At 61.3% G+C, this 41,245-nt stretch carries 36 protein-coding genes and 1 riboswitch (1 of these 37 cut by a window edge); of the genes, 15 read left to right on the forward strand and 21 right to left on the reverse strand.

The features are described 5' to 3' along the window. The 3 genes in view from ED655_RS03115 to ED655_RS03125 are tightly spaced (each overlapping or abutting the next) and all read right to left on the reverse strand, a layout consistent with a single transcriptional unit that may run on beyond the window. A protein-coding gene (locus tag ED655_RS03115) for a methionine ABC transporter permease (protein ID WP_023978780.1) crosses the window boundary here: on the reverse strand, positions 1–184 show its 5' portion. 467 nt of this gene lie to the left of the window's left edge; only the first 184 of its 651 coding nucleotides appear in the window; its start codon is at positions 182–184; the stop codon falls past the left edge of the window. Then, on the reverse strand, positions 165–1,196 hold the full coding sequence (locus ED655_RS16015) for an ATP-binding cassette domain-containing protein (RefSeq protein WP_122048926.1): 1,032 nt from the start codon (positions 1,194–1,196) through the stop codon (positions 165–167). Before ED655_RS16015 ends, ED655_RS03115 begins: the two co-directional genes overlap by 20 nt. Further along, complete coding sequence (locus tag ED655_RS03125) at positions 1,193–2,008, reverse strand: MetQ/NlpA family ABC transporter substrate-binding protein (protein WP_122048927.1); 816 nt, start codon at positions 2,006–2,008, stop codon at positions 1,193–1,195. The genes ED655_RS16015 and ED655_RS03125 overlap by 4 nt, the downstream gene beginning before the upstream one ends. A gap of 647 nt (positions 2,009–2,655) precedes the next feature. Between ED655_RS03125 and ED655_RS03130 the strand changes: the two genes are divergently transcribed. From ED655_RS03130 to ED655_RS03140, 3 genes are read left to right on the forward strand one after another with little or no spacing between them, the layout of a single operon-like run. Then, complete coding sequence (locus ED655_RS03130; protein WP_122048928.1) at positions 2,656–2,982, forward strand: YnfA family protein; 327 nt, start codon at positions 2,656–2,658, stop codon at positions 2,980–2,982. A 48-nt stretch (positions 2,983–3,030) separates the two neighbouring features. Continuing rightward, positions 3,031–3,609: a YqaA family protein gene (locus ED655_RS03135; RefSeq protein ID WP_122048929.1), complete on the forward strand. Its 579-nt coding sequence runs from the start codon at positions 3,031–3,033 to the stop codon at positions 3,607–3,609. Between the two features lie 20 nt (positions 3,610–3,629). Beyond that, positions 3,630–4,631, forward strand: a complete 1,002-nt coding sequence (locus ED655_RS03140) for an SDR family oxidoreductase (protein WP_122048930.1) — start codon at positions 3,630–3,632, stop codon at positions 4,629–4,631. A gap of 70 nt (positions 4,632–4,701) precedes the next feature. Here ED655_RS03140 and ED655_RS03145 read toward each other — a convergent pair whose 3' ends face one another. From ED655_RS03145 to ED655_RS03155, 3 genes are read right to left on the reverse strand one after another with little or no spacing between them, the layout of a single operon-like run. After that, on the reverse strand, positions 4,702–5,088 hold the full coding sequence (locus ED655_RS03145) for a hypothetical protein (RefSeq protein ID WP_122048931.1): 387 nt from the start codon (positions 5,086–5,088) through the stop codon (positions 4,702–4,704). A 31-nt stretch (positions 5,089–5,119) separates the two neighbouring features. Next, a complete protein-coding gene (locus ED655_RS03150; RefSeq protein ID WP_122048932.1) occupies positions 5,120–6,022 on the reverse strand; it encodes a 4-(cytidine 5'-diphospho)-2-C-methyl-D-erythritol kinase in 903 nt (300 codons plus the stop codon). Between the two features lie 8 nt (positions 6,023–6,030). After that, positions 6,031–7,893, reverse strand: a complete 1,863-nt coding sequence (locus ED655_RS03155) for a tetratricopeptide repeat protein (RefSeq protein WP_122048933.1) — start codon at positions 7,891–7,893, stop codon at positions 6,031–6,033. A 48-nt stretch (positions 7,894–7,941) separates the two neighbouring features. Between ED655_RS03155 and ED655_RS03160 the strand changes: the two genes are divergently transcribed. Both ED655_RS03160 and ED655_RS03165 read left to right on the forward strand, forming a co-directional pair. Further along, positions 7,942–8,757, forward strand: a complete 816-nt coding sequence (locus tag ED655_RS03160) for a uracil-DNA glycosylase (RefSeq protein WP_122048934.1) — start codon at positions 7,942–7,944, stop codon at positions 8,755–8,757. Positions 8,758–8,935: 178 nt separating this feature from the next. Continuing rightward, a complete protein-coding gene (locus tag ED655_RS03165) occupies positions 8,936–10,942 on the forward strand; it encodes a transglycosylase SLT domain-containing protein (protein ID WP_122048935.1) in 2,007 nt (668 codons plus the stop codon). A gap of 103 nt (positions 10,943–11,045) precedes the next feature. Here ED655_RS03165 and ED655_RS03170 read toward each other — a convergent pair whose 3' ends face one another. From ED655_RS03170 to hpnH, 4 genes are all read right to left on the reverse strand, one after another. Further along, entirely contained in the window at positions 11,046–11,669 is a 624-nt protein-coding gene (locus tag ED655_RS03170; RefSeq protein ID WP_162993364.1) for an ATP-binding cassette domain-containing protein, read from the reverse strand. Further along, a complete protein-coding gene (locus ED655_RS03175) occupies positions 11,666–12,967 on the reverse strand; it encodes a hypothetical protein (RefSeq protein ID WP_162993365.1) in 1,302 nt (433 codons plus the stop codon). Before ED655_RS03175 ends, ED655_RS03170 begins: the two co-directional genes overlap by 4 nt. A gap of 45 nt (positions 12,968–13,012) precedes the next feature. Next, positions 13,013–14,305, reverse strand: a complete 1,293-nt coding sequence (locus ED655_RS03180) for a hemolysin family protein (protein WP_122048938.1) — start codon at positions 14,303–14,305, stop codon at positions 13,013–13,015. A 144-nt stretch (positions 14,306–14,449) separates the two neighbouring features. After that, a complete protein-coding gene (hpnH, locus tag ED655_RS03185) occupies positions 14,450–15,637 on the reverse strand; it encodes an adenosyl-hopene transferase HpnH (protein WP_062163765.1) in 1,188 nt (395 codons plus the stop codon). 542 nt (positions 15,638–16,179) lie between these two features. Between hpnH and ED655_RS03190 the strand changes: the two genes are divergently transcribed. The 4 genes from ED655_RS03190 to hpnK all read left to right on the forward strand — a co-directional run bounded on the left by ED655_RS03190 (position 16,180) and on the right by hpnK (position 20,554). After that, positions 16,180–16,878 (forward strand): ABC transporter substrate-binding protein, encoded by a 699-nt coding sequence (locus ED655_RS03190; protein WP_240993464.1) that lies wholly within the window; start codon positions 16,180–16,182, stop codon positions 16,876–16,878. Between the two features lie 90 nt (positions 16,879–16,968). Then, positions 16,969–18,138: a bacteriohopanetetrol glucosamine biosynthesis glycosyltransferase HpnI gene (hpnI, locus tag ED655_RS03195; RefSeq protein WP_122048984.1), complete on the forward strand. Its 1,170-nt coding sequence runs from the start codon at positions 16,969–16,971 to the stop codon at positions 18,136–18,138. Between the two features lie 110 nt (positions 18,139–18,248). Next, positions 18,249–19,673: a hopanoid biosynthesis associated radical SAM protein HpnJ gene (gene hpnJ / locus ED655_RS03200; protein ID WP_023978797.1), complete on the forward strand. Its 1,425-nt coding sequence runs from the start codon at positions 18,249–18,251 to the stop codon at positions 19,671–19,673. A gap of 23 nt (positions 19,674–19,696) precedes the next feature. Beyond that, entirely contained in the window at positions 19,697–20,554 is an 858-nt protein-coding gene (hpnK, locus tag ED655_RS03205; RefSeq protein ID WP_122048940.1) for a hopanoid biosynthesis-associated protein HpnK, read from the forward strand. A 96-nt stretch (positions 20,555–20,650) separates the two neighbouring features. Here the strand turns inward: hpnK and trxA are convergent, their stop codons facing one another. After that, complete coding sequence (gene trxA, locus ED655_RS03210; protein WP_031240847.1) at positions 20,651–20,977, reverse strand: thioredoxin TrxA; 327 nt, start codon at positions 20,975–20,977, stop codon at positions 20,651–20,653. 173 nt (positions 20,978–21,150) lie between these two features. Between trxA and ED655_RS03215 the strand changes: the two genes are divergently transcribed. Continuing rightward, complete coding sequence (locus tag ED655_RS03215) at positions 21,151–22,089, forward strand: VOC family protein (protein WP_162993366.1); 939 nt, start codon at positions 21,151–21,153, stop codon at positions 22,087–22,089. Next, positions 22,086–22,373 carry a hypothetical protein gene (locus ED655_RS03220; RefSeq protein WP_122048942.1) on the forward strand — a complete coding sequence of 96 codons (288 nt, stop codon included), beginning with the start codon at positions 22,086–22,088 and terminating at the stop codon, positions 22,371–22,373. The genes ED655_RS03215 and ED655_RS03220 overlap by 4 nt, the downstream gene beginning before the upstream one ends. Before the next feature lie 79 nt (positions 22,374–22,452). Here ED655_RS03220 and addA read toward each other — a convergent pair whose 3' ends face one another. From addA to tsaE, 3 genes are read right to left on the reverse strand one after another with little or no spacing between them, the layout of a single operon-like run. Beyond that, positions 22,453–26,004 (reverse strand): double-strand break repair helicase AddA, encoded by a 3,552-nt coding sequence (addA, locus tag ED655_RS03225; RefSeq protein WP_122048943.1) that lies wholly within the window; start codon positions 26,002–26,004, stop codon positions 22,453–22,455. Continuing rightward, positions 26,001–28,982, reverse strand: coding sequence for a double-strand break repair protein AddB (gene addB, locus ED655_RS03230; RefSeq protein WP_122048985.1), 2,982 nt, complete (start codon positions 28,980–28,982; stop codon positions 26,001–26,003). Before addB ends, addA begins: the two co-directional genes overlap by 4 nt. Continuing rightward, positions 28,979–29,413: a tRNA (adenosine(37)-N6)-threonylcarbamoyltransferase complex ATPase subunit type 1 TsaE gene (gene tsaE / locus ED655_RS03235; RefSeq protein WP_122048944.1), complete on the reverse strand. Its 435-nt coding sequence runs from the start codon at positions 29,411–29,413 to the stop codon at positions 28,979–28,981. The genes addB and tsaE overlap by 4 nt, the downstream gene beginning before the upstream one ends. A gap of 265 nt (positions 29,414–29,678) precedes the next feature. Between tsaE and ED655_RS03240 the strand changes: the two genes are divergently transcribed. Then, a complete protein-coding gene (locus tag ED655_RS03240) occupies positions 29,679–30,377 on the forward strand; it encodes a hypothetical protein (protein ID WP_122048945.1) in 699 nt (232 codons plus the stop codon). Between the two features lie 54 nt (positions 30,378–30,431). Here the strand turns inward: ED655_RS03240 and ED655_RS03245 are convergent, their stop codons facing one another. Further along, a complete protein-coding gene (locus tag ED655_RS03245; RefSeq protein WP_240993465.1) occupies positions 30,432–31,070 on the reverse strand; it encodes a trimeric intracellular cation channel family protein in 639 nt (212 codons plus the stop codon). Further along, positions 31,067–32,092, reverse strand: coding sequence for a threonine aldolase family protein (locus tag ED655_RS03250; protein WP_277302601.1), 1,026 nt, complete (start codon positions 32,090–32,092; stop codon positions 31,067–31,069). The genes ED655_RS03245 and ED655_RS03250 overlap by 4 nt, the downstream gene beginning before the upstream one ends. Positions 32,093–32,150: 58 nt before the next feature. Then, positions 32,151–32,262, reverse strand: a riboswitch (SAM-I-IV-variant riboswitch). 209 nt (positions 32,263–32,471) lie between these two features. On the opposite strand from ED655_RS03250, the gene ED655_RS03255 reads away from it, so the two are divergent. Genes ED655_RS03255 through ED655_RS03265 form a run of 3 tightly spaced genes read left to right on the forward strand, consistent with a single transcriptional unit; the run spans position 32,472 to position 35,954 of the window. Further along, positions 32,472–33,494 carry an NAD(P)/FAD-dependent oxidoreductase gene (locus tag ED655_RS03255; protein ID WP_122048987.1) on the forward strand — a complete coding sequence of 341 codons (1,023 nt, stop codon included), beginning with the start codon at positions 32,472–32,474 and terminating at the stop codon, positions 33,492–33,494. A gap of 58 nt (positions 33,495–33,552) precedes the next feature. After that, positions 33,553–34,698, forward strand: coding sequence for an alanine racemase (gene alr / locus ED655_RS03260; RefSeq protein ID WP_122048947.1), 1,146 nt, complete (start codon positions 33,553–33,555; stop codon positions 34,696–34,698). After that, a complete protein-coding gene (locus ED655_RS03265; protein ID WP_023979251.1) occupies positions 34,695–35,954 on the forward strand; it encodes a D-amino acid dehydrogenase in 1,260 nt (419 codons plus the stop codon). The genes alr and ED655_RS03265 overlap by 4 nt, the downstream gene beginning before the upstream one ends. An 86-nt stretch (positions 35,955–36,040) precedes the next feature. On the opposite strand, the gene ED655_RS03270 is transcribed toward ED655_RS03265, so the two are convergent. From ED655_RS03270 to ED655_RS15690, 5 genes are all read right to left on the reverse strand, one after another. Next, complete coding sequence (locus ED655_RS03270) at positions 36,041–36,874, reverse strand: SDR family oxidoreductase (RefSeq protein ID WP_205835972.1); 834 nt, start codon at positions 36,872–36,874, stop codon at positions 36,041–36,043. A gap of 226 nt (positions 36,875–37,100) precedes the next feature. Then, complete coding sequence (locus tag ED655_RS03275) at positions 37,101–37,397, reverse strand: hypothetical protein (RefSeq protein WP_122048949.1); 297 nt, start codon at positions 37,395–37,397, stop codon at positions 37,101–37,103. Between the two features lie 222 nt (positions 37,398–37,619). After that, positions 37,620–39,443 (reverse strand): translational GTPase TypA, encoded by a 1,824-nt coding sequence (typA, locus tag ED655_RS03280; protein ID WP_023979248.1) that lies wholly within the window; start codon positions 39,441–39,443, stop codon positions 37,620–37,622. Positions 39,444–39,751: 308 nt separating this feature from the next. Further along, a complete protein-coding gene (locus tag ED655_RS03285) occupies positions 39,752–40,729 on the reverse strand; it encodes an adenosine kinase (RefSeq protein ID WP_122048950.1) in 978 nt (325 codons plus the stop codon). 245 nt (positions 40,730–40,974) lie between these two features. Then, positions 40,975–41,245, reverse strand: a 271-nt coding sequence (locus ED655_RS15690; RefSeq protein ID WP_205527821.1) for a hypothetical protein, incomplete at its 5' end; no start/stop codon positions are given.

A 41,245-nucleotide genomic window follows, 5' to 3' on the forward strand; every position in this document is an offset into this window, starting at 1 on the left:
CGTCGATCAGCCAGCCGATGGGGTAGCCAAGCCACGGCACATCATACAAATCCTTGCGACGGGTCGCGATCATCAGCACGGCAAGAGGCAGGCCAAACACAAGGGCCACCAATGTCGAGGCTGCAACCATTTCCACCGTCTGGAGGGTGGAATCGATGATGAGCTTACCGATCAGCCGGTACATAGCCGAGTATCTCCGTCACATGGGCCTGCTGGTCGAGATAGAGGCTGAGCGATGGGCTCAGCGGCGCGGATAGGGCCAGGATCATGTCGGTCAGGGGTTCTCCCCCGCAATCAAGCGCCCCGCCTTGCACAAGCGTGATATCCTGATCGAAACGACGCGTGATCTCCGACAGAAACGCCGTGCAGGCAGCCTGTGGGCCAAGCACGACACGCAGCAGAGTCCTGTCTCCGGGGCGCGGATCGGGCGAAAGCTTCTCACGGACATAGGCCGGCAGGGTCGGTCGGATATCGGCCAGAAGCCGTTCCAGACGCTCATCGCCGCGACTGTCACGCAGCAAGGTCGCCATCGTGCCGTTTTCGATCAGTGCGCCATGATCGAGCACCAGCACGCGATGGGCAAAACGTCGCACAACATCCATCTCATGCGTGATCAGGATGATTGTCAGGCCCAGATCACGGTTGATCTGCGCCAGCAATTCGAGAATGGAGGACGTCGTGTGCGGATCGAGGGCAGATGTCGCCTCGTCGCACAGAAGCAACGAGGGTGAATTGGCAATGGCACGCGCAATGCCCACACGCTGCTTCTGACCGCCTGACAATTCGGAGGGGCGTTTGTGCCCGTGCCCTTCGAGCCCGACCAGCGTCAGGAGTTCCGCCACGCGTGGGGCAATCCGAGCACGGGGCCAGCCGGCAATTTCTAGCGGCAAGGCAATGTTGCCAGCCGCATCGCGTGAGTTGAGCAGGTTGAAATGCTGGAACACGAGCCCGACCTTGCGGCGCACCGCCACGAGGTCGCGTTCAGGCAGGGCAGCGAGATCGGCTCCGTCGAGCAGGATTCGCCCTTCCGAAGGGCGCTCAAGCGCACAGAGGCAACGCAGCAGCGTGGATTTTCCGGCGCCGGAGCTGCCGATCACACCGATGATCTCGCCTTTATCAACCTGAAAACTGATATCGCTCAGAGCGGCCTGCGTCCCGAAACGGCACGACAGACCCGAGACATCAAGAAGCGTCATGAAAACGCAGGGATGACAGTATTGGCGTAAACATCAATGAGCGCCTGACGGATATTAGGCTGCTGATAGGCGCTCACCAGCGGCTTTACCCAAGGCGCCTGCACATCATCGGTATTGACGGCAATCACGCAGATATAGGGATTGTCCTTCACGCCCTCGCGCGCCAGCCGCTCATGCACCACATCGACCCCGGCCTTGTGTGCCCAGTCGGTGTTGATCACCGCGGCATCCAGATCCGGCAGGGCACGCCCCACGACCCCGGCATCCAGCTCGCGTATGGTGAATTCATGCGGATTCTCGGTGATGTCCAGCGGCGTCGGCAGCAGGCCCGCAGATGGCGACAGCTTGATGAAGCCCAGTGTCTGAAGCAGCAGCAGCGCACGCCCTTCATTGCTCGGGTCATTGGGCACACCGATCACCGCACCCTTGGGGAGGGCGGCAAGCGTTTTCCATTTGCGCGAATAGAGACCGATCGGGGCAACATATGTATCCCCGACAGGGGTAATACGGTAGCCATGCGCGTCACACTGCGCCTTGAGAAACGGCTTGTGCTGGAAGGAATTCGCATCGAGGTCGTGCGACGCCAGCGCCTCATCCGGTGTCGAGTAATCAGAGAACGTGACTATCTTGAGCGCCAGCCCCTGCTTCTGCGCATTCTGGCTAACCAGGCGCCAGATATCCTCATCCTCGCCCGCCATGATACCCACACGAATAGGTTTACCATCGGCGCGGGCACTACGCAGGCTCAGAGCCATGGACGCACCAAGAAGCGAGGACAACACCGTACGACGCGGGAGCGAGGCGAAGGACATGAGAAAGATATCCGGTTCCTGGCGCGAGCCGATAAATTGAACGATTTTTCTTCGTTAATAATATCAGTCTCGACGCATTCAACGATTGATCTGTGTCTTATACAGAACGCTCGATAAAGCAATGTTCCATCGCGTTCGAATGGCTCAACTCCCAAGCATGAGTTGATCGGCTCTACTGAGGCCGCGATCAGGTATCTTTGCCTTCAGCCTGATCATCAGGAAGCGACCACCCCAGCCATCAGGACTTGCCCATAGACTGACGATCTCATCCCCTTTGTCGCTGAGCATCTCCACAAGGAGCACAATATGCTGGTGACCTCCGCTCTGGTATGTCTTGCGTCATATCAGATCCCGCTCCAGCCTTGTTGCACTGCCCTTCGACGCAAGACAGGCTGCGTCGGGCGTGCTGGCTGATGCTCTTTCATTGATCGTTTCACCAATCACGCCGTCATTCTCTTAAGGTGTCGCCTGAAAAATCCGCTTCATATGCTCGGGTATAGGAGAGAGGCCCATCCCGTTGCCCAGCCATGAAGGGGCATTCAATCACCATGCAGCTCCTCCCGGAATGATGCTCTTCATAATAAAGATCATGATGGGTGCTCATATGAACGGGCACGGAGAACCACTTATTCCACGCGGAAGAATGCATGCTGACCCTCCTTTACTACCTTGCCGCCGGCTTCGCAGAGATCGGAGGCTGCTTCGCCTTCTGGGGATGGGCAAGGCTTGGAAAACCGATCTGGTGGTTGCTCCCAGGTATGCTAAGCCTCGCGTTTTTCGCGCTCATCCTCACCCGGATCGACAGCGACAGCGCCGGTCGGGCCTATGCTGCCTATGGTGGCGTTTATATCACGGCGTCACTTGTCTGGATGCGTGTGTTCGAAGGGCGTACCCCAGACCGTTGGGAACTGGCAGGGGCAGTCATATGCCTGGGTGGCGCTGCCCTGATTCTCTGGGGCCCTCGCTCGACATGAAACGCGACATGGGCCATTGACCAGCGTTCTGAATACCGGAGATCTGTCGTGTTCCAGCCTCTCTATCAGCGTATGCTCACCCTGGCGGCTTCGCCTCATGCGGGATGGTGGCTGTTTGCCGTCGCTTTTGCCGAGGCCTCGTTCTTTCCGATTCCTGTCGACCTGATGCTGATCCCGATGATCCTGGCGGCCCGTGAGCGTGCTTTCAGACTTGCGGCCATCTGCACGGTTGGATCCGTCACCGGGGCGATGCTCGGCTGGGTGATCGGCGCCATGCTGCTTCAGCACGTCGCGCTACCCATCGTTCATTTCTATCATGCCGAGCATACACTGGCCGTCATGCAGGAGAAGTTCCGCCAGTATGGTGTGGCCATCATCCTGCTCAAGGGGCTGACACCCATCCCCTTCAAGATCGTCACCATCGCGGCAGGTGCAGCGCATTTCGCAATCCTGCCATTTATCGCTGCCAGTCTGGTCACACGCGGGGCGCGCTTCTTTCTGGTGGCGACCCTGCTCTGGTTCTACGGTGCACCTATCCGCGATTTCATCGAACGCCGCCTGACCCTCGTTCTCGCAGGCTTTCTCTTTCTCATCATCGCTGGCATTCTGGCTGTCACCCTTCTGTAGACCGAATGAGGATTGCCGCCATGCCCAACCAGATTGCCGTCGTCACAGGCGCCGGAGCCGGTATCGGGCGGGCCACCGTGCGTATGCTGGCGTCCTATGGCTTCGACATTGCCCTGATTGGTCGAAACGAACAGAGGCTTCAGGACGCCGCTCAGGAACTCGAGGCAAGCGCGGTGCGCACCCTCACCCTGCAGGTGGATGTGTCAGACGCTGCAGCGCTCGCCCAGGCAGCCGAGCAGGTCGAGCGCGACCTTGGTCCGATCACGGTCTGGATCAACGCAGCGGGCGTTACCGCCATCGGCCCGGTGCTGTCGCTTGATGAGGCCACATTGCGCCGCGTGACCGATGTAACCTATCTCGGCTCCGTTTTTGGCACGCAGGCAGCGCTGGCCTGCATGCGCCGCCGTGGCAGCGGCACGATCGTCAATCTGGGTCTGGCGCACCCGCTGCGCGGCCTGCCCCTGCAATCTGCCGTCAATGGCGCTCATGCGGCAATCAGCGCCTTTTGCGACAGTGTCCGCCCCGAAATCCGCGCACTTTCCGATCGCATCGACCTGACGGTCGTGCATCTGCCCTCCATCAACACGACAAGACTGGGCTGGAGCCGCAACCTCTCGGGTCATACCCTCAAGCCAGTCGGGCGCATCTACGAGCCCGAGATTGCAGCCCACGCGATCTGTCAGGCCGTCTTGGGCCATCATCGTGACATCTGGGTGGGGGCATCATCCATTCTGCCAAGCCTGATCAACGGGCTTGCCCCTTCGCTGCGCGACCGCTTTCTGGCGCGCAAGGGTTTCAAGGCACAATTTGGCGCCGGCGCGCCGGAAGACGCACCGGACTCCTTTGTGGAGAGCGTCGAGGGCGCTTACGCAGCGCACGGCCCCTATGAGGGAATTCCGCTCCGCGAACAGGGTCGCAAGCCGCTGTTGCTGACAATTCCGCGGCGTATCGGTCTGGGTGCGTCCCTGCTGGGTCTGGCCGGGATCGTGGCCTTGTGGCGCGCTGCACGGGGCAAGAACTGACGCCATGCCCCGTCTTCTGAAAGCCTTGACCCCCTGATTGTCAGCAAACTGACAATCAGGGTTGTCACGCCTAGCTCGGTCGGCGGCTGATATTGGTCGACATGATCGCACGATGCTGCTTGAGGCCATTGACCAGCTTCTCGGCGTCCTCCGGCCCGAACACCAACCCGACCGGCCCGAATGCCGGGTGCTGAAAGGCCAGCGTCGAGCCCTCGGTCAGGGCATCGATCTGAAGCGCCCAGTTCGTGCTGTAAACCGGCAGGAATGGCGCATTGCCGATGGGGGGCTGAGCCTGCCCGGCCGTCATGGCAAAACGTACCCGTCCGAGGCTGGCAATCAATTGGCTCAGCTGGTCCAGGGTCAGGTCGATTTCCCCTTCCAGACCGCTCCCTTCAAGAAAGCGCAGCGTCGCTCCTGTGCCATCATCTTTCTGCACAACCTGCATTCTCGCACCCATGTCGTGATCGTCCTCTTTCCGGGTTTTCAGATCAGTTTAGTGGCGTATGAATCCATCCGGCCTCGGCCCACCAACCATGGTGACGCAGGCTGACAACAGCGCGCTTCGCCTCAGGCAGATCTTCATATAGCCCGAAACAGGTCGCGCCCGAACCGCTCATGCGTGAAAAGAGACAGGATTCGGTGTTGGCGAGGGCTGCCAGCACATCACCGATAACCGGGTAGAGCGCAATGGCCGGGGGTTGCAGGTCATTTGATGTGGCTGCCAGCGCGGCGCACATGGCATGCACATCCTCCCAGCGCACGGGCAGACTGGCTGGCGGTCGAAACCCTGCGCCTGATTCCTTCCATGCCTTGAATACGGCGGGCGTCGGCACGGCAATACCGGGATTGACCAGCACCATGGCACAACGCGGCAAGACCGGCGCAGCTACCAGCGTCTCGCCAATACCCTGCATGCGCTGTGTTTTCTGAGCCAGACAGACAGGCACATCAGCCCCCAGGCCGGCCGCAATCGTGGCGAGATCAGCCGATTCACACGACCATGCCTGAGAGAGAAGGCGAAGTGCGGCAGCAGCGTCAGCCGAGCCACCGCCAATGCCCGAAGCGACAGGCAGATTTTTGGTCAGGCGCATATGCCAGTCCGGGGTCGCGGCAGGCACCGCGGCAGCTTCGCGCAGGGCCGCGGCGGCACGGAGCACCAGATTATCCGGACCGGCATCCAGCCCGGCCCCGAAGGGCCCATCAATAACAAGACGGCCTTTTTCACCGGGTAAAGCCGGTGCCTCCAGAACCAGATGATCGGCCGTGTCTGCAAAAACGGCCAGCGAATCCAGCTCATGGTAACCGTTTTCACGTCGACCCGTGACATGGAGAAACAGGTTGATCTTCGCGCGGGCGCTGGAGTGATCGGGAGTCATGCCGTCTGGGCTCATGGTCTGTCTCATCGTGACGGGGGAATGGGCCGACCACGCAAAACAGGCAGATCAGGCCCATTGGCGAGCGCAGCCTCGATCAGGGCCTTTGTTTCCGGCTCGGGCTTGTTGTTGAGCGCCTGGCTCCACTGGTCGCGCGCTTCGAGCTGGCGCCCCTGATACCAGTAGGCCACGCCCAGATGATACGCGATCTCGGGGTCGCCCGGCGCGGCATTGACGGCGGAAAGCAGAAGAGGAAGCGCCTGCGCCAGATCACCATTCTGCTTGAGAAGCGCCCAGGCATAGCTGTCACGTATCTCCGCGTCATCCGGCGCGAGGTCCATGGCGTGACGAAGCAGCCTGAGCGCCTGCTCCGGTCGCTCGCCATGAAGCACATCGGAGTAACCCGCATAATTGAGGAGCATTGGCTCCGAAGGTGCAAGCGCAAGCGCCCGGTCGAGATCGGCCTGCGCCTTGTCGCGCCTGCCCATATGATCCCACGCCATCGCGCGCCCAAGCAGCAACGGCCAGACCCGCGCCTCCATGACGCTGACATGATTGAGCGCCCGCGTATAGGTATCCACCGCAGCCTGATACGCACCAAGCTGGTCCTGCGTGGCACCTAGTTCGTTGAGGATATCGGGGTTATCGGGATTGGCCCTGGCCACACGCTCAAGCGCCCGCAAGGCTGCTTTCAGGTCATGCCGTTTGAGGGCGATCTGGGCCTGTGCGTGATCTGACAGAGGGGCCAGCGGATCATCATCTGCCACATGGTCGAGTGCTGTCTGGGCCAGGTCGGCCTGACCATCGTTGCGAAGTTCCTCGGCCAGAAGAATCTTCGCCAGGGTCAGATCCGGCCGGAGCAGCAAGGCCTGACGCAGGAGCAGGATCTTGAGTTGCCGGATATCCTTCAGCTTGTCATCATTCTGATCGCCCTGATCGGCGGGGCTCGCAGCCCCCTCCTCATTGCGGTCACGGCTGTTGGTGTCACCCAGAAGGGTGGTGATACCAACATAGAACTCTGCCAGGCCCTGGGAGGGGTCAAATCCGGTGCCGAGTTCCTGCGGGCGCAGCCGGTCAGCCACAAGCTGGAACGCAGGCAGTACCCCACCAACCTGCTGCAGTCTTTTAAGCGCAGCGTCACGGTGGTGCCTGAAGGCTAGCCAATCCGCCTCGAACTGCATCGTCTGCACCCGCAAAAGGGGGGGCATGGATCCGGCGCTGGCATCCAGACGAGCAAACAGCCCATCGGTGCGGGCCTGGTTGCGCAGCGAGGCGATACGCGCCTCTTGCAGCAAGGCGAGATAGGCCACCGGGTCAAGCGAGGCCATGGGTTGTGCGAGACGATTGGCATCATCCTGCGTGGGGGAGGCCCCATACTGGCACCAGTCCAGCAATCCCTGTCCAGCCAAACGCAGGAAACCCTGTGAGGCCTTGCTGTGCAGAGAAAAATAGGCTGCCGCGTCTTTCCACTGCCTGTCGCGGAAGGCTGCGCTCCCCATCACGATGCGTGAAAGGCTCTCCTTTGGCAGAAGGCGCGCCAGCGTCAGAGCGTGACCGGCAGCTTCATCCCCCGCATCCATGGCGTTGTAGCGCAGGGCCATGAGCATGAAATCCGGCTCGCGATAGCCGTGCATCACGGCACCGAACAATGCCTGGGCCGCATCGGGAATATTATTGCGCTGAACCGATACGATACTACCCAGCAGGCTACCTGTGAGCGACCAGGCCGGGGCGGCGGCCTCCCGCAGCTGAAAGGCTCCGGCCTGATGGTCACGTGCCGACGGGACTGCCTCAGCCGCATGAGGGGCAGCACCCGGCACCATCGCGAGGGGCAAGGCTGTCAGACTGGCGAGAAGAACGCGCCGGAGCGGAGAGTGCTTGGTTTGCATCGTCCGGCAATCTAGACTGAACGCGAGCAGACACCAAACTGATAAGATATGATGCCCCTTTCCCTGTCCGGTCAGGACCAGTCCGAAATTCTTGCCTTGCTGGAGCTCTACCGGGAGTGGGGGGTGGATTGCCTTCTGGATGAGACCCCGCCCCAAAGGCTCGATCGTCCCGCCTCGCTCACAGCACGACCGTCAGGACGCACCGCCGCTGGGGGTAATAGCCGCGCGGGTGACCGTGCGCATGGCGGTGCACAAGGCAGTGCTGCGACGGCGATCACAGCACGCGCCGCACCGGTCGATCCTGAAACGGCGCGCCTGTGGGGCGTGGAGGCCTTTCCGGAGTGCGCCCTGTCACGCACCGCCTCAACCAGTGTCCGGCCCCATATCGTGCCCGACGCAAAACTGATGATCATTGGCGATGCGCCCGATGCTGATGAAGACCGGTCGGGCGATGTGTTTGCCGGAGAGACAGGCAAACTGCTCGACATGATCCTGCCCAGCATCGGGCTTGAACGCCGTACGCTTTCGCAAGCACCTGCCCTTCCCTGGCGTCCGCCGGGCGGGCGTGCTGTCTCGACCATTGAAGGCCGGGAATGTCGTGCCCTGCTCAATGCGGTCATTGCTCGTGCTCGGCCGGAGCGACTGATTCTCCTTGGACCGACCCCTCTGCGCATTCTCGTTGATGAACAGGCGAGCGTGGCACGCTCACGAGGCGCGTGGATTACCTTGCGACTCGACAGTGGGCATGACGTTCAGGCGCTCGTTCTGCAGCACCCCCAGCAGATGATTGCGAGTGCCCGTGCCCGCCGGGAGATGTGGAAAGACCTTGTTTTCATGGCAGAAAGCCTCGACGCTGCGGGCTGACACGGACGGTTGCAAAGCCTTAATAAAAAAAATTGATTTTTGCCCGGAAAAACGCGGTTTTTGGCCTCTATCCCTCTGGTAGAATTCAGCAAACGATCTTAGAATAGCGAACTCCTTTGGTGTGACCTTTTGGCCACTCTTGCTTCGAGGCGCAAGAGGGGCTACGAGCATCCCCACCATGCGAGGAATTTCTTATTTCGCGTCGAGTAATAGCGCCCGTGCTTTCATGCTGTGCGCGATGCTTGTGGCGGGAGCGACGTTCAACCCGCTTCGTGCCCAGGAAAGCAAACCGACGCTTAACCCTGCCGATCATGACAATGCCCAGAGTGAGGAAACGGCGTTTGCTACGCCGCGATCCTACACGCCTGGGGGTTCGAATGGTCTTCCCCATCCCCTTACCGCGTCAGATGCCGCGCTGCTGAAAGAGGCGTTCCGCGCCCAGCGTGCCGGTGATTTCGAGACCGCCATTGCCCGTTCCCGTGCTGCCCATGATGGCATCCTGATGGGTGACCTTCTGGCAGAGCGCTATCTCAACCCAGCCTATCACCCACAGCCGGTACAACTTCGCCTGTGGCTCAAGACCTTTTCGAGCCTTGCCGATGCAGGTGCCATACAGAGCCTGCTGGTCTCACTCAGCCCCAAGGGCAGCGTAACCCTGCAGAATTTCCCAACGTCTCTCGCCCCTTCGGATACCGCGTCAAACGCAACGACGGGGACGACAGACCCGCTCTCTCACCTTCTCAACCGTAATCCCCTGCTGGACCGTACCGTGAGCGAGCGTGTTTCCTGGGGGCTCAAGGGTGGTCAGAGCGCCGTCAAACTCATTGACTCCACCCCGGGCATGACGCCGCTCTATGCGGCGCAGCTCAAGGCGGAAGTCGCTCTGGGCATGTTGAGTGCCGGTGAAACCGGCTTTGCCCTGCAGACGGCCCGGAAAGGGTTTGCCCAGAGCGAAAGCCAGCTTGGCTATGCCGGTTATGTGGCTGGCCTTGCGGCCTGGCGTCAGGGCGAACTGAGCGATGCGGCCCAGCTTTTCGAGCAGGCCTCACGCGCCAGGACGACCAATAACGACATTCGCGCTGCCAGCGCCTACTGGGCGGCTCGCGTGCATCGTCATCTGCCGGGCCCTGCCACTCTGGCAACGTCGTGGTTGCAGCGCGCGGCGGCTGAACCCGGCACATTCTATGGCATCCTGGCGAGACAATCCCTTGGGCTGCATCATGCTGGCAAGATCGCTGCCAGCACAGAGGACGCCACGGCAGGAAATGCCACGGCGCTTCAGTCAGATGAGACCGCGCTCCAGAATCCGATCCCGGTAATGGGCGAAATCGATATCGATGCCGTAGCTGCCACACCGCAGGGACCGCGCTTGTTCGCCCTGCTTCAGATTGGCGAAACAGCCCGTGCGGAAGCCCTGCTGCGCCGTATGTGGCCCGACATCGTTTCCGATACCGCACTGTGTCATTCCGTGCAGCTGGTTGCCGCTGCGGCCGGACTGCATGACCTGTCAGAGCAGATTGCCACCATCCTTGGCTCACGCGACGGGCGTCCGGCCCATCTGGCCGGGTTCCCCACCCCGCAGCTTTCGCCACGTCACGGTTTCAAGATGGACCCGGCGCTCGTCTATGCCCTGACGCGTCTGGAATCGAATTTCGATCCGAAGGCGTCATCGAGTGCCGGCGCACATGGCCTGATGCAGATCCGCCCCCTGACGGCGAGCTTTGTGAGCGGCCCCAAACCCGCTCTCGACTCCCACGGCGTCGCAATTATCAACGTCCCGGCCGATATGGTCGGTCGCCTGCACAACCCGGCAGTCAATCTCGAAATCGGCCAGCTTTACGTTCAGTATCTGGCCGGCCTTTCGGAGCGTTCCGATACAGCACCCAAGGGCGGCGATCTGATCCACACCCTTGCCTCCTACAATGCCGGGCCGGGTGCGATCGCGCGCTGGGAAAGCGGCACGCCCCACGAGGCAGAGCTGGCCCATGATCCGCTTCTTTTCATGGAGCTTCTCCCCAACGGCGAGACGCGTGACTACGTCCATCACGCTTTTACCTATCTTTGGATCTATGCCGACAAGCTCGGCTTGCCTGCGCCGTCGCTCCATGCTCTGGCCCACGCCCAGTGGCCGGCCTTCGCCGAGGAACAGGAAATCGCCAGCGCACGGCCAGTGACCTATCACTGAAGGTCTAGGGTCGTCAGGCGTCTCCTGACCTCTACGACATTATGCCTGCCTCAGGCAGGTAAGCAGATCATGACGAGGGCGATGCTGAAGCACGGTGTCGCCCTCAGTCTTTTCCCAGCGTTTCCATTCTGATGATCCGCGCCCCAAGCGTCTCGAGAAAGAGGCTGTCATGGGACGAGAGCAGGATACAGGCCGACTGCGCTGTTTCTGCCAGCAGGGCCATCAGATAATCGCGTGAGGCTGCATCGAGCCCGTTGCCTGGCTCATCCATCAGCAATAGCTGCGGTGTGCCTATAAAAGCCGAGGCGATGAGCATCTTGCGCCGCGTTCCGAGCGACAGCGCGTCGTAGCGCTTGTCGAGATGCGGCGTGAGGCCGAACCCCTCGATCAGATCAGGCGAGACATCGGGCGCCTTACGTGCCCAAGCGCACAGGGCCATGAGGTCACGCCCGGTCATGAACGGATAGACCGCTCCTTCGTCCGGGACATAGGCAAGGCATGATTTTGCCGCGACGGACTGACGTGTGAGGTCATGGCCAGCGATCATCACACGGCCCTTCTGCGGTTTTGCGACCCCGGACAGACCACGAAGCAGGGTTGATTTCCCCGTACCGTTGCCACCCCAGAGCCCATGCAGACCCACACCCAGTGCGAAGGTCACCGAAGAGAATACGGGCCGACCCTTATAGGCCATCTCAAGGTCGGTGCAGAGCAGTCTGTCGGTCATGCAGAAGCCTCGAAGAGGATGACTGAAATCCATAGCGCAGAAAGGGCGAGCGCAGGCATGGGCCGCCAGCGTGGATCGATCGGGATGGTCGCTCTCAGCGCCGAAACCAGTAACAGATATGAGGCGAGCACGAGGAACGCGCCCAGCAGCGAGATCAGCCCATGCAGGGCGAGAGGCAGCAGACAGAGCAGCCCCGGGATCATAAACAGACCCACTACGAGACCAATATCGCTCCTGACCCAGAAGAACCGCGGCAGAGGCAAGGCCAGACAGAATGCCAAGGCCCGCTCATGCGCTTCGGCAAGCGCAGCGAAAGGCACCAGACTACCTTGCGCGATGAGCCCCATGGCCACGATCTCAACGGGTATGGAGCGGGAATCGTAATCAAAGCCATGCAGAAGCGCCCATACAGCAACCGGCAGGACCCAGACGATCAGCATGACACCGGGCGTCGTGTTGCCGCGCTCGATACAACACCGTATCTGGAGACGCAGGATCGGATTCAGGTGGCTCAGCCCTTTGAGGGAAAACAATGAAACCCGACGTGCCTTATGCCCTGTGCTGTTCCAGTCCCCCAGACGCGCACTCACGAGCAGACCCGCCCCGGCAATGAGAGCTGGCAAGGCGAGCATCGACAGGGCGACGCCAGACGCCTCCATACTGCTCACCATCGCAAGTGCCGCGTCGGCCATCAGGACGAAGAGCACCAGAACTGGCGCAGCTTCGATACGAGCGGCCTGCAGGAGGATGGTCAGCCCCGTAAAAACAAGGCCTCTCATTATATAGAGTAGAACAACCATCGGGGCCTTCAGACCGATCAGCACAAGGCCGACCGGTAGAGGCAGCAGCAGGGGAAGATCGAGCAGGGAGGCAAGCCCTGCGGCAATCGCCAGACGCTCGCTTAGTGTGATGGGCAGGCTGTCCAGATAGCCGCGCAAGGATCCGCCACGCAGGATCGGCCGCAGCCCCTCCACCCAAAGCAGGGCGCCGATCTGCGCAAAAACCAGTGCCCCGAGATGCAGGCCGATTGCCTTCGGAAAAACGCCCGGCGTGGCGAACAGGAAAACCATGAAATGCGCCGCCCGCAACAAAAGGGCGACGATTGGCAGGGCCGGGGAAAGGAAAACAATGACAAGCAGAACGAGCCAGCGCTGCATGAGACGCGCCTTGCCCGCATGCAGCAGGTAACACAGCCTCAGGCGGAAGAAGGCAGAAAGGCTATAAGGGGCAACAGCCATGCGCGTCGGAAGAGATTTCGCCGGATGGGAAGAAGGCGGTGTCGCGTGCTCCGTCGTCAAATTCTTCCCTCACGCCATCCAGAGGCCAGAGCGCTGCACTCAGCCTCAGTTTTCAGCCAGAACCTGACGGCTTGCCCGCACCTTGGTCACGCGGCGCTGCTCCATTTCGACCACCTCGAACAGCCAGCCTGCAAAAACCACCTTGTCACCCTTGGCAGGAACACGACGCAGCAGGGCGAGAATGGCCCCGGCCAGCGTATGATAGCTGCCCGCAGCCGGCAGATCGGGCAGATCCAGCACCGAGCGCACCTCATCGGCAGGCATGAAGCCATCAAGCACATATTCATCACGCTGCTGCGGATTCTCGCGCTCGGTCTTGTTCTTCTCGGCGCTTTCATCGCCCACGATCGCCTCGAAGATATCAGACGGTGTGACGATGCCCTCGAATGAGCCGTATTCATCCAGCACGAAAGCAATACCGAGACGCTCGCCGCGCATCCGCTCGATCATGTCTTGTGCCGTCAGGCTATCGGGCACAACGATGGGCTGGCGCAAAGCCGCCTCAATGGAAATCGGCAGACCCTGAAGCAGACGATCCATCAGGTCCTTCGCCAGCACCACACCCACAGGATGATCCACATCGCCCTCGCAGACGAGAATACGTGTGTAGGTGGACTGGCGTAGCTTCACGATCAGTGCATCGCGGCTTGCATGCCGGTCGACCCAGAACAACTCGTTACGCGGGGTCATGATGGCGCGCACAGGGCGATCAGCCAGACGAAGCAGGCGCTCGATCATGATGCGCTCTTCGGTCTCCAGCACTCCGGCCTGGGCACCTTCTGCCAGAATGGCGCGCAGTTCTTCCTCGGTAATAGCGGCGCGGGTTAGGCCACCCACTCCGAATACGCGCAGTACGAGATTCGATGTGCCGCTCAGCAGGGCCACAATCGGGCGTGAGATCGTGAGAAGAGTCGAGAGGATGAAGGAGAGTCGTGCCGCCATCTTCTCGGGCTGCTGCAATGCAAGCTGCTTGGGCACAAGTTCGCCGAACACCAGCATGGCGAAGGTGATGGCCATCACTACAATGCCGATCGACAACTCATTGGCGAAGGGCCGCAGCATGTCGCTGCGTCGTATCAGCAGGGCCAGATCCTCTTCGATCTGGCTGCCGCCGAAGGCCCCTTCGAGAATCGAGACGAGCGTCATGCCGATCTGCACAGTGGGCAGAAAGGCATGGGGTTCATCAGCCAGACGCAACGCCCGCTCTGCGCCACGCACCCCACGCTTGACCAGCGCCGCAAGCCGCGGCCGCTTGGCCGAGATCAGCGCCATTTCGCCCATGGCGAAAATGCTGTTCAGGGCAATGAGAAGACAGATGACCAGAATGGGGGTGAGCATGGGGCCCTTCGTTCAGAAAAAAGAAAAGGCGGACATACATAACGTATGTCCGCCCTTTCAGGATAAGGCGCTCATGCCTGTCTTGACCAGTATGCAGGGCATGGTTGCGCTGCCCTGTAGAGAATGGTCCGGACGCAACGCCCTTCAGTCAGCAGCGTCGGCAACCTCGACCGGCTTTTCCTCGGCCTTGTGGACGCGCACACGCGGGCCACGGGCCGGCTTGCGGGATTCGAGCAGGGTGACCTGTTCGGCCACCTGAGCCTCGTACTTGTATTCCGCCGGGCGCTGATTCTCGAGCGAGATCTCGGGGACCATCGGCTTTTCGGTCTCAGGGCCGAACAGCGCAACCTTCGCGATGTGCCAGGGGCGCTTGACTGCATCCATGACGGCTGTGGATTCGTAGCCTGAATGAACCATGCAATCGGCGCATTTTTCATAAGCGCCGGTGCCGTACTGCTCCCAGGCCGTATCGTCCATCAGTTCCTTGAACGTCTTGGCATAGCCTTCACCCAGCAGGTAGCAGGGACGCTGCCAGCCGAACACGGTGCGAAGCGGCTTGCCCCAGGGCGTGCAGTGATAGTTCTCGTTGCCAGCCAGGAAGTTCAGGAAGAGCGGCGACTGCGTGAAGCGCCACTTCTTGCCCTTGCCCAGACGGAAGATGTCGCGGAAGAGCTGCTTGGTCTTCTGACGGTTCAGGAAGTGCTCCTGATCGGGTGCACGCTCATAGGCGTAGCCCGGTGCCGTCATGACGCCATCGACGCCAAGCGCCATGACCTCATCGAAGAACCGTGCCACGCGCTCGGGCTGAGCACCGTCAAACAGCGTGCAGTTGATCGAAACGCGGAAACCGCGCTCCTTCGCCTTGCGAATGGCTGCGACCGCGCGCTCATACACGCCTTCCTGGCAGACGGACGAGTCGTGCATCGCCTTGTCGCCATCGAGATGGATATCCCACGAGAAGAACGGGTTCGGCTCGTAATCATCGAGCTTCTTCTCGAGCAGAAGGCCGTTCGTGCAGAGATAGACGTATTTCTTGCGCGCCGTCAGACCCTTGACGATCTCGGGCATCTCCTTGTGCAGGAGAGGCTCACCGCCGGCGATGGCGATGACGGGGGCGTCGGCTTCGGCGTCGGCATCCAGACACTCCTGCAGGCTGAGGCGCTGGTTCAGGATCTGGGCCGGATAATCGATCTTGCCGCAGCCCGCGCAGGCAAGGTTACAGCGAAACAGGGGTTCGAGCATCAGAACGAGCGGATAACGCTTGCGACCCAGAAGATGCTGCTTGACCACATAGCGCCCGACACGGACGGCCTGCATCAATGGAACGGCCATGTAACTCTATGCTCCTACACCAGGTGACGGGCTCTGGCAGCGCGAAAAAGCGCCACGATCCAGTCACTCAGACGTCATACGTTGAGACCCGTTGGCGTTGAGACCCGCCGGTTCTTGTGGATCCGAGAAAAAAGACACGGGATTAATGACAGGCGTGCCAGACCCGATACAAGACCTGAAACGAGACGAACGGGACGGTAAAACGTGGGCTATACACCGTCCCGCGGTCTCATCTCAACATCTGCGACGTTTCATTGCACGGGATGTGTCATTTTGGCGACATCATAGTGTCGTGGCTAACCAAATTTTAAGCTGAAACAGGTTGCGCAACACCAAACGATGCGCTCATTCCCTCCCGTCGTTACTGGAGAAGAGTGGCAAGATTGCACTTTTCGACATTATGTCGGACATATGCCCGTGTGGTCAGGCTTCTGATGACTTGTAATTGATATGAGCCATCCCAGTTTTCCGACTACGGATCCAGATATATGTCGATCCCGCCGAACGGGCCCGTCGCACGGGAAAGATTTTGAGGACGCAGCATGACACAGCTTTCCAGCACAATGACCAAAGCCACTTCAGGCAGCCGCCGCACAGGAACTGCGTCCCGTTACGCTGCCCTCGGTGTGCTGGCCCTACTCTCGGCACCGGTCGCCTCTGCTGCGCTGATCACGCCCGTTCTTGCCCAGACGACTGCCCCCTCATCTGCCGCGATTGCACCAATCAATGACCTGTATGCGGCCCTCGACCAGATCCAGGCGCCATCCAGCGGCACCAATGAGGCGCGCGCCCAGATCATGGCCCCCGTCATCGACAGGGTTTTCGACCTGTCGACTGTCCTGCACAACTCGATCGGCATGCGCTACACCACCCTCTCGGCCGATGAGCAGACGAAGCTTCTTGCCGCTTTTCGTCAGTTCACCATCGCGCGCTATGTGTCGAGCTTCAAAAAGGGAGGCAGCACCAAGTTCACGGTCAGCCCGACCACGCGTCCCGCACCCAGCGGCGGCAGCACCCTTGTCAACACCACCATTGGTGACGGCTCCGATACGGCCACAGCCATCAACTACGTCATGATGCCTTCGGGCGGTGGTTATCGCATTGTCGATATCCTGCTGAATGGCCACATCAGCCAGGTTGCAGCCCAGCGTGCCGATTTCAGCTCGACTCTCGCCCGTGGCGGTGCCGATGCCCTGGTGACTCTTTTGAACCGCAAAACCGCAAAGTTCATGAACAACTGAGATGCGCTGCCGGTCACCCGAGATGAAAAGCCCCGTCAGGGGCAGAGGTGTCGCGTGACCCATGTCCTGAACTGGGCCGGTGCTCTCGGCATGCTGGGCCATGCCTCAGCCTGCCTTGCCCTGGCGGGCTGCACCCAATCCGTTATCGGCGCCGGGCTGCTATCGGCCTTTCGTCGCAACGAACGCAAGATCCTTCAGCAAACGCCCGTTGACTCAAGTGCACAGGCACCAGTGACGGTGCTCAAGCCCCTCCACGGGGATGAGCCTCTGCTTGAGGAAGCGCTACGCAGCTTTTGCGAACAGGATTACGCCTCGTACCAGATCGTCTTTGGCGTTCAGCGCCATGATGACCCTGCGATTGCCATCGTGCGTCGCCTGCAACGGGATTACCCCGAGCTTGATCTGGACCTTGTGATTGATGGCACCACGCATGGGGCCAACCGCAAGGTTGCCAATCTGATCAACATGTATCCCTCGGCCAGACACGATATTCTGGTTGTGTCGGATTCAGACATCCACGTTCAGCGCAGTTATCTGCGCGATGTCGTTCAGACCCTTTCGGCACCGGAGATCGGGCTGGTCACCACACTCTATGCCGGTCTGGCCGCAACACGCAGCGTAGTGCGTCAATTTGCCGCCAGTCAGATCAACCACAATTTCATGCCGGGCGTCATGATGTCGCGCCTTCTGGGACGACAGGATTGCCTGGGCGCCACCATGGCCTTTACCCGGGCGACGCTTGATCGCATTGGCGGTCTGCAAGCACTGGCAGACCATGTGGCTGACGATGCCGTTCTCGGCCAGCTTGTCCGCGCTCACGGTCTGAAAATCGCGCTTGCTCCATGCCTGACATGGACGACGGTGGCCGAAGCCTCTGCACGCGACATGATCGATCATGAATTGCGCTGGGGCCGTACGGTCAAGAATGTCGAGCCCGTTGGCTATGGATTATCCGCCATACAGCTTCCCCTGTTCTGGGCAAGCGTCACGCTGGCCTGTTTCCAGGCCACGGTGTGGGCAGAAATGTTTTTTCTGGCCGTCTGGGTAATCCGCAGCGCCACGGCTTTTTTCATCGACCGGCTGGTGGGGCAATCAAGCCCGGCTGTTTATGCCCTCTTTCCCCTGCGTGAATGGCTCTCCGCTGGCATCATGGTGGGCAGCGCAAGAGGGCAGAAGGTGGAATGGCGCGGTCAGACGCTTCACATACGCCGCACTGTTCCCGTGACCCCACCCGTTCAACCGGTCGAGCCCGGCGATTAGACTTTTTGCTGTATCGGCCCCATATGCAGGGGCATTCGTCAGGCAATTCTGATTTTTTCACTCCCACGGGATCTTACGACCCGACCGTTATTACCGAGGAAGCCTTCATCATGATGCGCACGCTGTTCCTTCAGCCCCCCTCCTTTGATGGTTTCGATGGCGGCGCCGGGTCGCGCTATCAGGCCAAGCGCGAAATCCGTTCCTTCTGGTTCCCGACCTGGCTGGCCCAGCCTGCTGCCATGGTCGAAGGCTCGCGCCTGATCGACGCCCCCCCGGCCGGTATGGGCATGGAGCCGATCCTCAAGGACGTGATGAACCGCGACCTGGTGGTGATGCACACTTCAACCCCGTCTTTCGCTTCCGACGTCCGCGTGGCGCAGATGCTGAAAGATGCCAACCCCAAGCTGATGATCGGCATGGTCGGTGCCAAGGTTGCCGTGCAGCCGGACGAGTCGATGGCCAAGGGTAGCCCGATCGATTTCGTGGCGCGCAACGAGTTCGACTTCACGATCAAGGAAATTGCCGAGGGCCGCGACCTGAAGGATGTGGACGGCATCACCTGGCGCAACAAGGATGGCGAGATCATCGCCAATCGTGACCGCGCCATGATCGAGGACATGGACTCCCTCCCCTTCGTGACGGAAGTCTACAAGCGCGACCTGAAGATCGAGGACTACTTCATCGGGTATCTGATGCACCCGTACATCTCGATCTATACGGGCCGTGGCTGCAAATCACGCTGCACCTTCTGCCTGTGGCCGCAGACGGTGGGCGGCCATCGCTACCGCACGCGCAGCCCTGAGCACGTGGCGGCCGAAATCCGCCTTGCCAAGCAGTATTTCCCGCAGGTGAAGGAGTTCATGTTCGATGATGACACCTTCACCGATGACCTGCCCCGTGCAGAGGCCATTGCGCGCGAAATGGGTAAGCTTGGCGTCACCTGGTCGTGCAACGCCAAGGCGAACGTGCCCTATGAAACGCTCAAGATCATGAAGGAAAACGGGCTTCGCCTGCTTCTGGTCGGTTATGAAAGCGGCAACCAGCAGATCCTTCACAACATCAAGAAGGGTATGCGCGTTGAAGTGGCGCGCGAGTTCACCAAGAACTGCCACAAGCTGGGCATCAAGATCCACGGCACCTTTATCGTCGGCCTGCCTGGCGAGACGAAGGAGACCATTCAGGAAACCATCCAGTTTGCCCGCGAGATCAACCCGCACACGCTGCAGGTTTCGCTGGCAGCCCCCTATCCCGGCACCGCACTGCACAAGCAGGCCACCGAGAATGGCTGGTTCAACGAAGCGGAGGCCGAGCTGATCGACGAGAATGGCGTGCAGATTGCCCCGCTGCATTACCCGCATCTGTCGCACACCGAGATCTTCAACTCGGTTGAGGAATTCTACCGCAAGTTCTACTTCCGCGCGCCGAAGATCGCCTCGATCGTCAACGAGATGGTCCGCAGCCCGCAGATGATGAAGCGTCGCCTCCGTGAAGGCGTGGAGTTCTTCCAGTTCCTCAAGGGCCGCAACGCCGCCTGATCACTCAGGCGTCGTTTACTCCCATGCGTCGTCTGATTATCTCGGCCGATGATTTCGGCCTGAGTGAAGAGGTCAACGAGGCCATCGAGATTGCCCATCGTGACGGGTTGCTCTCGACGGCCAGCCTCATGGTTTGCGGCCCGGCCAGCATGGATGCCGTGCGCCGGGCCAGGCGCCTGCCCAATCTGCGGGTCGGGCTGCATCTGGTGGTGATCGAGGGCGATACCGCCCTGCCCGGTGCCACCATACCGGCCATCGCCACCCCTGATGACCGTTTCGGCACGAGCCAGTTCGGCCTTGGCGTCTCCTATTTCTTCCGCCCTGCCGCGCGCCGGGCGCTCTCCCGCGAGATCGAGGCGCAGTTTCGGGCTTTTCTGGCGTCAGGGCTCACCCTCGATCATGCCAATGCCCACAAGCACATGCATCTGCATCCCACCGTGGGACGGCTTCTGATCGAGGCCGGGCAGCATTACGGCCTGCGCCATGTCCGGACACCCTGCGAGCCTCCCGCGCCACTGGCAGCGGCAGAAACACATTTCGATTCACTTGGTGCTGCGGCCCTGCGACGCTGGTGCAATGTCCTGCGCCATCAGATTGCCCGCGCCGGAATGACCACCAACGATCATTGCTTCGGACTGGCCTGGAGCGGGCAGATGCGCGCCGGGCGCGTGGCGGGGCTGATCCCCCATCTGCCCGAGGGACTGTCGGAACTCTATTTTCATCCGGCCCTGAGCCAGAATGAACTGTTGCACCGCCTCATGCCGGATTACGACCAGAGCGGCGAGTTCGATGCGCTTGTGAGCCCGGAGCTTCGCCAGGCTGTGCACTCAGCCAATATCAGGCTGAGTGACTGGTCGGGACAAACGCTGAACGCGGCCTGAGCCGGTCGCGTCTGCGCCAGAGCGGGCTGCGGTGCCCGCCTTACCGACCGCCCCTTCCGTAAAGCCGATCCAGCTCCCCGGAAAGGGCGGAACGTTTCAGAGGGCGGAATCCACCCAGGCCTTCAGGGCGCTCTTGGGCAGGGCGCCGGTCTTCTGGGCGACAACTTCACCATTCTTGAAGACCATGAGCGTCGGGATGCTGCGAACGCCAAAGCGCGTCGGAGCCTCGGGGTTCTCGTCGATATTGATCTTGGCAACCGTCAGACGGCCCTTGTACTCACCACCGATCTCGTCGAGCGCAGGGGCGATCATCTTGCAGGGGCCGCACCATTCTGCCCAGAAATCGACCAGCACGGGGCCTTCGGCCTGCAGCACGTCCTTGTCAAACCCGCTGTCGCTGACAGCAACGGTGTTCTCGCTCATCTTGTTCTCCATTACAGCTGCGAGCCATTACAGGCCCACCTGAATGGGACATATCAGCAGTTCGGCCGCAGCCTTCAAGAGCTAGTGAAGGCTCAGACGCAGCATTTGGAGAAACACAAACCTTCGGCAGACGTTTTATCCAATAACGTCATAACGTTACTGGAGATTTCCTCTTGGCCAAACAATCTGCTTTTCAAAAGCTCTGGGTGGGGATGCTCTGCAGCACCAGCGTGCTTGCCGCTATCCCGTCCGCCATGGCGCAGCCAGCACCAACCCAGCCCTTCGCCCCGCTCAGCGCCCCGGCGACCCACCGGATCCTGCCTGGCAAGATCGTTTTCTCCATGCTGGTGACCCCTGATCTGACCAAGGCGCAGGTGTTTTACTCCCGGCTTTTTGGCTGGAGCTTCCGTGCCGTCGGCGATGGCAGGACGCCGCGGGTCGAGATCCTGTCAGGTACTCAGCCCATAGGTACGATGGTGGCCCACGCCCTGCGCCATCCTGACCGCGATACCCCATTCTGGATGCCTTTCATCTCGACCTCCGATACTGCGACAGTGGCGCGTGTGACGCGGCAGCAGGGAGGCAAGGTGCTATTCGGGCCGCGCCAGATTGATGGTCTTGGCCAGACGGTGATCGTTTCCGACCCGCAGCATGGCATTTACGCAGCACTCAGCGCCCTGGCGGGCGATCCCGCCGACCAGCCCGGAAGCCCTGCGCTCAACAGCTGGTCCTGGGCCACGTTGCTGGCCCCGAACCCCGGACAGGAGGCGGGATATTACCAGCTTCTGTTCAATTACAAGGTCATGGCAGCACCTGAAGCCGATAACGGAAGCCATTACATCATCGCCTCGCAGGACAAGGAACGCGCGAGCCTCAATACCCTGCCCGATGGTATGACGCAGAAGGACCGTGCCCGGTGGGTACAGTTTGTCCAGGTTCAGGACACGGCGGATGCCGCCAACCGGGCGACTGCGCTTGGAGGTCAGGTCATCGTACCGCCTCATGTCGATCGGGATGGCGCCATTGTTGCCGTACTCGCCGATCCCTCTGGCGCTGTGTTCGGCGTCATCGAGGCCCAGAAGGACATGCTCGAAATGGGGGCTCCCCAATGAAGAAACGCTCTGCCTGTTTTGCTCTTCTGGCCCTCTGCACCCTCGGCCTGAGCGGCTGCGGCTACGATGATTATTATGGTGGTGATTATTACGGCTATCCGGGCGGCTGGAACCGTCATGGCTGGAACAGTGGCTACTCGGTCGGCCCGCACTACACTGGCCGTGGCTGGGGCGGACCCGGCTATCGCCGCAATTACGACCGTCGCGACAACCGTCACGACAACCGTCACGACAACAATCGGGATCGTCGGGACAACCACCGTAATGACTGGCGTCGTCATTAACCGGGTCTGAAATCCATCACCCTTCCGTGCTGCGGATCAGGCTGCCCAAGCCCCCGCCCCCTCAGCACGGACGGCCCCCTCATGATGAGGCATGTGGGGGAATGAAGCTGATGGTCGGGCCTTCGGTCCATACCAGCGCCATGACGAGTTCATGATCGGGGTAGATCTGCTTCAGCACCGCGCCATAGGCTTCCATCTGCCGTCGATAGGCGGCGGGTATGGCCTGACCAGGCCGAGGCGGGTTCTGCCCCGTCTTGTAATCGCACAGCATGATCTGACTGTCGCTCACGCACAGGCGATCCACCTGCCCCAGCACCACCTGACCGAAAGCCACGCCGGTAACCGGCTGCTCCGAAAGACTGCCCGGGCCGAAAAGCGGTGCCAGCGCCTTGTCGGTGAGTATGGCCAGCACCTGCCCGACAAGACGTGTCACATCGTCAGGCAACAGATCATGCGACGGATGAGAGAGCCAGGCATGGGCCAGATCCCGCCACTCCGCTTCCGGCCTGTCAGGCAACCACTGCAGCAGGCGATGAACCAGTGTGCCGCGATCGATCGCACGGGCCCGCCTGTTTTCACGCCCGGACACCAGCCTGAGGGGCGAAAGGGCGGGCGGCGCGGCGCCATACTGCGCATTATCGGGGCGGCTCGGAGCCAGGGGGCGTGTCAGAGGTGATTCCTGGGGGGCAGCCAAAGCATGCCATTCCGGTGCCTGACCGAAGATGGCCGGCATGGCGTCCGGCACGACCGGTGAGACTGCTTTGGCCGTGCGGGCCTGTTCAGCAGGTGCTGCTTCGATAATCAGGGTCTCCCCCTCCCAACCGCCCTCAAACGGTGCGGGAACGGCAGCGAGCGACTGGAATCCGGCCTCACATAATGCATACCATGACGTTTCAGCAGGCTTCTTCCTTGGCTCCCAACCGCACACCACCAGCCAGTCACTGGCGCGTGTCAGCGCCACATAAAGCAGACGGTTACGCTCAGCCTGGGCTGCGGCCTTCTCCTCGGCCTTGAGCCTGTCACCCAGATCAGACGCCAGTTCCTTGCCGGGCATCCAGACTGGCAGATCAAGCCCGTTCTGATGTGTCCAGAGCAGCTTTTTCTCACCCTGCACATCACCGGTCATATCGGGCAGCACCACCAGACGGGCCTGCAACCCCTTGGAGCCATGCACCGTCATGATGCGCACGGCATCGATCTCGGCCTCCGCTTCACGCTTGACGGTCAGGCTGCTTGACGCCAACCAGTGCAGAAAGCCCTGCATGGACGGGGCGTGCAGCGCCTCAAAGCGCAAGGCGGCGGAAAGCAGATCATCAAGCGGTTCGGCGGCTTCAGGACCGAGACGGGCGAGAGCCCTTGCGCGGCCCTCATGACGGCCCAGCGCATCGGCGAGAATCTGATAGGGCGTGGCAAAATCGATTCGGGTCTGTAGCGCTGACAGACGCTCCCAGGCGCTCTGCCATTCCGGACGCTCACGATGGCGCTCCCGCAGGGCTGTCCAGAGCGGTATTTCACCTCGCTCCATCGCCAGATCCATCAGCGAATGGTCACTGACACCCCCGAATGGGGAGGTCAGCACGGCAGCCAGGGTGAGATTGTCCTGAGGCAGAAGCAGGGCATGACAGAGCGCCATCATATCCTGCACCGCCAGCGAGTCCGTCAGCCCGACCCCGACAAGTGTCGCAACCTCCACCCCCTGTCCCTTGAGGGCACGGATCAGGGCACGCAGGAAGGATGAGCGACGTGGCACCAGAACCAGCACCTCACCGGCCCGCAGCGGCGTCTGACCGGGCTGGGGCGGTTTGCCAATCTGGGCGGCAATCCACTGGGCAAGATGGTCGGCCAGCTTCTGGGGTGCGCGGCTTTGCCCCGCATTGCCTGTCGGCGCGGCCCAGGGGTCGTCGATGCCGTCCTTCTCATCCTTTGGCACGAGCGGCCACAGCTCGACGCGCCCCCCCTGACCGGGGCGGGCAGAGCGATGGGGCGGCAGGGTATCGCGCCCCGGCTCGCGCAGTCCGTCTGCGGCGAGTGGGTTGGTAAAGACGGCATCGACCAGATCGAGAACCGGGGCAACCGAGCGAAATGAGACCCCGATTTCGGGCGTACGCCATTCCTGCGCGGCACCGATGACCATGTCACGAAAGCGGTCTCGCGCACGGAACAATCCCTGTGGATCGGCCCCCTGGAAGGCATAGATGGACTGCTTGAAGTCACCCACGGCAAAAACCGTTCGGGGCCGCCCTTCCATGTCGCGGGCGCTTTCACCCACGAAGAATTCCTCGATCAGGGCTGTGGCAATTTCCCATTGCGCGGCAGACGTATCCTGCACTTCGTCCAGCAGCAGGTGGTCAAGTCCGCCATCGAGCTTGTAGAGCACCCATGATGCGCCCGGGTCGCGCAGCAGATCGCGGGTGCTGGCAATCAGATCGTCATAATCGACCAGCCCACGGAGCGTCTTGTCCTGTGCGTAGCGTTCGAGCGTGGGGGCCGCCAGCGCAAAGAGGGCCAGATTGAGCGCGATCAGACGCTGGACAGCAATGCTGCGCCCCAGCGCAATCTGTCGCTCGGCCTCGCGGGTAAACGCCTCCATGATATGGGGGCGATCCCGGTTGATGGCAGCGGGCACGAAGCCCCTGGCAGCGCGGGGTGTGCCGGTACCGGTGACGAAAACTGCATACCAGTCCTCTGCATCCCGTTCCTGCGGTGTGCGGGACAGGGCATCCAGCATCCGGCCCAGCATGGCCTGCATGGGCGGTGTACCAAGGGGGAGCGCCTCCTGGGCGCAACGCCGCAGCGTCGCCTCGTCAGGTAAGGCCGTGCGCTGGGCCAGAAGCTCGTCAAGACTTTCCTCACCGGCATCGAAAGCGCGCCGATAGGCCCGCTCGATGCGCCCCGGCTCGATCTGCCATCGGGCAAAACTCTGACGCAGCCGCGCCGCACGTCCCTGAAGCGCCCTGATGCGATCGAGATAGTCTTCAAGCCCGACCTGCCCGGCCAGCAGGGAGAGCCTTTGTTCCATGATGGGGTCGCGGGCGGCCCGTGAGAGCGTCTGCTCGATGGCATTGGCCAGAGCAAGACCGGAATCCGTCTCTTCCATCAGGGTGAAATGCGGGTTGATTGCAGCTTCCAGCGGGAAACGACGCAGCAATGACTGACAGAAAGCGTGGATCGTGCCGATCTTCATGCCGCCGGGCAGATCAAGCACCCGCACGAAAAGCGCGCGTGCCGCCTGACGCGTCTCGGGGGAAACGGGTACGCTCAACGCGTGCAATTCACCATCGAGTGCCGCATCGGGTAGCGACACCCAGCGCCCGAGGCGGGACTGCAGGCGATTGGCCATTTCGGCGGCTGCCGCCCGCGTGAAGGTCAGACACTGGATGCGGGCAGGGTCGCAGCCGGGCAGGAGCACGGGGGAGCCTGTTTGCGGGTCGGCCACCAGAACAGGCAGCATGAGCCGCAACAGGCGGTCGATCAGAAGCTTCGTCTTGCCACTGCCTGCTGAGGCCGAGACAAAAACCGAAGCCAGCGGGTCGGACGCCAGACGCTGGATGTCATTGGCCGATGCAATAATCTGGGCATTGCCTGGTGGAGCATTGTGCGCCGGGGCGTTACTTGCCGGGATCTGGCTCATTCTCCGCCCTCCTCACGCGCCGCACTCCATTCCGACACACGCGCCAGATGGGCGTAATCGCTGTAGCGCGGCACATAATCGGGGTGCGGGTGTGAGCGATACGCTGTTGCCGGGTTATCGAAAGCCTCGATGCGTCGGCGCAACCTGTCGAGGGATGTCTCGACCAGATCGGCCAGATCCTCCGGTTTGCGCGGTACCGAAAGTTCCTCACCGCGATTCCGATCGCCGGTCAATCGCCAGTAAAGCAAAGAGGCTGTCTCCGCGGGCGGCAGGCCGGCAAAACCACCAAGGCGCAGCATGGCGGCTTCCAGCACAAGTTGCGAGCTCCACCCGGCTTCCACATCGCTCACCTTTGGCAGGCTGCCTGTCTTGTAATCGATGATGGTCGCGCGCCCGTCCGATCCGATCTCGATCCGGTCAGCGCGTGCATTGAGTTTGAAGGGTGCATAGGGCGGCGTCAGGGTCAGGGTGCCTTTCTGCTCCGTACTGATCCGGGCCGGTTTCTCTCGCCCGGCCTCACGCTCGCAGACCCAATCGGCAATACGTATCAGGCGCGGGCGCCACCAGGCTGCAAGAGCTGGCCGAAGGTCTCGCCCCTCCATCGCCTTGAGCAACGCTGCATGAAGCGCCCTGCCCCCGTTTTGCCCTGCGGCCAGCCAGGCATCGATGCCGTCATGCACCACCACACCGATATCCGAGCGATCCGCTGCCTCTTCCAGAGCAGGCAGGGCTCTCAGGCCCAGGACATGACGGGCATAGATCGCATAAGGGTCACGCAGCCACAGATCGATTTCCGTTACCGAAAGCCGCCTCGGCCTGCGGGCCACAGGCGGACGCGGTTCAGGCGGCGGCACCGGACGGGCTGCCCCTTGCGGCTGGTCCAGACGGGCCTGCCAGAAAAGGGCCGGATGGCTGGGCAGGTTTTGCCCGCGTCCTTCAAGCAGGGCATCGAGCCGCACAAGCCAACGTGCCGGAACGGCAGGTGCCCCATCGCGTCGCGATGCGCTCGACAGGACAATTTCCTCACCCGACAGAAACGCTGTAGTGAAATCATGCGCAGCCGTGCCCACCAGTCGTTCTGGCGAAGGCAGGCCTGCGCGCGTGCGCATCGGGCGGCTGAGCCACGGGCCGGGATCGGTGGCAGGCGGCCATATCCCCTCATTGAGCCCACCCAGAATGACAAGATTGGCAAACTGCAACCGGGCCTCAAGCACACCCAGTATCGAGATACGGGGGTGAAGGGCTTCGCCATCGCGCCCCTGCAACACGCGCTGGCCAAACACCATCTGCCCCGCCATCGAGGCGAGCAGGAAGGCAGGCATGCCCGCCAGACCCTGCGGCGGCAGAACGGCACCATGAGTCATCAGGCTGGCGACATGGCGCGACAGGGCATGGCCCTCTGCCCCAAGCCAGAGGCGCTCTTCACCCGGCTGATCCTGTGTCGTGGCCAGCGCCTCTGCTGCACGAACGAGCAAGGTGAGCAGATCCGGCAGGGGAAGATCCCCACATTCCAGAAGCGGCGACATCGCCTCCGAAAGCCGTTCCAGAAAATCCGATAGTGGCTCGGCCTGATCGGGGCTGTCCGCCGTTTCTGCCGCGCTCTGGTCCTGCTTCTGCAGCGCAAGGCGCAATCCAGCCATGCCAGGTGGTGGCGCAGGACCGCGCAGCACCAATCGCTCGAGGCGACGCGCCGTGGCACGACAATTACCCGGTGTGCTGCCCAGCGCGACAAGCGGATGCTTCAGCAGCGCCAGCAGGGCAACGGGGGCCAGATTGGCAACAGCCGCTTCAGCCACAAGGCGCAGCAGGATGGAAGCAGGCGCGAGCGCCAGCGCCTCGCCTGCGCTGTCATCCGCCACAATGCCGTAACGGAGCAGTTCCGTTGCCACCCGACGCGCCAGAGCGCGGTCAGGCGTTACCAGTGAAGCCGTCCGACCAGGAGTCTCGACCGCATGACGCAGGATCATGGCGAGACTGGCGGCCTCCTGCTGCTGGTCATCGGCATCGACACGCGTGATGCCGGCCAGTGGCAGGGGGGTCGTACTTTCTCCCCAGGCCGAAAGGCCTTCCATCGGGCGCATGAACAGGCTGGTCAGGGCCGCACGTGCTTGAAGGGCCTGTGAGGCGGCCTTGTCCGCATTGGGCGGGAGGTCATCCCAGAGCGCGATGGTTTCACGGGAAACACCCAGATCGCTGACCAGACGTCGGAATCCGGATTGCGGATGGCTCTCCGGCAATGTGTCCCACAGCGTTTCCGGCAGATCGAGATCCACACCGGGCAGAATGACACAGCCTTGGGGCGCATCGAGCACTGCACGCAGGATGGCACAGACGGCAAACATGCCATCGGTGAATCCGACAGCCCAGAGCGGCCCCTGAGGCGGGGCATCGCGCCAGCGCGCCGCCTGCGCCTGCAGGACCGCCACCTGCCGTGCGACCGGGTTCATCAACCCGGTTTCCTGCAGCCATTGCGGCCAGGCCTCGGTGACGATGTGCAGAAACTGCAGCGTTTTATGCCAGTGATCGGCAAAACGTGGCTCGGCGGCATCGGGTAGACGCTCGCGCAGATCGACGCCAACGCGTTCGGCATCATCCATCAGCTCTGCAAGGGCAGAGGCCAGCGGCCAGGCCTGCTCGAGAGTCAGGTCAGCACTGAATACGCCCCTGGCCTGAAGCACCAGCGCTGCCAGAACCGACAGGCGGCGCAGCTTGTCCACCGCAGGCGGGAAGGAAAACGCCTCGGCTCCCGAAAGCGCCAGATCCTCCTCGTTCACATCACCAACCGGCACGATGCGGGGTAGCAGCGCCGCCTTGCCATCCAGAGAGCGCAAAAACGCCTCGGTGAGATTACGGGCGGCGCGTCGGCTCGGCACGAGAATGAGCGCATTATCGGCCTCCTGCCGCGCCGGTCCGGCCAGCCAGCGACGCGCGACATCGTCGAGAAAGGAGCGGTCGGGTGGAATCGTCGCCAGTGTCACAGCCGGTCGTCCCACCCCGTGACCTGCGCCCGCCTCTCTGTATCCCCCGGCCCCGGCAAAAGGGTCAGATGCAGGGCGTGCGAAGGAAGCTCGTCACCCGCGCGCTCGGGCCACTCCACCAGCATGATTCCTTCCTGAACCTCGTCCCAGCCCAGTTCGAACAGGGCATCAGGTCCGTCCAGGCGCCAGAGGTCGAAATGCGCCACTATGGCCTTGGGCAATTCATAGATCTGCACCAGAGAGAATGTCGGGCTCGGCACTTCAAGCGAAGGATCATCCGCCAGCGCACGCAGGAAAGCTCGGGCAAAGACGCTCTTGCCCATACCCATCTCGCCATGCAGCGCAATCACATCCCCCGGCCGCGACAACTCTGCCAGACGGACAGCAAGGGCTTCGGTGGCGGGCTGATCGGGGAGGTCGATTTGGCTCATACTTACAGTGTAGAGCCGGGGTAACAAGATGGGTAGGGGCCAGCGGAACGAACGCGCCGCTCCCCAAAATGCCTCGGCTGTCGCTCCCGCCCCTTCCTGACCTTAATCGGTGCAGACGGCACGGAGGGGATCCGTCTCCCATGCCCTCACCGCGGCAAGACCACCCCGCAGCACCTGAGTGACTTTCATGATGAAATTTTGATAAGTATACAGAATAGTTGCCCTATAAAAATCAATAATCCCCTCATCCGAAATGGCTGCGACAATGAACAAGACTGTGAATAAGGCGATTTCAGAACTGGTACAGAACCACGCCTTTGGTGGACCGGGTAATCCGGGTTCCCCCGATGCACGTGCCCTTTGGCTTTGCGGTATAGAATACGGAGAATCTCCGGATCAACGTGGCTCAGCAGAGGAAATCGAGGATTACAGTGTTGCCATGCAATGGCGAAACTGGACCTATAACCGCAATGCCTTCAAACTGATCTCAGCGATCGAGGGGCAACCTGTCGAGTCCGCACAGGCCTATGCGGAAAAGCAGAAAATCTTCGAAAGCAAGACAGCTCCCTATTTCCAGACCAATCTTTTCCCCGTTGAGTGCCACTCCCTCGAAACATGGTCTGAACAGGCTCAGGCTCGTAGCGGCTATACAGACAAAAATGCCTATATTGCAGCCGTGCGGGCCTCATGCTTTGCATTGATGCATCAGCAGATACTCTCCCACAAACCGCGCCTTTTCATCGGCGTGGGCATTACGCATCTCGATGATTTCTGTCGGGTCGTACTGGGCGCTTCCGCTGCGCCGGAGAAGCGGGACTTTACTGTCAATGGCCACAACAAGACCGTGTACCTGCAAGCTGGCGAGATTCCTTTTGCCGTCGTGCCTCATCTGTCATCCCCGAGCGGCCTTAACAGCAACGAAGCCCTCCAGCGGGCCGGGGACCTGATCCGGGAGATTCTTTAACTCACAATCGGAAGGAGCGGGGCGCCACCCCGCATCCTGCAACGATAGCAGAACTCACCGCCGGTAAGCAGGCAGATCAACCTTGTAGAGAATGGCGTATCCACGCAGGGCGAAGCCTAGGACGACCGCGACCGCGCCTGCGAGAATGGGCTGCACACCCATTCCGGTCAGGCAAACGTAAAGTCCGGCGGCCAGCGCGGCGGCGGTGACGTATAATTCCGGGCGGATCACGATGGAGGGCAGTCCGGCCAGAACATCGCGTATGATGCCGCCCATACAGGCTGTCACCACGCCCATGATGGCGGCAGGCAGCCAGGGAATACCGTAGGCAATGGCCTTGGCTGCGCCGTAAACGGCATAGGATGCCAGCCCCAGCCCATCGAACCAGTCGATCGCCCGTTCGTGCCAGTAACGATGCGGCGTGAACCAGACCAGCAAGGCGATACCCAGACACACGGCCAGAGGTGCTGTCGCATGCATCCAGAACACCGGAGCACCAATCAGCAGGTCACGCAGCGTCCCGCCACCAACCCCTGTCATGGCCGCAAAGAAGGCAAAGGTCACGATGTTCTGCCGTGCCCTGGCTGCCACAAGCGCACCGGAGATCGCGAAAACCGCTGTCCCTGCCATATCGAGATCCGACAGGGTGGAGGCCGATAATGCATGGATGGAAGCAAGAGTGGCTGGGCTCACGCGGCAAGGGCCTCGATGTCATCGGCAAGCTGCGTCACACGGGCCGGGTCGGCATCCCATGCAAACATGAAACGCGCGCCCCCGCCGATGAAGGTGTAAAAACGCCAGCCCCGCTCGCGCAGCCCCTCCAGCACAGCCTCCGGCGCCTTGAGAAACACCGCATTGGCCTGCACGGGGAACATGAGCGACAAGCCCGGAAGCGCCTCGATACGCGAGGCCAGGGCACGGGCGCAGCTATTGCCATGCGCGCCATTTTGCAGCCAGGCCCCACTTTCGAGCAGACCGATCCAGGGCGCGGAAATGAAGCGCATTTTCGAGGCCAGTTGCCCGGCCTGCTTGCAGCGATAGTCAAAGCCTTCGGCAAGGGCCGAGTCGAAAAACAGAATAGCCTCGCCTACCCCCATACCGTTCTTGGTGCCCCCGAAACACAATACATCCACACCCGCCTTCCATGTCATCTCGGCGGGGGTGCAGCCCAGCGCCGCACAGGCATTGGCAAAGCGGGCACCATCCATATGCAGACGCAGCCCGAGCTCGCGGCAGGTTTCTGAAATGGCGCGTATCTCGGCCAGGGAATAGACCTCGCCCGTCTCGGTTGGCTGGGTGATCGTCACCACCTTGGGCTTGGGGTAATGAATATCGCTGCGACAGGTTGCCAGCGCCCGGATATCCTCGGGAAAAAGCTTGGCATGATCGGTCCGCGCCACCAGCAGTTTGGAGCCATTGGAGAAGAACTCGGGGGCTCCACACTCATCGGTTTCAACATGGGCGAAAGACGAGCAGATCACACTGTTATAGGACTGGCAGAGCGCCGCCAGAGCGAGTGAATTGGCCGCCGTGCCGTTAAAGGCAAAGAACACCTCGCAGCGTGTCTCGAACAGTGCACGAAAGCTGTCAGCGGCGCGGCTGGTCCATTCATCATCGCCATAGGCCGGAACGGAGCCTTTATTGGCCTGATGCATGATGTCCCATACTTCGGGGCAGATACCGGCATAATTGTCACTGGCAAATTGCTGGGCCACAGGCTGGAAATCCTTGCGCTTCTGAAAAAGCAGTATGGGCTTGCGGCAAGGAGGGTGTGGCGTGTCCCGAGATTGCCGGAGCGGCCACATCTCTCCGGTTGCCCGGAGATACCACCTTGCCCGGGAGCAGGTTGGCGCCGGTGAAACGATACCGGCTCTTGATGCTGGGTCTCTCGTATCAAAGCCCCAGCGCCACGGCAAGGGTAAGCCTCTCCGCACGTCTATCAGCCGACAACCGCCTGCAAACAGAATGACACGGCCCAACAGGCACACAAGCCATGTGAGGGGGGTGCATCGCAGGAAAGAATGTGGTTTCTTTCAGCCTCGTTGCGAAGCATGACCGGGCCGACAGGCCGCACAGATACGGATGACAGCTGACATGGGCCAGACCCCTCTCGACATCGATGTAGCCATTATCGGTGCAGGGCCGACCGCGCTTTTTGCCGCGTTCGAGTGCAGCATGCTCAAACTTTCCTGTGTGCTGATTGACGCGTTGAGCGAGATTGGTGGCCAATGCGCGGCGCTGTATCCTGAAAAGCCGATCTATGACATTCCGGCGCACCCCTCCATTGAAGGCGGTGCCCTGATTGCCGCGCTCGATGCCCAGATCGCCCCCTTCGATGTGCCCCGCCTTCTGGGCCAGCGCGTGGAAAAGCTGTCGGGCCAGCGCGGCGCCTTCACGCTCGAGACAGACAAGAACAATGTGGTGACGGCGCGCGCCGTGATCATCGCGGCAGGAGCGGGCGCTTTCGGCCCGAATCGCCCGCCGCTCGATGGTCTCGATGCCTATGAGGCGAGTGGCGCTGTTCAGTATTACGTGCGCAAGCGCGCCGATTTTGCAGGCAAGCGCATTGTGGTGGCTGGCGGTGGCGATTCCGCCCTCGACTGGGCGCTGTCGCTTTCCGACATTGCGGAAAAGATCTATCTGCTTCATCGCCGCGACCGCTTCCGTGGTGCGCCCGAAACCCTCTCCCAGATCGAATCCCGTGTGGCCGAAGGGCGTATCGAAAAAGTCGTGCCCTATCAGCTTCACGCATTGCAGGGCGAGAATGGTGCCCTTACCGCAGTCGATGTGATCGATCTCGAGGGCCAGACCCGTCGCATTGAAGCCGATACGCTGCTGCCTTTCTATGGTCTCTCGACCGAGCTCGGCCCGATTGCCACCTGGAATATCGATACCGTCCGCAGCACGATTCCCGTCACGCCCTCCAGCATGGAAACCAGCCTGCCCGGCGTTTTTGCCATTGGTGACATCGCCACCTATCCCGGCAAGCTGAAGCTGATCCTGCAGGGGTTCAGCGAGGGAGCCATGGCAGCGCACGCCATTCACCCCATCGTCCACCCCGATCAGGCTCTTCACTTTGAATATTCCACAAGTAAGGGTGTGCCGTCAGGGTCTTGAGCCGTGACAGGGCCCCGGTTTAGTATGATCCCGAAATGATCGAAAGACGCGAACCCTGATGACAACCCAGCCAGACGAGGCGCAAACCGACGTCGTCAGACGTGCCGGTGGATGGCTTCGTATCGACCTCGACGCCATCAAGCAGAATTACCAGCTGCTGAAATCCCGTGTGGGACCCGATGTCGCCGTCGGGGCCGCGGTGAAGGCGGATGCCTACGGGCTGGGTGTGACGCGTGTCGCCCCAGCCCTCTATCGCGCCGGATGCCGCCGGTTCTTTGTTGCCACCGTTCAGGAGGGGCTGGAGCTACACCCCATCTTGGCGGCCGATGCTGCCATCTGCATCCTCAATGGCCCGGCTCCGGGCAGCGAGGCGCTTTTGCAGGACAAAGGGCTCACACCGGTTCTGAACAGCCTCGACCATGTGCGCCGCTGGGCCGCACTGTGCCGTGATACGGGCGTGCGCTCCCCCTGTCTGCTTCAGCTCGACAGCGGCATGTCGCGCTTCGGTCTGTCCGAAGCCGATATCGATACGCTCATTGCTGAAAACACCCTTGCCGATCTGGCCATTGATTACATCATGAGCCATCTGGCCTGCGCGGATGAATACCATTCGCCGCGCAATGAGGGACAGCGCCTGCAATTCGAGGCCCTGCGCCGCAAGCTCCCGGCCCTGCCTGCCAGTCTTGCAGCGTCGAGCGGTATTTTCCTGGGGGAAGCCTTCCATCATGATCTGGTCCGGCCGGGTTATGCACTTTATGGCGGCAACCCGACACCGGATCGCGCCAATTCCATGCATCCGGTTGTCACCCTGCTGGCCGGCATGGTGCAGGATCGCTGGATCGCCCCGGATGTGGCGGTAGGCTACAGCGCGCGTTTTATCGCGGCAAAGCCCACGCGCATCGCAACCCTTTCCGTCGGCTATGCCGATGGTTTCCACAGACGCGGCGGTGGCCTTGCCAGCGCCGTTCTGCCTGACAGCCCTGATATCCTGTTGCCTATCGTAGGGCGGATTTCGATGGACTGCATGGCGCTGGATCTGACCGCGCTGGGAGACAGACCCCTGCCCCCCGGCACCGGTTTCGAGCTGATCGGCCCCCATCGTCCGCTGGACGAACTGGCCGCGGCACTGGATACGATCGGATATGAGTTGCTGACCGGACTCGGGAAGCGCTTCCATCGTGAATATATCGAGAGTTCACAATGAAGATCATCGTCATGGGCGCCGGTGTCATCGGCGTCACCACAGCCTGGTATCTTGCCGAGCAGGGCCATGAGGTCGAGGTCATCGACCGCCAGCCAGGCGTCGGGCTCGAAACCTCCTTCGCCAATGCCGGTCAGGTCTCCCCCGGCTATTCCACGCCTTGGGCCATGCCAGGCCTACCCCTCAAGGCGATGCGCTGGATGCTCGAAAAGCACGCGCCGCTGGTCGTACGTGCCGCCGCCGTCAACATGCCGATGCTGCGCTTCATGACGCAGCTTCTGACCAACTGTACGCATCATGCCTATGACATCAACAAGAGCCGTATGCTGCGCATTGCGGAATACAGCCGTGACTGTCAGGCCGAACTGCGCCGCAGCACCGGCATTACCTATGACGATGGACAGAAAGGCCTGATCCAGCTCTTCCGCACCGACAAGCAGATCGAACATGCCCATGAGGACATGCGCCTGCTTGAGGAAAGCGGCGTTGCCCACGAATTGCTGGGCATGGACGACGTGCTGAAATACGAGCCCGGCCTCGCCGGTGCGCGCCAGATTCTCAAGGGTGGCCTGCGTCTGCCCGGTGACGAATCCGGAGATGCCTATCTCTTCACACAGCGCCTTGCCGCCATGGCAGCAGAGAAGGGCGTGAGCTTCCGCTTCCGCACTGAAATCGAGGCCATCGAAGCGGCGAGCGACGCCATCTACGGTATCCGCACCAGTGCGGGCCGCCTGACGGCCGATGCCTATGTGCTGGCACTAGGCAGCTACTCGCCCCGCCTGCTCAAGCCCATCGAACTCGATCTGCCGGTCTATCCGGTCAAGGGCTACTCGCTGACAGCCCCGATCACCGATGAGAGCCGTGTTCCGACCTCTACGGTCAATGACGAGACCTACAAGGTTGCCATGACGCGCCTTGGCGATCGTATTCGCATTGGTGGTACGGCGGAGCTGACGGGGTGGCGCCTCAAGCTGAGCCAGGACCGTCGCGAAACGCTCGAACTGTCGTTCAACGACATGTTCGGCGGTGCCGATCTGAGCCGTGCCCGCTACTGGACCGGGCTGCGCCCCTGCACGCCGGATGGCACACCCGTCATCGGGCCGTCCGGGCGCTACAGCAATCTTTGGCTGAACACGGGCCACGGCACGCTTGGCTGGACCATGGCCTGCGGCTCGGGCCGTATCCTCGCCGACCGCATCAGCGGCAAGCGCACCGATATCCCCTCACTGGATCTGTCACTGGACCGCTACACGTCCTGAAGCCACACAAGGCTTTCGCCTAAGTATGAGAGGGGGATCCTCCCCCTCGAATGCCTTCCTGCCGGGCCTGGCGGAAACACCAATGCTCAGCCCGGTGCAGATAGTTGCCCCGCACGCATGGCCGCGATAACACCGCCATCGATCAGCAGATCACCCCCCGTAATGAAACCGGCATCCTGCCCAAGCAAAAAATGAGCTGCGATTGCGATCTCATCAGGGGGTGACATACGTTTCGCCGGTGAGGCCTCGACCATGGCGCGATAGGCGTCACCCGATGCGGAAGCCAGTTCATGCGTGGCAAGCGGGGTGACCACAATCCCTGGGCTTATGGCGTTCACCCGCGCACCGCGTGTGCCCCATCTCACCGCCTCGGCCTGCACCCTCAGACTGTTTGCGCGCTTGGCAACGATATAAGCCATCATACTGTCAGTGATGACATCAGGTTGCAGGCAGGGCAGCTCAAGCAGTGAGGCCGCAGGGGTCAGCGCCAGTTGCGTCTCGTCCGACGGGGAAAGTGGATGGGGCATATGCCCTGCCATGCTGGCAACGATCAGGCCTGATCCACCAGAGGCAATCACCTCGCCAAAGGCCTCAAATACCAGTGCAGCACCGTAAAGGTCGACTCCAAGCACCTTGGCGGGTGGGGCCATATTGGGCGAAACGCCAGCCGTATTGATCACCTGCATGACCCGCCCCATTGCAGCAGCCATCTGGGCAAGTGTGTGAACGCTTTCTGGCGAGCAGACATCGATCACCTGGGTTGCCACGTCATAGCCGGCGTCGCGCAGGGTCCCAGCCGTGCGTTGCAACAGAGCCTGATCGATATCGGCCAGGAGCAGATGCTTGCCCATGCCCTGTCGTCGCGCAATGGCCAGACCAATACCACCCGCACCGATGACGACCACGATTTCCCTGCTCACTATCCCTGTCTCCCGTTCCCGTATGGGTATGCCTCCTAAAGAAGCATCGCCGATGGAGAGAGGTATAAAGGCGAGCATTACCGGTGATTAGACGCCCCGTTCAGCGTGAACCTATATCGATCATTCATCAATCGGCCAAGAAACCAATGAGATAGACCCGAAGTGACAGGCACAAAAAAACGGGGCCTTTTCGGGCCCCGTCTTTCAAACTCGATCATGGGATCGATCAGTTGCCTGCAGCGTCCTTTTCGGCGGCAGCTGCTGCACCCTTCTTGTGGTGCTTGTGCTTGTGCTTGTGCTTACCCTTATGCGTGGCAGCCTTGTCTTCCGTCGGAGCAGCGGGAGCCGCTTCAGAGGCCGGAGCCGGGGCCGTAGCTTCCGGCGCAGCAGGCGCGGCTGCCGGGGCAGCGGGAGCTGCAGCAGCAGGGGCTGCTTCCTGCGTGGTCTGAGCGAAAGCAGGCGCGCTCAGCGTCATGGCAAGAGCGGCAACACCGGTAAGAAGACGACGATTGAAAACGAGCATGAAACAAGCTCCAGAATACGAATTCACATAATCACAGGCGTCAGTCAGACTGTAGAACAGACCGCCTGCACTTATGACGTTACAAACGCTATCAGTATTTTTCTGTCTCGTCTTGAAGAAAATTAGATAAAATACGTGTAATCGCACGGTAAAGGCATGTTTATGCCTTAATGCCGACATGATCATAAAAAAAGGCCACCAAATGGTGGCCTTTCCTTAGTGTCAGGCGTCTGACTTGACTTTCGACATACGCTTGCGCTCATTCGGGTCCAGGTAGCGCTTGCGGATACGCACGGCAGAAGGCGTCACCTCGACCAGCTCATCGTCTTCAATATAGGCGATAGCCTGCTCAAGGCTCATCTTGCGCGGCGGCGTCAGAAGCAGCGCATCATCCTTGCCGGCGGCACGGATGTTGGTCAGCTTCTTTTCACGGACAGCGTTCACATCAAGATCGTTCTCGCGCGAATGCTCACCCAGGATCATGCCCGTGTAAATCTTCTCGCCAGCCTCGACGAACAGCGTGCCACGATCCTGCAGCGAGAACAGGGCGTACTGCGTGGTCGCACCGTCTTCTGCCGAGATCAGCGAGCCGTTGCGACGGCCTTCGATCGTGCCTGCATAGGGCTTATAGCCCGCGAACAGACGGTTCATGATGCCCGTGCCGCGCGTGTCGGTCAGGAACTCGCCGTGATAGCCGATCAGGCCGCGCGACGGGATGAGGAAGGTCAGACGGACCTTGTCACCACCCGACGGACGCATGTCCTGCATCACGCCCTTACGCATCGACATCTTTTCGACGACCACGCCCGAATAGGGCTCGTCAACGTCGACCAGAACCTCTTCGTACGGCTCTTCACGCTCGCCGGTCTCTTCGTTGTTACGGAAGAGAACGCGCGGGCGACCGATGGTCAGCTCGAAGCCTTCGCGACGCATGGTCTCGATCAGCACGCCAAGCTGAAGTTCGCCACGACCGGCAACCTCGAAGGCTTCGCTTTCGGCGCTCTCGGTCACCTTGATGGCCACGTTGCCCTCGGTTTCCTTGAACAGACGGTCACGGATCTGGCGCGACGTCACCTTCTTGCCTTCACGACCGCCCAGAGGGCCGTCATTGATGCGGAAGGTCATGGTCAGGGTCGGCGGATCGACCGGGGTCGAAGGCAGCGGCGCATCGAGAGCCGGGTCTGCAATGGTGTCGGGGATAGTGGCGTCGGACAGACCGGCCACAGCCACGATATCACCGGCTTCGGCTTCATCCACCGGCACGCGGTCCAGACCGCGGAACGACAGCAGCTTGGTCAGACGACCCGTTTCCACGATCGTGCCATCGGGGCGCAGCACGCGCACCGGCATGTTCACGCGGGCGCGGCCCTGCTCGATACGACCCGTCAGGATGCGGCCCAGGAAGTTGTCGCTTTCGAGAATGGTCGAAACCATGCCGAACGGCGCCTCCTTGTCGAGGCCCGGCGTCGGCACGTGGCGCAGCACCAGGTCGAACAGCGGGGACAGATCCTTGCGGGGGCCGTTCATTTCAAGATCGGCCCAGCCCTGACGGCCCGAGGCGTACAGCATCGGGAAGTCGAGCTGATGCTCGTCGGCGCCCAGAGCTGCGAACAGGTCGAAGATTTCTTCATGAACTTCGTCGGGGCGGGCATCGCCACGGTCGATCTTGTTCACGACCACGATCGGACGCAGGCCACGAGCCAGCGCCTTGCCCAGCACGAACTTGGTCTGCGGCAGAGCGCCTTCAGCCGAGTCGACCAGGATGATCGCGCCGTCCACCATGCTCAGGATACGCTCGACCTCACCACCGAAATCGGCGTGGCCCGGCGTGTCGATGATGTTGATACGCGTCTCGTTCCAGACGACCGAGGTGCACTTGGCAAGAATGGTGATGCCGCGCTCACGCTCGAGGTCATTGCTGTCCATCGCGCGCTCAGCAACGTGCTGGTTTTCGCGGAACGAGCCGGATTGCTTGAGAAGCTGGTCAACAAGGGTGGTCTTGCCATGATCGACGTGCGCGATAATGGCGATGTTACGGATTTCCATGAAGCGGTCCTGATCGGGCTTGCAGGGTCATGCCCTGCCGGATCGCTCCCTGGGAACGACACAAAGCCGGGACTGACGGATTGGCCGTGTTCTGCACAATTTCCCGTCAGAGTGCAATGAAAGGATCGGAAAGACCGGGTTTTTTAGCATTTCCGGGCCTTCTTCCAACGTAATACAGGCCCCTGCCCTGCCTCTCTGAGAGAGTTAAGCCCTTTCTTCCCTGTGTAGTAAGGCAAGGTATAGAGGAGCAGGTTTCCAAAGGGCGACCGCCCTTTGGCAGGGTTCGGGGCGGCGCCCCGAAACAGCCCTCAGGCCTTGAGCGCAAAATCCGCGGCAGGGCGTGCCCCCATGCGGGTGATGATCGCACCAGCAGCTTCGTTGCCCAGACGGCCACATGCTTCGAGGCTGCGGCCCTTGGCCAGTCCAGCCAGGAATCCAGCAGCGAAGGCATCGCCCGCACCCGTTGTATCGACCACCTTCACGGGTTCCGTCGGAACGACCAGCTTCTCGCCATTGGAAAGAATGACCGCGCCCTTCTCGCTGCGGGTCAGCACGACAAGGGCAGCGTCACGCCCGGCCTGCGTGGCGGCAGCATCGAAATCCTCGGTCCCGTAAAGGGCACAGATCTCTGCCTCATTGGCGAAGAGAATATCGATATGCCCGGCGACCAGCGCGCGGAAGGCAGCGTGATGGCGTGCCACGCAGAACGTATCCGACAGGGTCAGGGCCACGCGGCGACCGGCCTTGTGCGCCGTCTCGGCCGCAAGGATGAAAGCGGCCTGTGCGCGGTCCTTGTCGAACAGATAGCCCTCCATATAGGTCACGGCGGCGGCGGAGACGGCGGCCTGATCCACATCCTCGGGTCCGAACTCCGTGCAGATGCCAAGATAGGTGTGCATGGTACGCTGCCCGTCGGGCGTGACGAGAATGATGCAGCGCGCGGTGGGGCGATCGGCATTCCGGACGGGGGCTGAGGGGTAGAACAGCTTCTGCGCGGCGATGTCTCGGGCATAGCCAAGCCCTGCCTCATCATCTGCCACCTTGCCCAGATAACCGACGCGAGCGCCCAGACGGGCTGCAACGACCGCCGTGTTGGCGGCGGAACCGCCCCCCATGATCTGCTCCGGGGTGATCTTTGCCTCGATAGAAGCTGCCTGATCGGCATCGATCAATGTCATGCTGCCCAGAGGCGAGCCAAGCGCCGTCAGTGTCTCGTGCGAAACCTGCGCAAGAATATCGACAATCGCGTTGCCGATGCAAAGCAGGTCGAGAGTGGGTGCAGTCATGAGGGCTCCGATGCGATGAAATTTAGTGGAGAAAACAGGGTTCACGCCATGAAATCAACATGATCAGACGTGATCGTAATGTTGCGTGAACGACAGGTTCGGCATTCTTTCCGACAGGCCATGACACAAGACCGGGTCAGGGTCAAAAACCGCGAAAACCTGCTGTTTATCCGCTTGTCGCTTGCGCAACATAACGTGTAAGCCGGGTTAGGACGTGAAGCACCTCTGAGGTGATTTTGCGTCTGTCACCAGCCGCCAGCGGCACCCGAACCGCCACCTTTCAGAACGCGCAGCGGGGTTCTCTTGTTCAAACGACGCAAACCAGAAGATACAGCAACGCCCTCATCTTCAGGTGCATCGGCCAGTATCGGCCAAAAACCGGCTGCCCCGACGACGGGCAGCGCTTCGCTTTTCCCCGAGCGTCCGGCCCCAGCGGCTGACGCCTCACCAGCCTCACAAGTCAAGGATTCTGCCGCGATGGGTCGTTCGCCGTTCCCCACCCCTCCCTCACCTGCC

It is taken from the genome of Asaia bogorensis, assembly GCF_900465345.1.
Classification (GTDB): Bacteria; Pseudomonadota; Alphaproteobacteria; order Acetobacterales; family Acetobacteraceae; genus Asaia; species Asaia bogorensis_A.

Excerpts from the sequence above, each read along its gene's own strand:
- ED655_RS03265 (WP_023979251.1), top strand. The coding sequence starts at position 34,695 with ATGAAGATCATCGTCATGGGCGCCGGTGTCATCGGCGTCACCACAGCC.
- ED655_RS03150 (WP_122048932.1), bottom strand. The coding sequence starts at position 6,022 with ATGAGCCCAGACGGCATGACTCCCGATCACTCCAGCGCCCGCGCGAAG.
- ED655_RS03170 (WP_162993364.1), bottom strand. The coding sequence starts at position 11,669 with ATGACCGACAGACTGCTCTGCACCGACCTTGAGATGGCCTATAAGGGT.
- ED655_RS03220 (WP_122048942.1), top strand. The coding sequence starts at position 22,086 with ATGAAGAAACGCTCTGCCTGTTTTGCTCTTCTGGCCCTCTGCACCCTC.
- alr (WP_122048947.1), top strand. The coding sequence starts at position 33,553 with ATGACAACCCAGCCAGACGAGGCGCAAACCGACGTCGTCAGACGTGCC.
- ED655_RS03165 (WP_122048935.1), top strand. The coding sequence starts at position 8,936 with ATGCGAGGAATTTCTTATTTCGCGTCGAGTAATAGCGCCCGTGCTTTC.
- hpnJ (WP_023978797.1), top strand. The coding sequence starts at position 18,249 with ATGATGCGCACGCTGTTCCTTCAGCCCCCCTCCTTTGATGGTTTCGAT.
- ED655_RS03145 (WP_122048931.1), bottom strand. The coding sequence starts at position 5,088 with ATGGGTGCGAGAATGCAGGTTGTGCAGAAAGATGATGGCACAGGAGCG.
- hpnH (WP_062163765.1), bottom strand. The coding sequence starts at position 15,637 with ATGGCCGTTCCATTGATGCAGGCCGTCCGTGTCGGGCGCTATGTGGTC.
- ED655_RS03285 (WP_122048950.1), bottom strand. The coding sequence starts at position 40,729 with ATGACTGCACCCACTCTCGACCTGCTTTGCATCGGCAACGCGATTGTC.
- ED655_RS03190 (WP_240993464.1), top strand. The coding sequence starts at position 16,180 with ATGACACAGCTTTCCAGCACAATGACCAAAGCCACTTCAGGCAGCCGC.
- ED655_RS03140 (WP_122048930.1), top strand. The coding sequence starts at position 3,630 with ATGCCCAACCAGATTGCCGTCGTCACAGGCGCCGGAGCCGGTATCGGG.
- ED655_RS03155 (WP_122048933.1), bottom strand. The coding sequence starts at position 7,893 with ATGCAAACCAAGCACTCTCCGCTCCGGCGCGTTCTTCTCGCCAGTCTG.
- ED655_RS03130 (WP_122048928.1), top strand. The coding sequence starts at position 2,656 with ATGCTGACCCTCCTTTACTACCTTGCCGCCGGCTTCGCAGAGATCGGA.
- ED655_RS03255 (WP_122048987.1), top strand. The coding sequence starts at position 32,472 with ATGGGCCAGACCCCTCTCGACATCGATGTAGCCATTATCGGTGCAGGG.
- ED655_RS03160 (WP_122048934.1), top strand. The coding sequence starts at position 7,942 with ATGATGCCCCTTTCCCTGTCCGGTCAGGACCAGTCCGAAATTCTTGCC.
- ED655_RS03180 (WP_122048938.1), bottom strand. The coding sequence starts at position 14,305 with ATGCTCACCCCCATTCTGGTCATCTGTCTTCTCATTGCCCTGAACAGC.
- trxA (WP_031240847.1), bottom strand. The coding sequence starts at position 20,977 with ATGAGCGAGAACACCGTTGCTGTCAGCGACAGCGGGTTTGACAAGGAC.
- addA (WP_122048943.1), bottom strand. The coding sequence starts at position 26,004 with ATGAGCCAGATCCCGGCAAGTAACGCCCCGGCGCACAATGCTCCACCA.
- ED655_RS16015 (WP_122048926.1), bottom strand. The coding sequence starts at position 1,196 with ATGACGCTTCTTGATGTCTCGGGTCTGTCGTGCCGTTTCGGGACGCAG.
- ED655_RS03125 (WP_122048927.1), bottom strand. The coding sequence starts at position 2,008 with ATGTCCTTCGCCTCGCTCCCGCGTCGTACGGTGTTGTCCTCGCTTCTT.
- ED655_RS03275 (WP_122048949.1), bottom strand. The coding sequence starts at position 37,397 with ATGCTCGTTTTCAATCGTCGTCTTCTTACCGGTGTTGCCGCTCTTGCC.
- typA (WP_023979248.1), bottom strand. The coding sequence starts at position 39,443 with ATGGAAATCCGTAACATCGCCATTATCGCGCACGTCGATCATGGCAAG.
- hpnI (WP_122048984.1), top strand. The coding sequence starts at position 16,969 with ATGCTGGGCCATGCCTCAGCCTGCCTTGCCCTGGCGGGCTGCACCCAA.
- ED655_RS03240 (WP_122048945.1), top strand. The coding sequence starts at position 29,679 with ATGAACAAGACTGTGAATAAGGCGATTTCAGAACTGGTACAGAACCAC.
- tsaE (WP_122048944.1), bottom strand. The coding sequence starts at position 29,413 with ATGAGCCAAATCGACCTCCCCGATCAGCCCGCCACCGAAGCCCTTGCT.
- hpnK (WP_122048940.1), top strand. The coding sequence starts at position 19,697 with ATGCGTCGTCTGATTATCTCGGCCGATGATTTCGGCCTGAGTGAAGAG.